This window comes from Sphingopyxis sp., from assembly GCF_050725615.1.
In the GTDB taxonomy this organism is placed as follows: Bacteria; Pseudomonadota; Alphaproteobacteria; order Sphingomonadales; family Sphingomonadaceae; genus Sphingopyxis.
In genome coordinates this window covers 1-44,676 of record NZ_JBOHHU010000030.1, presented here as the reverse complement: position 1 = coordinate 44,676, position 44,676 = coordinate 1, and the positions used below count along the sequence as shown (strand labels likewise).

Annotated in this window: 48 protein-coding genes; 26 read left to right on the top strand and 22 right to left on the bottom strand. The window is 65.7% G+C overall.

Annotation, left to right across the window (positions count from 1 at the left end; genetic code table 11):
* Window positions 1-167: 167 nt before the first annotated feature.
* The 5 genes from ACREB7_RS09185 to hisG all read right to left on the bottom strand — a co-directional run bounded on the left by ACREB7_RS09185 (window position 168) and on the right by hisG (window position 5,872).
* Entirely contained in the window at window positions 168-2,294 is a 2,127-nt protein-coding gene (locus ACREB7_RS09185) for a sodium-translocating pyrophosphatase (RefSeq protein WP_431591969.1), read from the bottom strand.
* A 183-nt stretch (window positions 2,295-2,477) separates the two neighbouring features.
* Complete coding sequence (gene thiL, locus ACREB7_RS09180; RefSeq protein ID WP_431591968.1) at window positions 2,478-3,407, bottom strand: thiamine-phosphate kinase; 930 nt, start codon at window positions 3,405-3,407, stop codon at window positions 2,478-2,480.
* Between the two features lie 73 nt (window positions 3,408-3,480).
* Window positions 3,481-3,933: a transcription antitermination factor NusB gene (gene nusB, locus ACREB7_RS09175; RefSeq protein ID WP_431591967.1), complete on the bottom strand. Its 453-nt coding sequence runs from the start codon at window positions 3,931-3,933 to the stop codon at window positions 3,481-3,483.
* A 3-nt stretch (window positions 3,934-3,936) separates the two neighbouring features.
* Window positions 3,937-5,229, bottom strand: coding sequence for a histidinol dehydrogenase (gene hisD, locus ACREB7_RS09170; RefSeq protein WP_431591966.1), 1,293 nt, complete (start codon window positions 5,227-5,229; stop codon window positions 3,937-3,939).
* Complete coding sequence (gene hisG, locus ACREB7_RS09165; RefSeq protein WP_431591965.1) at window positions 5,216-5,872, bottom strand: ATP phosphoribosyltransferase; 657 nt, start codon at window positions 5,870-5,872, stop codon at window positions 5,216-5,218. The genes hisD and hisG overlap by 14 nt, the downstream gene beginning before the upstream one ends.
* 39 nt (window positions 5,873-5,911) lie before the next feature.
* Here hisG and ACREB7_RS09160 point away from each other — a divergent pair, with 39 nt between their 5' ends.
* Entirely contained in the window at window positions 5,912-6,994 is a 1,083-nt protein-coding gene (locus ACREB7_RS09160) for a DUF2332 domain-containing protein (protein WP_431591964.1), read from the top strand.
* 373 nt (window positions 6,995-7,367) lie between these two features.
* Here the strand turns inward: ACREB7_RS09160 and ACREB7_RS09155 are convergent, their stop codons facing one another.
* Complete coding sequence (locus tag ACREB7_RS09155) at window positions 7,368-7,829, bottom strand: DUF1465 family protein (RefSeq protein ID WP_431591963.1); 462 nt, start codon at window positions 7,827-7,829, stop codon at window positions 7,368-7,370.
* Window positions 7,830-7,949: 120 nt separating this feature from the next.
* The gene (locus ACREB7_RS09150; RefSeq protein WP_431591962.1) at window positions 7,950-8,147 is read right to left on the bottom strand and encodes a YdcH family protein; all 198 of its coding nucleotides are present in this window, start codon (window positions 8,145-8,147) and stop codon (window positions 7,950-7,952) included.
* 139 nt (window positions 8,148-8,286) lie between these two features.
* Between ACREB7_RS09150 and ACREB7_RS09145 the strand changes: the two genes are divergently transcribed.
* On the top strand, window positions 8,287-8,445 hold the full coding sequence (locus ACREB7_RS09145) for a YdcH family protein (protein WP_431591961.1): 159 nt from the start codon (window positions 8,287-8,289) through the stop codon (window positions 8,443-8,445).
* A 75-nt stretch (window positions 8,446-8,520) separates the two neighbouring features.
* Here ACREB7_RS09145 and ACREB7_RS09140 read toward each other — a convergent pair whose 3' ends face one another.
* The 4 genes from ACREB7_RS09140 to ACREB7_RS09125 form a co-directional block, all read right to left on the bottom strand.
* On the bottom strand, window positions 8,521-8,904 hold the full coding sequence (locus ACREB7_RS09140) for a PilZ domain-containing protein (protein ID WP_431591960.1): 384 nt from the start codon (window positions 8,902-8,904) through the stop codon (window positions 8,521-8,523).
* Window positions 8,905-9,029: 125 nt separating this feature from the next.
* A complete protein-coding gene (gene dksA, locus ACREB7_RS09135; RefSeq protein ID WP_431591959.1) occupies window positions 9,030-9,491 on the bottom strand; it encodes an RNA polymerase-binding protein DksA in 462 nt (153 codons plus the stop codon).
* Between the two features lie 713 nt (window positions 9,492-10,204).
* A complete protein-coding gene (locus tag ACREB7_RS09130; RefSeq protein ID WP_431591958.1) occupies window positions 10,205-10,729 on the bottom strand; it encodes a hypothetical protein in 525 nt (174 codons plus the stop codon).
* Window positions 10,730-10,756: 27 nt separating this feature from the next.
* The gene (locus ACREB7_RS09125; protein ID WP_431591957.1) at window positions 10,757-11,134 is read right to left on the bottom strand and encodes a hypothetical protein; all 378 of its coding nucleotides are present in this window, start codon (window positions 11,132-11,134) and stop codon (window positions 10,757-10,759) included.
* Window positions 11,135-11,373: 239 nt separating this feature from the next.
* Between ACREB7_RS09125 and ACREB7_RS09120 the strand changes: the two genes are divergently transcribed.
* The 8 genes from ACREB7_RS09120 to ACREB7_RS09085 all read left to right on the top strand — a co-directional run bounded on the left by ACREB7_RS09120 (window position 11,374) and on the right by ACREB7_RS09085 (window position 18,112).
* On the top strand, window positions 11,374-11,712 hold the full coding sequence (locus tag ACREB7_RS09120; protein ID WP_431591956.1) for an ArsR/SmtB family transcription factor: 339 nt from the start codon (window positions 11,374-11,376) through the stop codon (window positions 11,710-11,712).
* Between the two features lie 2 nt (window positions 11,713-11,714).
* Entirely contained in the window at window positions 11,715-12,182 is a 468-nt protein-coding gene (locus ACREB7_RS09115) for an SRPBCC domain-containing protein (RefSeq protein WP_431591955.1), read from the top strand.
* A gap of 48 nt (window positions 12,183-12,230) precedes the next feature.
* Window positions 12,231-13,511, top strand: coding sequence for a serine--tRNA ligase (gene serS, locus ACREB7_RS09110; protein WP_431591954.1), 1,281 nt, complete (start codon window positions 12,231-12,233; stop codon window positions 13,509-13,511).
* Between the two features lie 123 nt (window positions 13,512-13,634).
* Window positions 13,635-14,396 (top strand): 5'/3'-nucleotidase SurE, encoded by a 762-nt coding sequence (surE, locus tag ACREB7_RS09105; protein ID WP_431591953.1) that lies wholly within the window; start codon window positions 13,635-13,637, stop codon window positions 14,394-14,396.
* A gap of 139 nt (window positions 14,397-14,535) precedes the next feature.
* Window positions 14,536-15,123 carry an SOS response-associated peptidase gene (locus ACREB7_RS09100; RefSeq protein WP_431591952.1) on the top strand — a complete coding sequence of 196 codons (588 nt, stop codon included), beginning with the start codon at window positions 14,536-14,538 and terminating at the stop codon, window positions 15,121-15,123.
* 344 nt (window positions 15,124-15,467) lie between these two features.
* Window positions 15,468-15,860, top strand: a complete 393-nt coding sequence (locus ACREB7_RS09095; protein ID WP_431591951.1) for a hypothetical protein — start codon at window positions 15,468-15,470, stop codon at window positions 15,858-15,860.
* Between the two features lie 111 nt (window positions 15,861-15,971).
* Entirely contained in the window at window positions 15,972-17,048 is a 1,077-nt protein-coding gene (locus ACREB7_RS09090) for a peptidoglycan DD-metalloendopeptidase family protein (RefSeq protein WP_431591950.1), read from the top strand.
* The gene (locus ACREB7_RS09085; RefSeq protein WP_431591949.1) at window positions 17,045-18,112 is read left to right on the top strand and encodes a potassium channel family protein; all 1,068 of its coding nucleotides are present in this window, start codon (window positions 17,045-17,047) and stop codon (window positions 18,110-18,112) included. Before ACREB7_RS09090 ends, ACREB7_RS09085 begins: the two co-directional genes overlap by 4 nt.
* Window positions 18,113-18,138: 26 nt before the next feature.
* On the opposite strand, the gene ACREB7_RS09080 is transcribed toward ACREB7_RS09085, so the two are convergent.
* On the bottom strand, window positions 18,139-18,468 hold the full coding sequence (locus tag ACREB7_RS09080) for a DUF423 domain-containing protein (protein ID WP_431591948.1): 330 nt from the start codon (window positions 18,466-18,468) through the stop codon (window positions 18,139-18,141).
* A 255-nt stretch (window positions 18,469-18,723) separates the two neighbouring features.
* On the opposite strand from ACREB7_RS09080, the gene ACREB7_RS09075 reads away from it, so the two are divergent.
* Both ACREB7_RS09075 and rimO read left to right on the top strand, forming a co-directional pair.
* Window positions 18,724-19,257, top strand: coding sequence for an esterase/lipase family protein (locus ACREB7_RS09075; RefSeq protein WP_431591947.1), 534 nt, complete (start codon window positions 18,724-18,726; stop codon window positions 19,255-19,257).
* Between the two features lie 19 nt (window positions 19,258-19,276).
* Window positions 19,277-20,644 carry a 30S ribosomal protein S12 methylthiotransferase RimO gene (gene rimO / locus ACREB7_RS09070; protein ID WP_431591946.1) on the top strand — a complete coding sequence of 456 codons (1,368 nt, stop codon included), beginning with the start codon at window positions 19,277-19,279 and terminating at the stop codon, window positions 20,642-20,644.
* Here rimO and ACREB7_RS09065 read toward each other — a convergent pair.
* The 3 genes from ACREB7_RS09065 to ACREB7_RS09055 form a co-directional block, all read right to left on the bottom strand.
* Complete coding sequence (locus ACREB7_RS09065; RefSeq protein WP_431591945.1) at window positions 20,641-22,233, bottom strand: hypothetical protein; 1,593 nt, start codon at window positions 22,231-22,233, stop codon at window positions 20,641-20,643. The two genes, rimO and ACREB7_RS09065, sit on opposite strands and share 4 nt — an antisense overlap.
* Window positions 22,234-22,513: 280 nt before the next feature.
* Window positions 22,514-23,527, bottom strand: coding sequence for an inorganic phosphate transporter (locus ACREB7_RS09060; RefSeq protein WP_431591944.1), 1,014 nt, complete (start codon window positions 23,525-23,527; stop codon window positions 22,514-22,516).
* Between the two features lie 15 nt (window positions 23,528-23,542).
* Entirely contained in the window at window positions 23,543-24,667 is a 1,125-nt protein-coding gene (locus ACREB7_RS09055) for a DUF47 family protein (protein ID WP_431591943.1), read from the bottom strand.
* Window positions 24,668-24,872: 205 nt separating this feature from the next.
* Here ACREB7_RS09055 and ACREB7_RS09050 point away from each other — a divergent pair, with 205 nt between their 5' ends.
* Window positions 24,873-26,417 carry a flavin-containing monooxygenase gene (locus ACREB7_RS09050; protein ID WP_431591942.1) on the top strand — a complete coding sequence of 515 codons (1,545 nt, stop codon included), beginning with the start codon at window positions 24,873-24,875 and terminating at the stop codon, window positions 26,415-26,417.
* On the opposite strand, the gene ACREB7_RS09045 is transcribed toward ACREB7_RS09050, so the two are convergent.
* Entirely contained in the window at window positions 26,418-26,996 is a 579-nt protein-coding gene (locus ACREB7_RS09045; RefSeq protein ID WP_431591941.1) for a hypothetical protein, read from the bottom strand.
* A gap of 221 nt (window positions 26,997-27,217) precedes the next feature.
* Between ACREB7_RS09045 and ACREB7_RS09040 the strand changes: the two genes are divergently transcribed.
* Window positions 27,218-28,690, top strand: a complete 1,473-nt coding sequence (locus tag ACREB7_RS09040) for a hypothetical protein (RefSeq protein WP_431591940.1) — start codon at window positions 27,218-27,220, stop codon at window positions 28,688-28,690.
* A 220-nt stretch (window positions 28,691-28,910) separates the two neighbouring features.
* Here ACREB7_RS09040 and ACREB7_RS09035 read toward each other — a convergent pair whose 3' ends face one another.
* Window positions 28,911-29,762: a DUF4163 domain-containing protein gene (locus tag ACREB7_RS09035; RefSeq protein WP_431591939.1), complete on the bottom strand. Its 852-nt coding sequence runs from the start codon at window positions 29,760-29,762 to the stop codon at window positions 28,911-28,913.
* Between the two features lie 54 nt (window positions 29,763-29,816).
* Here ACREB7_RS09035 and ACREB7_RS09030 point away from each other — a divergent pair, with 54 nt between their 5' ends.
* The 3 genes from ACREB7_RS09030 to argC all read left to right on the top strand — a co-directional run bounded on the left by ACREB7_RS09030 (window position 29,817) and on the right by argC (window position 33,172).
* On the top strand, window positions 29,817-31,229 hold the full coding sequence (locus tag ACREB7_RS09030) for a leucyl aminopeptidase family protein (protein WP_431591938.1): 1,413 nt from the start codon (window positions 29,817-29,819) through the stop codon (window positions 31,227-31,229).
* 76 nt (window positions 31,230-31,305) lie between these two features.
* Window positions 31,306-32,247: a C40 family peptidase gene (locus tag ACREB7_RS09025; RefSeq protein ID WP_431591937.1), complete on the top strand. Its 942-nt coding sequence runs from the start codon at window positions 31,306-31,308 to the stop codon at window positions 32,245-32,247.
* A gap of 4 nt (window positions 32,248-32,251) precedes the next feature.
* Window positions 32,252-33,172 (top strand): N-acetyl-gamma-glutamyl-phosphate reductase, encoded by a 921-nt coding sequence (argC, locus tag ACREB7_RS09020; RefSeq protein ID WP_431591936.1) that lies wholly within the window; start codon window positions 32,252-32,254, stop codon window positions 33,170-33,172.
* A 4-nt stretch (window positions 33,173-33,176) separates the two neighbouring features.
* Here the strand turns inward: argC and ACREB7_RS09015 are convergent, their stop codons facing one another.
* Window positions 33,177-33,407: a hypothetical protein gene (locus tag ACREB7_RS09015; protein WP_431591935.1), complete on the bottom strand. Its 231-nt coding sequence runs from the start codon at window positions 33,405-33,407 to the stop codon at window positions 33,177-33,179.
* Window positions 33,408-33,561: 154 nt separating this feature from the next.
* Between ACREB7_RS09015 and ACREB7_RS09010 the strand changes: the two genes are divergently transcribed.
* Complete coding sequence (locus ACREB7_RS09010; RefSeq protein WP_431591934.1) at window positions 33,562-34,902, top strand: PQQ-dependent sugar dehydrogenase; 1,341 nt, start codon at window positions 33,562-33,564, stop codon at window positions 34,900-34,902.
* Window positions 34,903-34,936: 34 nt separating this feature from the next.
* Here ACREB7_RS09010 and ACREB7_RS09005 read toward each other — a convergent pair whose 3' ends face one another.
* Together ACREB7_RS09005 and dnaN are read right to left on the bottom strand one after the other, a co-directional pair.
* Window positions 34,937-35,305, bottom strand: a complete 369-nt coding sequence (locus tag ACREB7_RS09005; protein WP_431591933.1) for a hypothetical protein — start codon at window positions 35,303-35,305, stop codon at window positions 34,937-34,939.
* Between the two features lie 26 nt (window positions 35,306-35,331).
* A complete protein-coding gene (gene dnaN, locus ACREB7_RS09000; protein WP_431591932.1) occupies window positions 35,332-36,447 on the bottom strand; it encodes a DNA polymerase III subunit beta in 1,116 nt (371 codons plus the stop codon).
* Between the two features lie 174 nt (window positions 36,448-36,621).
* Here dnaN and ACREB7_RS08995 point away from each other — a divergent pair, with 174 nt between their 5' ends.
* Together ACREB7_RS08995 and ACREB7_RS08990 are read left to right on the top strand one after the other, a co-directional pair.
* Complete coding sequence (locus ACREB7_RS08995) at window positions 36,622-37,119, top strand: hypothetical protein (RefSeq protein WP_431591931.1); 498 nt, start codon at window positions 36,622-36,624, stop codon at window positions 37,117-37,119.
* A gap of 4 nt (window positions 37,120-37,123) precedes the next feature.
* Window positions 37,124-37,813 carry an aspartate/glutamate racemase family protein gene (locus ACREB7_RS08990; protein WP_431591930.1) on the top strand — a complete coding sequence of 230 codons (690 nt, stop codon included), beginning with the start codon at window positions 37,124-37,126 and terminating at the stop codon, window positions 37,811-37,813.
* 423 nt (window positions 37,814-38,236) lie between these two features.
* On the opposite strand, the gene ACREB7_RS08985 is transcribed toward ACREB7_RS08990, so the two are convergent.
* Window positions 38,237-39,118 (bottom strand): LysR family transcriptional regulator, encoded by an 882-nt coding sequence (locus ACREB7_RS08985; protein WP_431591929.1) that lies wholly within the window; start codon window positions 39,116-39,118, stop codon window positions 38,237-38,239.
* Between the two features lie 152 nt (window positions 39,119-39,270).
* On the opposite strand from ACREB7_RS08985, the gene ACREB7_RS08980 reads away from it, so the two are divergent.
* From ACREB7_RS08980 to ACREB7_RS08960, 5 genes are all read left to right on the top strand, one after another.
* A complete protein-coding gene (locus tag ACREB7_RS08980; protein WP_431591928.1) occupies window positions 39,271-39,600 on the top strand; it encodes a UrcA family protein in 330 nt (109 codons plus the stop codon).
* A 373-nt stretch (window positions 39,601-39,973) separates the two neighbouring features.
* Window positions 39,974-40,318 (top strand): hypothetical protein, encoded by a 345-nt coding sequence (locus tag ACREB7_RS08975; RefSeq protein WP_431591927.1) that lies wholly within the window; start codon window positions 39,974-39,976, stop codon window positions 40,316-40,318.
* A gap of 175 nt (window positions 40,319-40,493) precedes the next feature.
* A complete protein-coding gene (rlmN, locus tag ACREB7_RS08970; RefSeq protein WP_431591926.1) occupies window positions 40,494-41,753 on the top strand; it encodes a 23S rRNA (adenine(2503)-C(2))-methyltransferase RlmN in 1,260 nt (419 codons plus the stop codon).
* Between the two features lie 148 nt (window positions 41,754-41,901).
* Entirely contained in the window at window positions 41,902-42,360 is a 459-nt protein-coding gene (locus ACREB7_RS08965; protein WP_431591925.1) for an outer membrane protein, read from the top strand.
* Between the two features lie 197 nt (window positions 42,361-42,557).
* A complete protein-coding gene (locus ACREB7_RS08960) occupies window positions 42,558-43,202 on the top strand; it encodes an MOSC domain-containing protein (protein WP_431591924.1) in 645 nt (214 codons plus the stop codon).
* On the opposite strand, the gene ACREB7_RS08955 is transcribed toward ACREB7_RS08960, so the two are convergent.
* On the bottom strand, window positions 43,199-43,912 hold the full coding sequence (locus ACREB7_RS08955) for an arylesterase (RefSeq protein ID WP_431591923.1): 714 nt from the start codon (window positions 43,910-43,912) through the stop codon (window positions 43,199-43,201). The genes ACREB7_RS08960 and ACREB7_RS08955 overlap by 4 nt on opposite strands.
* Window positions 43,913-43,928: 16 nt before the next feature.
* Between ACREB7_RS08955 and ACREB7_RS08950 the strand changes: the two genes are divergently transcribed.
* Window positions 43,929-44,648 carry an ABC transporter ATP-binding protein gene (locus ACREB7_RS08950; protein WP_431591922.1) on the top strand — a complete coding sequence of 240 codons (720 nt, stop codon included), beginning with the start codon at window positions 43,929-43,931 and terminating at the stop codon, window positions 44,646-44,648.
* Window positions 44,649-44,676: the final 28 nt, after the last annotated feature.

The window sequence follows — 44,676 nt, the reverse complement described above, 5'->3', positions numbered from 1 at the left end:
CCCTAGTCGCAGCGGGGTGGGCAGACCGCAACGCTGCTGGCCCACCCCCAACCCCTCCCGCCTGCGGGAGGGGAGAGCCACGTCCGCCCCCACCCCCAAAACCACCAAACAAAAAGCCCCGCCGGATCGCTCCGGCGGGGCTCTTTTTTACCCGCAGGCGATGGTCGTTAGACCGCGCCGTGCGCCAGCGCCGCGAGGAGCAGGATCGCCACGATATTGGTGATCTTGATCATCGGGTTGACCGCCGGCCCCGCGGTGTCCTTGTACGGATCGCCGACGGTGTCGCCGGTCACCGCAGCCTTATGGGCTTCGCTGCCCTTGCCGCCATGGTTGCCGTCCTCGATATATTTCTTGGCATTGTCCCATGCGCCGCCGCCCGAGGTCATCGAGATGGCGACGAACAGCCCGCCGACGATCACGCCGAGCAGGAGCGCACCGAGTGCCTCGAGCGCCTCGGCCGGACCCGCGACCGTACGGATCACGAAATACACCACGATCGGCGCCAGCACCGGCAACAGCGACGGGATGATCATTTCCTTGATCGCCGCCTTGGTCACCAGGTCGACCGTCCGCGCATAGTCGGGCTTCGACTCATAGGTCATAATGCCCGGGTTCGCCTTGAACTGGTCGCGGACGTCCTTGACCACTTCGCCCGCCGCGCGGCCGACCGCCGTCATGCCCATCGCGCCGAACAGATACGGCAGCAAGGCGCCGAGCAGCAGCCCGACGATGACATAGGGCGACGACAGCGAGAAGGTCAGCGGTTCCGAAATGCCAAGCTTCGCCGAATATTCGGTGATGTCGGCGGTATAGGTGCCGAACAGCACCAATGCCGCGAGACCCGCCGAACCGATGGCATAGCCCTTGGTCACCGCCTTGGTGGTGTTGCCCACGGCGTCGAGCAGGTCGGTCTTTTCACGCACGCTGTCGTCGAGGCCCGCCATTTCGGCGATGCCGCCGGCGTTATCGGTCACCGGACCATAAGCGTCGAGCGCGACGACCATGCCGGCCAGCGCCAGCATCGCGGTGGCGCCAAAGGCGATGCCGATGATGCCCGCGATCTGATAGGCGATGATAATGCCCGCGCAGATGACGAGCGTCGGCAGCGCGGTCGATTCCAGGCTGATCGCCAGACCCTGGATGACGTTGGTGCCATGGCCCGTTTCCGACGCCTTGGCGATCGACCGCACCGGGCGGTAATTGGTGCCGGTGTAATATTCGGTGATCCAGATGATCAGCCCGGTGATGATCAGGCCGAGCAGCGAGCAATAGAAGAGGTCGGTGCCGTTGAACGCCTTGCCGTTCACTTCGGCGATGACGCTCTGCATGTCGCCGCCGAGGGCAAAACGGGTCGAGAACCAGATCGCCGGGATCGACAGGATCGCAGTGACCAGGAAGCCCTTGTACATCGCGCCCATCACATTCTTCGACGAACCGAGACGCACGAAATAGGTCCCGATGATCGAGGTGATGATGCACACGCCGCCCATCAGCAGCGGCAGGCTCATCATCGGCAGCAACAGGTCGCCCGTGCCTTTCAGCAACAGCGCGATCAGCACCATGGTGGCGCCGACGGTGACGACATAGGTTTCGAAAAGGTCGGCGGCCATGCCGGCGCAGTCGCCGACATTGTCGCCGACGTTATCGGCGATCACGGCGGGGTTGCGCGGATCATCCTCGGGGATTCCGGCCTCGACCTTGCCGACCAGGTCAGCGCCGACGTCGGCGGCCTTGGTGAAGATACCGCCGCCGAGACGCGCGAAGATCGAGATCAGCGAGGCGCCGAAGGCGAGCGCGACGAGCGCGTCGACGACGGTGCGATCCTCACCGCCGACGGTGTAACCGCCGGGGCCGATCAGATACCAGAAGAAGACCGAGATCGCGAGCAGCGCGAGGCCCGCCACCAGCATGCCGGTGATCGCGCCGGCGCGGAACGCCATGGTCAAGCCGGCCTGCAGCCCGGTCTGCGCGGCGGCCGCGGTGCGGACGTTGGCCTTGACCGAAATGTTCATGCCGACGAAGCCTGCGACGCCCGACAGCACCGCGCCGATCACGAAGCCGGTCGCCGAAATCGGGCCGAGGAAGACCCCGACCAGCACGGCGACGACGACGCCGACGATGGCGATGGTGCGATATTGGCGGCCCAGATAGGCCTTGGCGCCTTCCTGGATGGCGGCGGCGATTTCCTGCATCTTGTCGTTACCGGCCGAGGCGCCGAGCACCTGTCGGGAGGTAACGAAGCCATAGAGCACGGCGATCAAGCCGCACGCTATCGCGATCATAACCGGATTCATGCGTGGATATTCCTTCCCCTAGAACGGGGCGGACCCAGGTTAGCAATCGAGCACGTCCGACTTATTGACTGCCGGTTCGCCCTCTCCCCTGATGCGACCGCCCCAAATTTGGACGCCGCGTTATGGGAAGAAAGAAAGGTCGGCGCAACCCCGCTTATCGGGCAATTTTCGGTCGGTTTTGGCTCAGTGCATGAAACCGAGACGCGGCGGAAGCGCAATGCGCTGGGCGCGGTGGGTCAGCTGGATTCCTTCGCCGACGCCGGCATGGCCGATCGGCGTCACCGCGATATTCAGCCCCGCCGATATCTCGCGGATCGCCGCCGCCGCGCCCGGATCGGCGGCGAACAGCAGCTGATAATCATCCCCCGCCGCCGTCGCCGCGAGTCTTGTGTCGAGCACGTCGGGCCGCACCGCGAGCAGCGCCGCCGACAGCGGGATCGATTCGAGCATGATGCCGATCTCGCACCCGCTCGCCGCCGCCATGCGCTGCGCGTCGATCAGCAGTCCGTCCGATACATCCATCATCGCATGGACATGCGGCACCAGCGCCTGGCCAAAGGTCAGTTGCGGTTGCGGGCGGCGATAGGCCGACAGGCATGTCTCATTCGCCTCGACCTGCCCCAACCGCATCGCCAGGCCCAGCCCCGCATTGCCGATCGTCCCCGTGACCCAGATCTGGTCGCCGGGCTTCGCGCCGCTCCGCGCAGGCGCGCCGCCCTCGGGCGCGCGGCCGATCGCGGTCAGCCCGAAACTGCGCGGCGCCCCTGCGGGCACGCGCACCGTATCACCGCCGAGCAGGATGATATTGAACCGGCGCAGCGCGGTATCGAGCCCTTCGACAAAGGCCGCATTCCACGCCTCGTCGCCGAGGCTGTAGCCGACGAGCACCCCGATCGGCACCGCGCCCTTGGCGGCGAGGTCGGACAGATTCACCGCGACGAGTTTCCACGCGACGTCCTGCGGCGTGTCGTCGGGCAGGAAGTGGATGCCCTCGACGATCATGTCGTGCGTCAGCACCAGATCGCCGAGCACCGCCGCATCGTCGGCCAGCGCACGCGCCGCGGGATCGGTGGCGATGGCACGCAGGCGGGCGATGAAATCGGCTTCGGACATGCGCATCCCTCTCGCCCGAAACAATGTGCCCTAATTCCGTTCGTGTCGAGCGAAGTCGAAACACGAACGGGTTCTAGGTGGCTTGGCGCACATCCTTGCCGATCGCATCGAGCAGCCCATTGGCGAACCCCGCCTCGCGCGTATCGAAAAACGCCTTGGCGACATCGACATATTCGCTGACCACCGCGCCGACCGGCACGTCGCCGCGCGCCATCAGTTCATAGGCGCCGGCGCGCAGGATCGCTTTCATCGTGCGGTCGAGCCGTTCCATCGACCAACCGCTCGCCAGCCGCGCGACGATCGCCGCGTCGATTTCATCGGCGCGGGCGAGCGCGCCCTTCACGATATCGTCGAAGAAGGCGGTGTCGGCCTCGGCATATTCGGCGTCTTCGATCGTCGCGCCGATGCGGTGCTGATGGAATTCGTGGATCAGCCGGGTGACCGGCGTGCCTTCCATCTCATGCTGGTACAGCGCCTGCACGGCGGCGAGCCGGGCGGCGGAGCGGGATTGGGCGCGTTTGTTCATGGTCTATGTCAATCTGTTCTGGACGCTGAGCGCATGCGCCGGCAGCCCTTCGGCGCCCGCGAGCGCAACGGCAGCGGGGCCAATAGCAGCCAACGCCGATTCGTCCAGTGCGAGGAAGCTGGTGCGCTTCATGAAATCGCTGACCGACAGCCCGCTCGAAAAGCGCGCGCGGCGTCCGGTCGGCAGGACATGGTTCGGCCCCGCGACATAATCGCCGATCGCTTCGGGGGTATGGCGGCCGAGGAAGACCGACCCCGCATGGCGCACGGTCGCAAACAGCGCATCGGCGACATCGGCATCGACCGCGAGCTCGAGATGCTCGGGCGCCAGCCGGTCGCACAGCGGGATCGCATCGACCAGCGTCGGCACGATAATCACCGCGCCGTTCGCGTCCCAGCTTTCGCCCATCGTCGCGGCGGTCGTCAGCGTCGGGATGACCTCCGCGACCGCCGCCGCCACCGCATCGCCGAACAGGGCATCGTCGGTGAACAGGATCGACTGGCTCGTCGGGTCATGCTCGGCCTGGCTCAGGAGATCGGCGGCGATGACATGCGGCGCATTGCGATTGTCGGCGACGACGACGATCTCGCTCGGGCCGGCGACCATGTCGATGCCGACCACCCCATAGACCTGCCTTTTCGCCTCGGCGACCCAGGCATTACCCGGCCCCGTTACGACGTCGACCGGCGCAATCTTCGCGGTGCCATAGGCCAGCGCCGCGACGGCCTGCGCGCCGCCGACGCGCCAGATTTCATCGACCCCGCCGATATGCGCCGCCGCCATCACCACCGGATTGACCTCGCCGTCCGGCGTCGGGGTCATCATCACGATGCGTTCAACACCGGCGACCTTCGCGGGGATGATGTTCATCAGCACCGACGAGGGATAGGCCGCGCGTCCTCCCGGAACATAGACCCCCGCCGCGTCGACCGCATTCCAGCGCGCGCCGAGACGCGCCCCGGCCGCGTCACGATAATCGCGATCTTCGGGCAATTGCGCGGCGTGATAGGCACGGATGCGTTCGGCCGCGAGATCGAGCGCACCGCGCAATTCGGGCGCCAGCGCCGCATAGGCCGCTGCGCATTCTTCCTTCGAAATGCTCCACCCGCTGGCGTCGAGATCGAAGCGGTCGAACTTCGCGGTATAATCGGCGAGCGCCGCGTCGCCCTCGGCCTTCACCCGCGCGATGATCGCCGCGACATCGGCCGACACATCGGCGTCGCTCTCGCGCCGGTCGTCGACCAGCGCGGCAAAATCGTCGGCAAAGCCGGGCGCGGAGGCATCAAGCCGCCGCATCGCCAACCGCCTGACGGAAGCGCTCGACCAGCGCCGGCACCTCGGCCGAACGCAGCTTGAACGCCGCGCGGTTGACGATCAGCCGCGCCGACACCTCGCTGATGATCGTCTGTTCGGCGAGCGCGTTTTCGACCAGCGTCCGCCCGGTCGACACCAGGTCGACGATATGCGACGCGAGCCCCAGCTTCGGCGCAATCTCCATCGCACCGTTGAGCTTGATGCATTCGGCCTGGATGCCCTGCGCCTCGAACCAGCGGCGCGTCGTGCCCGGATATTTGGTCGCGACGCGAATATGGCTCGACCCCAGCCCCGGCGGCGCGCTGCCGGCGGGACCCGCGAGCGACAGGCGGCAATGGCCGATGCCAAGGTCCACCGGCGCGTAAAGCTCCGAATAGTCGAACTCGTCGATCACGTCTGACCCGACGATGCCGAGCTGCGCCGCACCATGCGCGACAAAGGTCGCGACGTCGAAGGCGCGCACCCGGATCAGCGAGATATGCGGCTGGTTGGTCGCAAACACCAAAGCGCGGCTCTTCGGATCGAAGAAATCGGCCGCGGGTTCGATGCCGACTGCGGCAAGCAGCGGCAGCGCCTCGTCGAGGATGCGTCCCTTGGGGATGGCAAAGATGATCGGTTCGGGCATAAGCGCGCCAGCCCATAAGCGGCGACGGGAGAAAGGGCAATGAGCGAGCGTATGCAGCCGATGGACCTCAGCGATACCGGCGCCGAAGCGGTGCGCGGGGCTTTCGCCAACCAGGTCCTTTATTGCCGCGCCAACGACGCGCCGGTGACCGCCCGCGTCGTCGCGGCGCTGGCGACCCTGCTCGACGCCCCGGCGACGGCGTTTGCGAAGCGGATCGCCGGCTGGCCGGGCCCACCGCTCGCCGATGCCCTGCCCTTGCGCGCCGCCGGCGGGCTCCACGCGCTGCACCTCGCGGGCGCCGCGCACGAACTTGCCCCCATCTATGCCGATGCCGACGGGATCAACGACGCCGCGGTCGTCGCCGGGGTCGTCCGGCGGCACGAGGCGGCGCTGCTGCCCTGGCTCGACGGCCCGCCGCAGACCAACGAGGCCGGACGCTCGTCGAGCTTCATCGCCGCGATGCTCTGGCTCGCCGACCAAGGCCTGCCGCCGCATTTCCAGTGCCTCGAAATCGGGTCGAGCGCGGGGATCAACCTGATGCTCGCGCGCTATCATTATGACCTCGCCGGGGTCCAGGTCGGGCCGCAGCCCGGCGTCATGGCCTTCACCCCCGAATGGCGCGGCGTCCATCCGCCGCAGCACAAGATCGAAATCGCCAGCACGAAAGGCTGCGACGTCGCGCCGGTCGACCTCACCGACCCCGCGCAGGCGCTGCGGCTCAAGGCCTATATCTGGCCCGAACATCGCGTGCGCTTCGACCGCATGGCCGCGGCGAGCGGCGCCGCGAGCGAACAAAAGCCCGATATCGTCCACCAGACCGCCGCCGATTTTGTCGAGGCCGAACTCGCGAAACCGCAGGCGGCGGGCACGACGCGGGTGCTGATGCATTCGATCGTCTGGCAATATGTTCCCGCCGACCAGCAGGCGCGCGTCACCGCCGCGATGGCGGCGGCGGGCGCGCGCGCGACGCCCGAGTACCCGCTCGCCTGGATCGCCCTCGAAGCGAACCGGACGGTGCATCATCACGAACTGGTGGTGCGCTTTTGGCCCGGCGGCGGCGAACCCAAAATGCTCGGCCGCGCCCACGCCCATGGCGCGTGGATCGAGTGGATGGCTGGCTGACGGCTATCGGCCGGTTGCGGACATTGGCTCAAGGGCGGAACGTGAGAGGCGCCGAACCGCCGAGGCCGCGCGCCCCTGAGCCGAGGCGCTGAGCGGCAAATGGCAGTGAGATTTATTTCGCACAAAGACACAAAGGCACGAAGATGTCGTGCTTGCCGCGAAGCGGCTTCATTCCTTTCACGCTGCGGCGGAACGCGGCGGTGATGAAATATCGGCCTTGCGGCCGTGAACCAGCCTCTTCGTGCCTTTGTGTCTTTGTGCGAAACAAAAATCCCGACCCATCGGCTTTGGACGAAGCTCTCTGAGCGAGCCACTTCTCTGTCTATGAGGAGTCCGCTTTCCACCCCAAAACCGCCATCCTATCAGCCGCCGTTCAAAGCCGCGCCTCCAGCCGCGCCAGCATCGCCTGCACCGGCGTCGCCGCAACCGGCGCATCCCATCCGGCCTCGATCGCCGCGATGCGTTCGAACAGCCGCTCGCTCGCGGCGATGATCCGGCGCACGGGCGAATCGAACTGGATGCACAGCGCCCAGTCGGCGGCGACAGGTTCGCCGATCCGCGCCGCGCTGTCGCCCGGTCCGGCGCCGGAGTCGCCCGCGATCATCGCGCGGCGGTGGAGCAGCCAGGCGATGATGTGCATCAGCCGCGTCGTCGTCTTGAGCGATTCGCAGGCAAGGCCGATCTGGAGCAGGCTGTCGCGAGCGCCCCCGATGCCGACCACGCCCAGGTCGCGGGCGGCGGCAAAGGCGGTATGCGCCTCGTCGGCGAGCACCATCGCCTCGACATAGAGATTTTCGACCTGGGCGCGCTGCACCGGCAGGTCGAACCTGGCCAAATCTGAAAGCCCCGTCGTCATGCCATAGCAGATGCCATGACGACCCGCGTCGTAGCAACGATGCTAACCATCATTTCGGTATCCCGCGCCGTCCCGTTTTGAGTCGGCGCGGTTTCGCGCTCAGGCGATGATGTCGGGGATCAGTTGATCCTCGCACCAGGCGATCTCGTCGCGCAGACGCAGCTTTTTCTTTTTGAGTCGAGCCAGTTGCAACTGGTCGGGCACCACCGTCACGCCGAGCGCCACGATCGCGGCATCGAGATCGCGATGCTCGATACGCAGGAGTTCGAGGCGCTGGCTGATGTCTTCGGGGTTCACGCCCCGCCTCCTGCCAGAATCACAATTGGTCCGCAACGGGGACCGGCTGGGCGAATCGCCGCGTTAACCGCTCCACAATCGCTGCGATCCATGTTTTACTCCCCCTGCCAACCGAGTCGAAAAAGAAGGAGACTGGCCGATGAACATGTCGCACCTTTCCGCCCTGAAGTCCCGCCACGCGGACCTCGATGCGAAAATTGCGAATGAAGAACGGCGACCGGCCCCCGATGTGGCCCTGCTGGCGCAGATGAAAAAGCAGAAACTGAAAATCAAGGAAGAGCTGTTCGCGAACGGCTGACGATCAAGACGGGGCCCGAGGGTCCTGCAAGTCAGGCCGCTGATCGCCCGCTGCTCCTTCCCAAAGCGGAACGGGTCAGCGCGGACGGATCGGCGGCCGCCCCTTGTTCAGGCGCAGCCCGGCCAGCGTCGGCGGAACTTCTTCCTTTTGCGGTGCGACGTCGCGGCGGACCGCCTGTGGGTTGATCGCGCGGTCGAACGCGATCCCGAATTTCTTCTCGCCCGTCCATACGATGCGCCCGGGTACCGCGCCGACGTTGCGCAGTTCGACCTCGACCGTCGCGCCCTGCACGACCGACACCGGACTTTCGGCGAGCATCCCGCCCGCCGACAGGTTGCGCACCCGAACCGTCACCGGCGCCGGGCGGCCGTCGATCGTCACATCGGCCTGCATGAACAGGCTGTCGCGATCGGCGCCGCGCGACAGCGCCGCCACCTCTTCGTCCACCGATGTTGGCACGCGCGATTCCATTGCGACCCGTTCTCCGCGTTAAATATCAGGATCGCGAATCTAGGGTGCAGCCATTGCCGAAACGTAAATGCCGCGAAGCCGTCCCGCTCTGGAGCAAGTTTTGCGGTGTGGGATCAGTCTTCGCGCGAAATGCGTTCGTTGCGTTCGTGGCGCTCCTGCGCCTCGAGCGTCATCGTCGCGATCGGGCGCGCCTGCAGCCGGGCGAGCGAAATCGGTTCGCCGGTGACCGCGCAATAGCCATATTCGCCCTCGTCGAGCCGGCGGATCGCGGCGTCGATCTTGGCGATCAGCTTGCGCTGGCGATCGCGGGTTCTCAGTTCGATCGCCCAGTCGGTTTCGCTCGACGCGCGGTCGGCCAGGTCGGGCTCGCGCAGCGGGCCATCCTGCAGATGTGCCAGCGTCGATTCGGATTCGGACAGGATCGATTTTTTCCACGCCGTCAAAAGGCCGCGGAAATAATCCTGCTGCCGCTCGTTCATAAACGCTTCGTCGTCGCTGGGGATGTAATCCGAATCGAGGTTGGATTTGGCTTCGCGGAGCGCGTCGGCACCAATGTCGGCGGTCTGTGTCGGCATGACGGGCTCTAACGTCCTTTCGTCTCGCGAACCGCCGGGCGTGGCGGACCGGGGGAGTGGGCGCGCCTATAACCAGCCGTTGGATGCGATACAAGCGCCGAAGCGGCGGATAGAGTTCGCCGCGTGAAGCGGGGCTGAACCACAGGCCTCGGCGGGGTGATTCTCCTCCGCTCGCGAGGTGGGTGTGAAGACGCCTTTTGGGCACCCGGATTAACCAACGGCAGGGAATCGCTCCCATTTCCGTTCCGTTTTGGGACAGTGGTCCCGACGGGTGTTGATTCCCTCCTCCTTTTCCCGCTGTCGGACAGGCAAACGCGGTTAACACAATTGCGGCGTTCACAAAGCTTTGGCCTTTTAGCCATAGCAAGAGGTGCAAGCGGGTGCCGGGGTGTGGCGCCTTCCCACCAGCAACGGGAAAAGAGAGAGAAACCTATGTCTGTCCGAATGGCCCTCGCCAAGCTTTGCGCCTGCACCTGCGGCGGTGCGATCATCGGGACCGGCGCGATGCAGATCAGCGACGTGCCGGCGGCCGCGCATGTGCAGAAAGCGAAGCCCTGCTCGCCCTGCACCCGGAAGCCCGTCGTGCGCAAACGCCATGCGGCCAAGCGGCCGGTCAAGCGCATCCGCCGCGTCGTCACGACGAAGCGCATCATTCGCACCGCGACGCCGCAGACCCAAGTCGTCACCCAGACGATCCCCCTGCCCCCGATCCCCTATGCCCCCTTCCCGCAGCGCGGTGGTTGGGAAGGCGGCGGTGGCGGCGGCGGCGTCACCGTGGTCGGCGGCGGCTTTGGCGGCGGGTTCGGCGGCGGCTTCTTCGGCGGCTTCTTTGGCGGCAGCAGCGGCGGCGGCAGCAGCGGCAGCATCGTCGTCACCTCGACGACCACCGGCGGCCTCAGCACCACGTCGAGCAGCACCTCAGGCGGCGTGTCGACCTCGACCGGCGGCGTCAGCACCTCGACCTCGACCGGCGGTGTGTCGACCTCGACCGGCAGCGTCTCGACCTCGAGCGGCGTATCGACCTCGACGGGCAGCGTCAGCACCTCGACCGGCGGCGTGTCGACCTCGACCGGCGGCGTCTCGACCTCGTCGGGCAATGTCAGCACCTCTTCGGGTAACGTCAGCACCTCGTCGGGCAATGTCTCGACCTCCTCGTCGAGCAGCAGTTCGTCGTCGAGTTCCTCCTCTTCCTCCTCGTCGTCGAGCTCCTCGTCGTCGGGCGGCGGCAGTTCGTCCAAGGGCGGCAGCTCGCACGGCGGCTCCTCCTACGGCGGCGGCAGCTCGTCGAAGGGCGGTTCGTCGCATGGCAGCTCGGGTTGGGGCGGTTCGTCGCACGGCAGCTCGGGCGGCTCGAACGGCAGCTCGGGCAGTTCGGGTGGCAGCAGCAGCTCGTCCTCGGGCGGCAGCAGCAGTTCCTCGTCGTCCAGCTCTTCGTCGTCCTCATCGTCGAGCAGCAGCTCTTCGGGCGGATCGTCGGGCGCGACCTCGTCGGGCGCGACCTCGTCGGGCGCGACCGGTGGCAGCAGCAGCTTCGGTTCGACCGGCAGCACCAGTTCCTCTTCGTCGAGCAGCAGCAGCTCGTCGAGCTCGTCCTCGTCGTCGAGCTCGGGCGGCAGCACCAGCAGCGGTGGTTCGTCGGGCACCCCGACCCCCGTTCCGGCGCCGCCGATGCTCCTGCTCTTCGGCGCCGCCGCCGCCGCGCTCGTCGCGCGCCGCCGCGCCGCGAACGGCAACGGCCAGGAACAGGACGCCGCATGAATCCACTGGAGGTCGGGGGCCTCTCCCGACCACCAATTCAGGGCCACCCCCAAAGGGTGGCCCTTTTTCTATGCGCCGCCAAAATAGCTTGCCATCCGGGAAACTATCCCCCATAGTTCGCCATATGGTGAACCAACAAACGCCCCTCGACACCGTCTTCCACGCGCTCGCCGATCCGACCCGGCGCGCGGTGATCGGCCGCCTGCTGCACGGCGCAGCGCCGGTGAAGGCGCTGGCTGGCCCCTTCACGATGGGCCTGCCCGCCTTTCTGAAGCATCTCGCGGTGCTCGAGGGGGCGGGGCTGATCCGCTCCGAAAAGCGCGGCCGCGTGCGCACCTGTCACATCGACGCCGACCGTCTTGCCGGCGCCGAAAGCTGGCTCGCCGACCAACGCGCGATCTGGCAGGGCCGCGCCGACCGCCTCGCCGACCTCGTCGAATCGCAGCCCCCCGGGAAGGAATGATCATGCCCAGTCCGTCCGAGCTTTCGATCGCCCGCTTCATCGCCGCCCCGCCGGCGGCGGTGTGGGACGCGTGGAGCGACCCCGCCAAGCTCGCGCGCTGGTGGATCCCGTCGCCGATCGCGTGCGACGTGGTCAAGCTCGACCTCCGCCCCGGCGGCGGGTTCGAAACGCGGATGCGCGAGGGCGACGGCGCCTGGCAGCCGCATGTCGAAGCCTGTGTGCTCGAAGCGGTGCCGAACGAACGCCTCGTCTGGACCACCGTGCTTCGCGAAGGCTGGCAGCCCGTCGAACCCTGGCTCGCGCTCACCGCGATCCTGACCTTCGAGGCGCAGGACGGCGGCACGCTCTACACCTCGCGCGTCCTGCACCGCAGCCCCGAAGACAGCACGAAGCATGAAGCGATGGGCTTTCGGGAGGGGTGGGGCACCGTGCTGGGCCAGCTCGCGGCGCTGCTCGAGACGCCCGCGTAGGACAAGCTCGGGCTTGCGCCACGCGAAGGGCAACGCCATAGCGCGCCCATGCACGACATCCGCCTGATCCGGGACAACCCGCAAGCCTTCGACGCCGGCCTCGCGCGCCGCGGCATCGAGCCCCTGTCCGCCGAAATCCTGGCGATGGATGCGTCGCTGCGCGCGCTCCAGACCGGCATGCAGGCCGCGCTCGCGCGCCGCAACGAAGCATCGAAGCTGATCGGCCAGGCGATGGCGCAGGGCGACAAGGACAAAGCCGAGGCGCTGAAGGCCGAGGTCGCGGGCCTCAAGACCGCGCTGCCCGCGCAGGAAGAAGCCGAACGCGAGCAGCTCGCCGCGCTGCAGGACAGGCTCGCGGCGCTCCCCAACCTCCCCGCCGCCGACGTCCCCGAGGGTGAGGACGAGGACGGCAATGTCGAAATCTCCCGCTGGGGCACGCCGCGCAGCTTCGATTTCAAGCCGCAGGAACATGCCGACTTCGCCCCCGCGCTCGGCCTCGATTTCGAGACTGCGGCGAAGATGTCCGGCGCCCGCTTCGCCTTCCTGCGCGGCCAGATGGCGCGCCTCGAACGCGCGCTCGGCCAATATATGATCGACCGCCAGACGATCGAGCAGGGCTATACCGAATGCGCCACCCCGCTGATGGTCCGCGACGAGGCGGCATTCGGCACGACGCAGCTTCCCAAGTTCCGCGAGGATCTGTTCCAGACCACCGACGGCCGCTGGCTGATCTCGACCTCGGAAATGAGCCTGACCAATGCGGTGCGCGAAGAGATTCTGCCCGAGGCCGACCTCCCCGTCCGCATGACCGCCCTCACCCCCTGCTTCCGCTCGGAGGCGGGTTCGGCGGGGCGCGACACGCGCGGCTATATCCGCCAGCACCAGTTCTGGAAGGTCGAGCTCGTCTCGATCGTCCGCCCCGAGGATTCGGACGCCGAACTCGAACGCAAGACCCGCGCCGCCGAGCTGATCCTCGAAGGGCTCGGCCTGCCCTATCGCAAGATGCTGCTCTGCGCGGGCGACATGGGTTTCGCCGCACGCAAGACCTATGACCTCGAAGTCTGGCTGCCCGGGCAGCACAGCTATCGCGAGATTTCGAGCTGCTCGAACTGCGGCGATTTCCAGGCCCGGCGCATGAACACCCGCTTCCGCCGCGACGGCGTGAAGGGTAACGAGTTCGTCCATACGCTCAACGGCTCGGGCCTCGCGGTCGGCCGCACGCTGGTCGCGATCCTCGAAAATTACCAGCAGGCCGACGGCAGCGTCACAATTCCCGATGCGCTGCTGCCCTATATGAGCGGGATTACGAAGCTGGAACCGGCCACCTGAAAACCCGTCACCCTCTAACGAGACACGTGGCTCGTTAGACTTGACCCGGGGTCCCGCTCAGCGGCGTCGACCAGCGGGACCCCGGATCAAGCCCGGGGTGACGAAGAGAGAAAGAACAGAAACGTGCGCATCCTCCTCACCAACGACGACGGCTATCACGCCCCCGGCTTCGCGGTCCTCGAAGCGATCGCGCGCCAGCTCAGTGACGACATCTGGGTCTGCGCCCCCGCCGAGGAACAGTCGGGCGCCGGCCATTCGCTCACCCTCTCGCGCCCCGTGCGCGTCCGCCAGCATGCCGAGCGTCGCTGGTCGTGCACCGGCACCCCGACCGATTCGGTGATGATGGCGATCGGCAAGCTGATGCCCGAAAAGCCCGACCTGATCCTCTCGGGGGTCAACCGCGGCGCCAATCTCGGCGACGATGTGACCTATTCGGGCACCGTCTCCGCCGCGATCGAGGGCGCGCTCGCAGGCATCCGCTCGATCGCGCTGAGCCAGGTCTATGCCAAGGAAGGCATGGGCGACAGCGTCCCCTTCGGCGCCGCCGAAGCCTGGGGCGCGAAAGTGCTGCGCCCGCTGCTCACCATGGACATGGCGCCGCGCACGATGATCAACGTCAATTTCCCCGCGCTGCCCGCCGAAGAGGTGCGCGGCATCCGGGTGACGCGCCAGGGCTTCCACGACTATGGCCGCGGCTCGATCGTCGAGGGCACCGATCCGCGCGGCTATCGCTATTATTGGTTCGGGCTGCACGGCATCGAACATTCGCCGGGCCATGACAGCGACCTCGAAGCGATCGACGACAATTACATCGCGGTCACCCCGCTCCAGCTCGACCTCACCCACGACGCATCGCTGGCGGCGTTGCGGGCGGCTTACGGCTAATATCGCGTCGAGGGTGCAAGCCACCCTCAAATCCCGTTCGTGTCGAGCGAAGTCGAGACACGCCGAAGTCGTGCGCTTGCTATGGGTGTCTCGACTTCGCTCGACACGAACGGAACCGATGGGCATTGGCATTTAGGCCATGACCCGCCTCTACCGCCTCGACGCCCCCGCCGCCGACATCGCGGCGCATTTCGGTGCGCAGGCGGGCAAGGACCCATGGGCCGGCGGCTATGCCGCCCCCGGCCGCCCCGCCCCGATCGTCACCCGCGATGCGAAATCGCGTATGCGCCGTATCGGACCGATGTTCTGGGGCGTCCCCCCGCCGCCGCGCGGCACCGACCCGATCACCAGCGTGCGCAACCTCGACAGCCCCTTCTGGATCGGCACGCTGCGCCACACCGAATTTCGCTGCCTGATCCCCGCGACCAGCTTTGCCTTATGGTCGGGGGCCGAAGGCGCGCGGCGTCAGCACTGGTTCGCAGTCGCCGACCAGCCGATCTTCGCCATCGCGGGCATTGTCCGCTTCGCCGACGAAGTCCCGACCTTCGCGATGCTGACGACCGACCCCAACCGGCTGGTCGCGCACCATCACAGCGGCGCGATGCCGCTGATCCTGCCCGCCGAAGCGCAGGAACGCTGGCTGACCGCCGACTGGAAGGACGCGCGCGGATTGGTCGTGCCCTTTCCGGGTCAGGCGATGACGGTGTCGGACGCGCCGCCGGTCTGAAGAGGCTCGCGGCCTGGCAGCGGCCGCTTTCGGGCGGAAGCGGGCATTCCTTCTGCGTCACCCCGGACCTGATCCGGGGTTCCGCTCCGCAACGTCGGCGAGATAGATTTCACGCAAAGGCGCAAAGGCACAAAGAGGCTGGCCCGCGGCCGCAAGGTCGCCTTTCCATCATCGGTGCATCATGCGGCAGCGTTAAGGGAGGAAGCCGCTTCGCGGCCAGCGCTACTTCTTCGTGCCTTTGCGCCTTTGCGTGAAACAAATAGCCGGACCTGTCGACACGGCACTGGCAGCGCGTCAGCAAGCGACCGGTTGCGGACGAAATCGATTATGGGCAACGTGTGGAGATGAATACATTCTCGCTCTCGTTTGAAGTCGATGATTATGGTGAATCGCGACTGGTTACGGCCCTCGACACGGGCGATTTCAAAGGCACCTGCTCTTATTGGTGCCCGCCAAGCGAGTTTGACAATCTGCTAACGGCCTTGGAGACTTATCCCATCACAGCGGCCAATCCTATTGATGAGCGCTGGTACGATGGATGCGTTTCATTGCGTATCGAGCCGATCAACTCGGTTGGCGCGCTATCAGTGCAGGTTGCGTTGCAGGATTTCGGTAGCGATTGGAACAAGTGCCAGTCGCAGTTCCACGCGACCTACGGCGATCTCGATCGCTTTCGCGAGCAACTCGAAGCAGTCGTTACGAGCGGTTCAGGGGAAGCTGTCCTGTCCGCAACATAACGTCTGCTTCCCACCCCGAACCCGTCATGCTCGGGAACCCTTCTCCACCCCACCCTCCCCGTCGCAACCTCAACGCTGGTCAATCCGCCAAGGCTTTGGCAAAGAAGGATCATGGGGGACCGCCGTCGCATTTTTTCGATCCTGTTGCTGTCGGCGCCGCTCGCCGCCTGCATTCCCGCATCAGCGCCGCCGCCAAGGGCCGCTCCGCCGATCACGGCGGCGCCACCGCCGCCGACCGCATCGAACAACAGCCTCGCCTATGACGATGTCTCAGGCGGCGACAGCAAACCGACCTGGGTCCTGCAACCCGTCGCGACCAACGCCCGCGAGGTGCCCGCAAGCCTGTATACCGTCCGCCCCGGCGACACGCTGCGCGCGATCGGCGAGATGACCCACGCCGGCTCCGAAGCCATCGCGATGGAGAACGACCTCGCCGCCCCCTACACGCTCGTGCCGGGCCAGCGGCTGCGCATCCCCGCCGGCCTCTATCACCGTGTCGCGACGGGCGAGACCGGCATCGGCATCGCGCACGCCTATGGCGCCGACTGGGGCGAGATCGTCACGATCAACGCGCTCGCCGAACCCTATATCTTGCGCGTCGGCCAGCGGCTGCGCCTGCCCGCGAACGCCCGCCCGCTGACGCCCAAACAGGTCGACGTTGCGACCCGCGCCGCCGCCTTCAGTCTCGACATCGACGATATCGCGACCGGCAGCCAGCCCGCGCTCGCCGCGAACAAGGCGCCCGCCGCCGCATCGGCCGCGCCGCGCAAACCGGTCACCGCCGCCATCGCCACGCCGGCCGCCTTCACTGGGCGTTTCGTCTGGCCGCTGCCGGGCAAGGTCATCGCCAAATTCGGCCCGCTCGCGCCGGGCAAGGTCAGCGACGGCATCAATATCGCGGCGGCGGCGGGCACCCCGATCCACGCGACCGCCAACGGCGTGGTCTCCTATGCCGGTGACCAGATCGCGGTCTATGGCGGGCTGATCCTGATCGATCATGGCGGCGGCTGGGTCAGCGCCTATGGCCATGCCCAGCAGATCGACGTCCGGCGCGGTCAGGCGGTGAAGGCGGGCGACATCATCGGTCTCGCCGGCGCCAGCGGGCAGGTCCAGACCCCGCAGCTCCATTTCCAGCTGCGCAAGAACCGCATTCCGGTCGACCCGCTCAAGCAATTGCCGCCGCGATGAGCCAGCGCCGGTCCGAAAAACTCAGGCTTCAGCATCGTTTCCAGCCGCTGAAGCGCGCCAGCAAATGGCCGATCTGGGCCGACGTCATCGCGCGGCTCGGCGTCGCCTTCTTTCTGGTCGGCATCGTCGTGCTCGTCCACTGGATCGACCGCGCCGGGCTGAAGGACAGCCACGACGGCCATATCAGCTTCCTCGACGTCGTCTATTTCACCATGATTTCGGTGACCACCACTGGCTTCGGCGACATCGCCCCGGTGTCCGACCGCTCGCGGCTGATCGAGGCGGTGATCGTCACCCCGATCCGCATCGCGGTGCTCTTCATCTTCGTCGGAACCGCCTATAATTTCGTCCTCAAACGCACATGGGAAAAATGGCGCATGGCCCGCATCCAGGCAAAGCTCACCGATCACATCGTCGTCCTGGGCTTCGGCGTCAGCGGCAGCGAGGCGGTCAAGGAACTGATCGCGCGCGGCACCGACCCCGGCTGCATCGTCGTCATCGACCAGTCGCCGTCGCGGATCGCCGAGGCCGAGGCGGCGGGCTGCAACGTGCTGCAGGGCGACGCCTCGAACGACGACACGCTGGTCGACGTCCATATCGCGCGCGCGCAGGCGGTGCTGGTCTCGGCCGGACGCGACGACACCTCGATCCTGATGGTCCTCACCGTCCGCCACCTGTCGCCGAAAGTGCCGATCAGCGTCGTGATCCGCGCGCAGGACAATGAACTACTCGCCCGCCAGGCCGGCGCGAACAATGTCATCAACCCGGTCAGTTTCACCGGCCTGTTGCTCGCCGGATCGGCGCAGGGTGCGCATGTCGCCGACTATATGGCCGATCTCGCCAGCATCGGCGGCCGCGTCCAATTGCGCGAACGCACGGTCAGCGCCGAGGAAATCGGCCGCAGCATCGACCAGCTCGCCAGCGGCGGACGCGGGCTGCGCATCTATCGCGGCGGCAAGCCCTATGGCTTCTGGGAAACCGAGACCCAGCGCCTCGAGGCGGGCGACATGGTCGTCGAGGTCATCCGCTGCGAGGAATGCGAAGCGAGCGTCGCCGGGGGCTAGAGCCTATCCTGCAGGGATTGAGGCGATCAGGCGCGCCAGTACAGCCAGCCCGCCCACAGCCAGCCGATGATCAGCAAGAGGCCGCCGATCGGGGTCACCGCCCCCAGCCATTTGGGCGCGCCCAGCGCCATCGCGTAGAGCGTCACCGCAAAGATCGCTCCGCCCGCCAGCAGCAGGATCGCCGGCCCCCGCGCAAAGCCCATGATCGCGAGCGCGGCGACCGCATGGACCAGCTGGTACATCCCGCCGGTGCGCAGCCACTCGGCCTCCTGCTGGCCCGCCGCGCCATGCGCGCCAAAGGCGCCCGCCGCGACCGCCATCGCCGCCGAAATCGCCGCAAACGCGCCTATCGCCATATCGAAACCCCTCGCCTTATCCGCTTGCAATGCCATGCCGATACGCCAAGCTATAGGTCGATGACAGGGAGAAGGCGATGCCCCGCGACATACCGCTTCCGACGGGGTTGAAGCCGCCCGGCCGCCGGGCCCAGCTCGGCGAACTCGCCCTGCCCTTCGACATGCTGCGCTTCGGCCTGTCAGGCTGGCGGCTCATCGGCGCGCCGCGCGGCGACGGACGCCCGGTGGTGCTGCTATGGCGCGAGCGAATTGTCGATGCGGCCGCTCGAGGCCTATCTGCGCCATCTCGGCTATCGGGTCCGCGACTGGGGCATGGGCCGCAATCAGGGCCGCGTCGCCGCCGACGTCGAACGCTTCGCGGCGCAAGCCGGGGAGTGGGCAAAAACCGACGGCGCTCCGCTCACCCTGATCGGCTGGAGCCTCGGCGGCGTCATCGCCCGCGAAACCGCGCGCACCTATCCGCATCTGGTGCGCGAGATCATCACCATGGGCACCCCGATCATCGGCGGCCCTAAATATACCGCGCTCGCCCGGCGCTTCGCCGGGCGCGATTTCGACGCGATCGAGCGCGAGATTCACGCGCGCAACCTCAAGGGCCTCATCCAGCCGCTCACCGTCCTTTATTCCGACCGCGACGGCATCGTCGGCCCCGATATCGCGGTCGACATCTACAACCCGCAGGCGCGCAATATCAAAGTCGACGGCACCCATCTCGGCCTCGGCATCAATCCCGGGGTATGGCGGATCATTGCCGATACGCTGGCGGGCGTGACAAACCCGCAAAAATAGACTAGGGGCGCCGCCAATCATGGCAACCAAAACCCTCCCCTCCCAGCCGAAAGTCGGCATGGTCTCGCTCGGCTGTCCGAAAGCGCTCGTCGACAGCGAACGGATTCTGACCAAGCTGCGCGCCGACGGCTATGGCCTGTCGCCCGATTATGCCGGCGCCGACGTCGTGCTCGTCAACACCTGCGGCTTCCTCGACTCCGCCAAGGAAGAAAGCCTCGAGGCGATCGGCGAAGCGATGGCCGAAAATGGCCGCGTCATCGTCACCGGCTGCATGGGCAATGAGGCCGAGGTGATCCGCGCCCGCTTCCCGAAGGTGCTGGCCGTCACCGGCGCGCACCAATATGAGCAAGTCGTTGATGCGGTTCACGAAGCCGCGCCGCCGACGCAGGGGCCCTTCGTCGACCTGGTGCCCGAGGGCGGCCTCAAACTGACCCCCCGGCACTATAGTTACCTCAAGATCTCCGAAGGCTGCAACCACAGCTGCTCCTTCTGCATCATCCCCGATTTGCGCGGAAAACTGGTCTCGCGGCGCGTCGATGCGGTGTTGCGCGAGGCCGAAAAGCTCGTCGCGGCGGGGACGAAGGAATTGCTGGTCATCAGCCAGGACACCTCGGCCTATGGTGTTGATATAAAACATGAAAGCCGTATGTGGCACGGCACCGAAGTGCGCGCCCACATGACCGACCTTGCGCGGCACCTTAGCCAACTTCGAACCCCCGCCGGCAACACCCCCTGGGTCCGCCTCCACTATGTCTACCCTTATCCGCATGTCGACGCTGTCATCCCGCTGATGGCCGAGGGCTTGCTCACGCCCTATCTCGACATCCCCTTCCAGCACGCAAGCCCGAGCGTCCTCAAGCGCATGAAGCGCCCCGCCAATGAAGCGAAGGTGCTCGAACGGCTGAAGAGCTGGCGCGCGATCGCCCCCGACATCGCGATCCGCTCGAGCTTCGTCGTCGGCTTCCCGGGCGAGACCGAAGCCGATTTCCAGTATCTCCTCGACTGGCTCGACGAAGCCCAGCTCGACCGCGTCGGCGCCTTCCGCTTCGAACCCGTCGCGGGGGCGCAGGCGAACGCGCTCGACGACCAGGTTCCCGAAGAGGTCAAGGAAGAACGCTACCAGCGCATCATGGCCAAAACCGCCGCGATCAGCGCCGCCAAACTCGAAGCCAAGATCGGCCGCACCCTCCCTGTGATCATCGACGAAGTCGGCGAAGCTGACGAGGATGGCAGCGTCGGCGCGACCGGCCGCTCACAGGCCGACGCGCCCGAAATCGACGGCCATGTCTACCTCCGCGACGTCGCGGCGAGCCTCAAGACCGGCGACATCGTCGATGTCGCCATCGAGGACGCCGACGAGCATGATTTGTTCGGGGTGGTTGCCTAACCGCCCGATTGCGGCGCCGCTGCGTCCTGTTGCGCAAGCCAACGCTTGCCCGCTGGGGTTATCAGCGATGGCGGCAGATCGCGGCCAACCTCGTTGAATAGAGCAGCCACATCAGCGCGCTTCTTGAGCGGCAGGAACATGTCGTCGGCACCGGTTCTGCCGGCAAACGTCGTAAATTCCTGGCCTTGCAAATTGCGCAACATGTCGGTGCGCAGATCGGGGTCGCGCAACGCCTCGATCACGATCTCCGCCGCCCGGTCGCTGCGACCGGCACATTGCAGAGCCTGTATTGCCGACGCCGGATCATCTGCGCGGTTTTCATCAATTTTTGTCAGCAACGGCTGAAGCTCCTCGTTGCGGCCAAGTTCCGCCAGAGCGCAAGCCCGATCGACGGCGATGATTTGCCGCACATAAGGACTGCCAAATTGATTCGCCACGAACGCCGCGCGCTCTGATGCCTCCAGCGTCTTTTCCCATTCGCCCATCCGCGCAAGGCGCCCGCTACGATTGGCGACGAAATTGACCAGCCAGCCATTTTTCTCGCGATCAAACGGGACCGCCGCCATCGCATCGAACAAGGCGCTGGCCTCTGCCTCGCGCCCCACCCCGTCAAGGGCGTTAGCGCGTGCGTCCAGGGCCCAAAAATGAAACTCCTCCAGCGTCGCCAATGTCTCGGGCGCTGCGAAGCTCTCGGTCAGGGTCAGCACTTCCTCATAATGCCCGGCCTCGTTGAGCGCCGTCACAAGACCCGAAAGCTTCTCGCTACTCTTCGGTTCGCGTCGCAGTTCCGATCGGGCCTTTTCAATATTGGCGTCAAAAGCCGTCGACATGTTCGGCCCTGCCGCGCGTTCAAGGTCAGGCCAGAACGCGGCATAACGTCGGTCCGTCAGCAGGCGAAAGTACCAGTAAGGTTCGGTCATGCTGCCAAGAAACGGCCGCGCAGCGGCGATATTGCCAGCCTCGACCTCGCGGCGGAACAGCGTTTCGTTGATATAGTCTTTGTCGCGCTCAGCCAGCGTGCGATAGGCGGGCGTTTTGAGAAAGCGGCGATTCAGGGACAACGCCAGGTCATGGCGATCCGCAGCCGCCAACTTTCCGTCGAGCCAACGGATATTGTTGAAACTGTCTGAAAGGCCGCCCGCATTGGCGGGCTGTCCGGCTGCGGCGATCAGCCGGTCGGCGGCGTCGTCATATTGCTTGGCCTCCAGCGCAATCATTACCGCAGCGATCGGAGCCACCACGGGTCCGTTCACCTTTTCGTTTTGCAGGAGCAGCGGATAGGCATCGCCGTACCGCTTTTCGTCGACCGCGCATTGCAGGTCGAACCTCAGCTTGAACGGGCCATAGCTGGGATCGAACGACTTGCGTCGCACCACCTCTGCAAGCATCGGCATCATGTCACGGCAGGCACTTGGGTCCTTCGCGACATAGGCCTCTTTCAGGCGTTGTAGCAGTTGATCGTTTGTCAGGTCCGACAGGTTGGTGGCCACGGCATTCTCCGGCAGCGAGTGCTGCGCCAGCACGGGAGCCGCCAACGAAAAAGCAAGCCATCCTGCCAACTGAAAAGGAAAAAACCGACGCATCATCATATGCTCCCGCCAAACGGCCCCGACCGCGAACGCCGCCGGACGACCTTGTAACGACAAGAAGCGACCCAGCGCAACGATGGCCGCGCGAACGCCTCGCTGGCCCCATCAGCCAGTCGCACAGGATCATCATTATACGAATATTCAGACGCGAGCTTTGCTGAGCCCGATCCTGGGCTATGTCGGGCATGGATCGCATCGGGGGCATGGTAAGCGCGTAGTCCAACGGCCTCTATTTGCCGGTGCAGATCGCCAGCATCGACTATCGCCCGGCGCGCTGAGGTCAGAACAGCCGCGTGATGCCGTAAAAGGCCGCTGCGACCAGCGCGCTCGCGGGGATGGTGATGAACCATGCCGCGACGACATTGCCCGCCACGCCCCAGCGCACCGCGCTGGCACGGCGCGCGACGCCGGCGCCGATGATGCTGCCGGTGATCGTGTGCGTCGTCGATACCGGGATGCCGAGCAGGCTGGCGGTGAACACCATGATCGATCCGCCGGTCGATGCCGCGAAGCCCTGATGGTGCGACAATTTGGTGATGCGGCCACCCATCGTCTCGATGATCTTCCACCCGCCTGACAGCGTGCCAAGCGCGATCGCGATATAGCAGCTGAACGCCACCCAATGCGGGACATGGAACTCGCCGCCGAGATAGCCGGTCGAATAGAGGAGGACGGTGATGATCCCCATCGTCTTTTGCGCATCGTTCAGCCCATGGCTGATCGAATAGGCGGCCGACGAAACAAGATGGAGACGGCGGAAGGTGGTTTCGGCGAATTTGGCGGTCGCCCGGCGCAGCGCCCAGCTGCTGACGAGCATCACCAGCATCGCGAGCAGCATTCCGAGCAGCGGCGACAGGAAGATCGCGATCACGGTCTTGTTGAGCCCGGTCCATTCGATGCCCTCGAAGCCCGCATGGGCGACGCCCGCGCCGACGATGCCGCCGACGAGGGCGTGGCTCGACGACGACGGTATGCCCTTGAGCCAGGTCACGACATTCCAGAACATCGCCCCGACCAGCGCGCCGAACACGACGGCGGGGGTCACCAGGTCCTTGTCGATGATCCCCTTGCCGATCGTTTCGGCGACCTTGTGCAATTCGGGAAAGACGACCGACAGAAAATAGGCGGCGAAGTTGAAAAAGGCGGCGAACAGCACCGCATGCACCGGCTTGAGCAACCGCGTCGCGACGACGGTCGCGATGCTGTTCGCCGCGTCGTGCAGCCCGTTGAGGAAGTCGAACGCCAGCGCCAGGAGGACGAGGCCGACGAGCAAGGGAAATGCGAGTTCGTGCATGGCGCTTGCCCCCGCTCAGGCGTGGTCGATGACCAGACCGTCGATCTCGTTCGCGACATCCTCGAAGCGGTCGACGACCCGTTCGAGATGGCTGAACAATTCGCGCCGGATGATGAACTGGATCGTGTTGCTCTCACCATGTTCCTGGAACAGGCGCTTGAGCCCGGCGGCGTGGATTTCGTCGGCATGGCCCTCCATCCGCACCAACCGTTCGGTCAGTTCGTGCAGGCGCGGGCCGTTGGCGCCGATCTGGCGCAACAGCGGCAGCGCCTCGGCGGTCAGCCGCGCCGCATCGACGATGATCCCCGCGATGTCGCGCATTTCGGGCTCGAACTCGGTGACATCGTACAGGTCGACCGCCCCCGCCGTCTTCTGCATCTCGTCGATCGCGTCGTCCATCGACGCGATCAGGTCGGTGATCGCGCTGCGGTCGAACGGGGTCAGGAAGGTGCGGCGCACCGTTTGCAGCACTTCGCGGGTGATCGCGTCGGCGTCATGTTCACGCTCAACGATTTCCTGGATATGATCGGCCATGCCCGGCCCGCCCTGCAACAGGCGGGACAGGGCGTTGGCCCCGGCCACCAGCGTCGCCGCGTGGCTTTCGAACAATTCGAAAAAATTGCCCTGTCGCGGCAGCAAGCGCTGAAACCATGCGAACATCCAACTCACCCCTGTCTTTTCAGCAACATTCTGCACCATGCCGCTCGGCCGCGCCGCCGCCCGAAAGCCGCTGTCGCCGAACGAGCGGATCAGCGCCTGCAAATCGGGCTCCTCGACCGCGGCGGCGGCGGCGTGGAACGGAAACCACTGGCGATCGCGTTCGCCCTCTTCCTTCCATTCGGAAAGCTCGTTGGTGACCGCCAGCGGGAAGACTTCCACGTCCAGCAGCACCGACGCACCATTGGCGCGGCGCTTGCGATATTGATAGCTGCCGATCGCGGTCGGACACACCGCACCGATCACACCCGCCTCTTCTTCCGCCTCGATCGCGGCGGCGGCATGACGCGACATGCCGGTCAGCGGATTGCCCTTTGGAATCACCCAGCGCTTCGTCTCGCGCGAGGTGATCAACAGCACTTCGGTCGGCCCATCCTGCGTCGGCCCGCCAAACCGATAGGGAAGGACGGCGATCTGGCGCATGTCGGTCGGATCCTTTCCCTCTTAGCGGCGCGGCGGCCGCATATTGCAAACTGGTGTCGCCCCTATGACAATATTGTGACAGCGACAAGGACGCTTAGCCTCCCCCCCGGCGCACCCCCGTCTAATCCATTGCAAAATGCAACGCGGTGCGTAAGCTGCACCCTAACGATAAATGGGAGACGATATCATGGCAGGAACCGCGACCATGGAACGCACGGACGGCGCCGCGGCTGCACCGGTTGATCAGGATGTGCTGATCGTCGGCGCGGGCATTTCGGGCATCGGCATGGCCGCGCATCTCCAGAAATACAGCCCCGGCCGCAGCTTCACGCTCGTCGAGCGCCGCGCCGATCTGGGCGGCACCTGGGACCTGTTTCGTTATCCCGGCATCCGTTCGGACAGCGACATGCACACTTTGGGCTTCGTTTTCGAGCCGTGGAAGCATGAAAAGTCGATCGCCGACGGCCCTGCGATTCTCGATTACCTCAACCAGATCGTCGATGAACGCGGTATTCGCGAGCGTATCCGTTTCAACCGAAAGGTCGTCGGGGCCGACTGGGACAGCGCAACCGCGCGCTGGACCGCGACGCTGGAAGACGAAAATGGCGCGACCTCGACCACGACCGCGCGCTGGCTCTACCTTGGCGCCGGCTATTATGATTATGACTCGCCCTTCGATGCGAACTTCACCGGACGCGACGATTTCCAGGGCCAGATCATCCACCCGCAATTCTGGCCGAAGGACCTCGACTACACCGGCAAGAAGGTCGTGGTGGTCGGATCGGGAGCGACCGCCGTGACGATCGTTCCAGCGATGACCGATCCGAAGAACGGTCCGGGCGCCGCACATGTGACCATGCTGCAGCGCACCCCGACCTGGTTCGCGATCCGTCCCGCCAAGGACGGTTTCGCCAATTTCCTGCGTAAAATCCTGCCCGAGGAAATGGCCTACCGGATCACGCGCTTCAAAAATGTGAAGATGCAGGACATCGTCTTCCAGAAAGCCCGCAACAAGCCCGAAAAAGTCCGCGACTTCCTGACCAAGCAGGTCAAGAAGACCCTCGGCGACCGCTATGACGCCGAAGCCTTCACCCCGCCCTATAATCCGTGGGAACAACGGCTGTGCCTCGTCCCCGACGCCGACTTCTTCGAGGCGATCAAGCGCGACAAGGCGTCGGTCGTCACCGATCATATCGAACGCTTCGACGCGACCGGCATCCAACTGAAATCGGGCAAGCATCTCGACGCCGACATCATCGTCACCGCGACGGGGCTCAGCCTGGCGGTCGCGGGCAAGATCCCGGTCCGCGTCGACGGCGACCTCGTCGATTGGAGCGAGCATTTCTATTACAAGGCGTGCATGTTCTCGAACGTCCCGAACTTCTCGGCGGTGTTCGGCTATCTCAATGCCAGCTGGACGCTGCGCGCCGATATCGTCGCCGAATATGTCTGCCGCGTGCTCAATCATATGGACGCGACCGGCACCACCGTCGCGACCCCGGCGCTCGCCGACCCGGCGAGCCTGACGGAAGAGAATATCTTCGACTTCTCGTCGGGCTATATCCAGCGCTCGCTGCATATCATGCCGAAGAATGCCGATGCGCTGCCCTGGCGGCTCAACCAAAATTATATCCAGGACCGCGTCGACATGCGGAGCGGCGCGATCGAGGACGGCGTCCTCAGCTTTGGCAACGCCCGCGCGGCGAGCGCTGCCAAGAACGAAGCGCCGGCACTCGAAGCCGCAGAGTAGTTAGGGCAAATCGGGACCGGCGGTACGCTTTTTGGCGCGGTGCCGCCGGACCAGCCAGAAGACCAGCCCGCCGATCGCGAGCAAAAGCAGCGGCAGGACGATACGCATCGTCTTGGCCCCCGCCTCATATTGGTCGATGAAGACGAGCGCCTCGGGCCGGGTCTTGCTGCCCAGCACATTCCATTCGGCGATCTGCAGCGGAGCGTCATTCTCGGCATAAAAACGTAGCGATACGGTCGTCCATTTGCCCTTGGCCTCGCCGACAACGACCACTTCTTCCTGCCGCTGGGACAGCCCGTTGGTGGCGTTGGTCTTCCAGTTATAGGAGGCAAGCTGCCAGGTCGCGGGACCCTCGGGGCATTCGCGCGGTAATAGTGGCGCCGCCTCCACAGCCGAGTTGGCGATCTCGGGATGGAGCAGGCTCACCGTGCTCGCGGGATCGCTGCAGAAACGCTGAGCAATCGCGATGATTTCTTTCTGCCGTTCGGATGAGACCAGCTTGTCGAGCGTGGCCTGAAAACTACACCCCGCCAAAAGGATGACCAGACACCCGGTCAGCGCCTTCGCCATTGCGCGCATATTCCCCTCCCCATCAATGACCCGCAGCCATGATGCGGCAACGGCGCGTCGAAATCCAGCCTGTTGACAACATCGACCCGTGGACGGACAACTTATCTAACTTCATGCACGTCGCGCTATTGGTGCCAGTTTGGTTGCAATAGCGTAGTATATTATACTGCAAGATATTTACTTCAAATTGCTCCTATATTATTCTCTCTGCTTCCCGGGGGGAGAAAATCATGGGCGCGATCTTCAAAAGCAAGGTCTGGCAAGGCATAAAACTTGTCGCCCTGGCGGTCAGCGTGCCGACCCTGCTCTCCTCGTGCAAAGATGGCGGCTATGGCGGCAAGGACGAGGTTGCTGCGGCCAGTTGCCCCGAAGGCTTCGGCTGGGCCGAGGGGCTCCAGGCCTATTTGAGCCCGACCGCGACGATGCCGACCGCGATGAGCACAAGCGCGGACGATTGCCTGTTCAACCAATGGTCGTGGGAAGCCTTTGTCTGGGCGAACGCGCCGATCGACGGCAAGCCGCGCTTTCTGGGCTGGCAGGTTCCCGACGACCTGATCGCCGATCCGGACGCCGCGCCGCGAACCACGCTATTGCGGCTCGATGCGCATATGAAGCCAGTCCACCCCGGCCTTGGTTCGAGCAATCAGGACAATGCGATCGTCGAGGCCGACGGCAGCATGTTGATCGGCCAAAACGGCTATCCTGTCTATGCCTCGATCCACATGACGCCCAATTATTTCGCGGTCACCAAGCGCAACCTGATCGCGACCGGCGCCTATGAGAGCAATCCCAACCAGGATGATTATTTCTCCCTCGGCGACGCGATCGTGAAGGCGACCTGGTATCGGCTCGCCGACGGCGAGACCGCGCCGGCGGGGACTTATACCACGCAGGCTGAAGTGCCGGTGCTGCAAAACAACTGTAACGGCGCGAATTGCGCGGTCGTGCCCTCGGGCAAATATGAGGTCGTCACCGTCGCGCTCGTCGGCATGCATGTCGTCGGCTATGTCGACAATCATCCCGAATTCCTGTGGGCGACGTTCGAGCATAAGCTGAATGCGCCGATGTTTGCCGACAACAGTTTCACTTTCGACGCCAATGCAAGCAATCCGGGCAATTTCACCTTTTACAAGGCCGGGACGCCCTATTCGCAACCGGCCTTGCTGGTCGAAACCAACACCAATCCGGCGACCGTGACCTTCGATGCAGCGACGGGAAAATTCGCGCCGGTCACGCAGATCGTCCAGATGAACCAGACCGGCGGCGACACCCAGCCGAACGGCCCGTCGAACATCGCCGCGATCAACGTCGCTTCGCAGAAGGCCGCCAGCAACTTCCCGAACAATTCGCCGCTGCAGAATTACAATCTGATCGGCACGGCGTGGTTCAAGCCCAACACCTATGTCACGACCGCCGCTGGCTGGCAGAATTTGAACCAGACCAACGCGGTCGGCGCGATCAGTCTGATGAACAGCACCGCAGAAACCTTCCTGCAAAGCGCCAAAGGGAAACAGGGCAATAACTGCTTCGAATGCCACAGCGCGACAAGCTTCTCCTATGCGGGCATCCAGCCAAAGGCGTTGCCGGTGCGCCGCATCGCGATCAGCCATCTGATCGCGGTCGGGTCGGCCTATGAAGTCCCGAACACCCTACCGGTGACATCCGGCGGCACCGCGCCCGCCAAGGCGGCGCCGAAGAAATAGAGCTGCACTGGGCCGCAGTCGCGTAACCCCGGGTCCGAAAACGGCCCGGGGTTATGTTTTGTGCGGCGATACCGCCGCCCCATCGACATGCTCGGGCCTGCCCCCGGACGCGCCCTTCCGCTTCGAAGAATTGCTTGGCGCTGAGCGCGGCGCCGGCGGCGCGTTGCCGGGCTTTGGACTTGGCGGGCATGATGCTCCCCGTTTTCACGCAGGCAGCTCCCTACCGCGCGGCGCGGAATTCGCTCGCGAACTCGGGCTTCACGACGCGGACCAGCGCCGCCGTCACCGGCACGTTGATCCGATAATCACCCTCGGCATAGGCGCCGATTTCATAGGGGGCGATGGCGATCGTCAGCCGGTCGAGATGGCGACCGTCGGACGAGCCGAGCCACACTGTCTGCGCCGACGCCGGCGGACATTTGGCGAAGACCGATTCGAGCGCGTCGGGTAATTCTTCGTCGGGCGGCTGGATGCCCTTTGCCGCCTTGGCGCGCTTGATCGCTGCACAATAGTCGGTACGGATGGCCGCGTCGAACGCCTTGCCGCTGGTGAACAGGTCGAGCGGTTTCAGCCGTACCGTCTTGTTGCGGTCCCAGATCAGTGTTTCGAAATTGGTCATGCCGTGCGCGCCACCGGTGTAGGTTTCGATCTCGCTCGACAGGCTGAGGAAGCGCGGCGTGTTGGTGACGCGTTGCCACGCCTGCAAATGGCTGTGCGGGCGGTAGGGAAAGCCCTCCTTCTGCGCGAGCGCCTGGTCGCGGCGCGATTCCGCGGTCAGCGCGTCGCGCTTGGTCGCACGATCCTGGTCGAGCCATTCGGCAAGCTTCGGGATTTCGGCGGCTTCCTTTGGGTAGCTGTACGCAAATTCCATCAGGTCGCTGCTTTCCTTGACGTTTGACGCCGCCGCATTCGCCACCTTCACATCGTCGTTCGCACCCGGTGGCGCCCCGAGAACAGTCGCGGCGGCAGCCTTTTCGGCCTGGGTCGGTTCGGGTTCGCCCGAACAGGCGGTGACGAGCAGGATCGCCGGAACGAGCGCGGCGGCGAAGCGATGGGAGATGAGGAGCGTCATGCCCCCATAACGCCGGGAATCGACAAAGTTTCCCCGGAGGCTTAGCAAAAGCGCATGACCGACTATTCCGACCTGATCCAGCCCGACAAGGGGCAGGACGCGCGCCCGATCCACCTCGTCGACAAACAAAGCTATGACGGCTGGCTAAAGGGCCGCAGCGCACGCGAGCGGGCGCATCTGGCCGCCGTGGGGTTCAAACCCGATGCCTTCGCCCATGCGATCCTGCCCGGCGACAATCCCGAAAAATGGGCGGTCGTCACTGCCGTTGCACAAGTCGACAGCCTGTCGGCCTGGTGCCTCGCCAAGCTGGGACAGACATTGCCCGAGGGCCGCTACCGGATCGAAGGCGGGCAGCCCGGCAAGGCCCTGTTCGGGTGGATGAGCGCGCAATATCGTTTCGACCGCTATCGTCCCAAGGCCGAGGCGCGCGGACCGCGCGTGCTGCTGACCAGCGATGTCGGCGCGATCGCCCCGATGGTCGCCGAAATGCGCGCGACTGCGCTGGTGCGCGATATGGTCAACACGCCGGCCGCCGACATGGGGCCCGCCGCGATCGAGAAGCAGGCCGAACGCATCGCCAAGGCGCATGGCGGCAAGATCGTCGTGACCAAGGGCGAGGCGCTGGAACAGGGCTATCCGATGATCCACGCCGTCGGACGCGCGGCGGCCAAACATCACGCGCCGCGGCTGATCGAGATCATGTGGGGCAAGGACAGCCATCCCAAGATCGCGCTGGTCGGCAAGGGCATCAGCTTCGACAGCGGCGGGCTCGACATCAAGCCCTCGTCGGGTATGCGGTTGATGAAGAAGGATATGGGCGGCGGCGCGCATGTGCTGGCGCTCGCCGAACTGGTGATGGCGAGCGGGCTGCCGGTGCGGCTGCACTGCCTGGTCGCGGCGGCGGAAAATGCGATTTCGGCCGATGCCTTTCGCCCCGGCGACGTGCTGACCAGCCGGCTCGGGCTGACGGTCGAGATCGGCAACACCGACGCCGAGGGGCGGCTGGTCCTCGGCGATGCGCTGGCCAAGGCGAGCGAGGACAAGCCCGAATTGATCGTCGATTTCGCGACGCTGACCGGCGCGGCGCGCGTCGCGCTCGGCCCGGACCTGCCGCCGCTGTTCGCCAATGACGATGCGCTGGCCGACGCGATGCTGGCGGGCGGCATCAATCGCGACGATCCCCTGTGGCGCATGCCGCTGTGGGACGATTATGCCGACTTGCTCGAAACCGACATCGCCGACCTCGGCAACGCCGGGTCATCGGCCTTTGCCGGGACGATCACCGCAGCGCTGTTTCTCAAACGTTTTGTCGGTGACGGCATCGCCTGGGCGCATGTCGATACCTTCGCCTGGCGCCCGTCGGCGAAGCATGGGCGGCCCAAGGGCGGAGCGGCGCTCGGGATGCGCGCGGCATGGGCGATGCTGCAGGCGCGATACGACCGACGGCGCAAGAGCGATGCTTCTTGATAAAGGCCATGCCGCTGGGCTAATGCGCCGCGATTAAGCGCCGGACGGCGGCTCCAATACAGTATCAGGACATCACGTGGCAGCAGAGGGCGAAAATTTGGCGGCGGGTCGCATCCGCATGGGGCGCCCCGGCGCGGTCGGCGCAGGCCGCGATCGTTTCGGCCTGAGCGGCACCTCGCAGAGCTATGATCCGCGCACCGTCGCGATCCGCCCCGACCTGGCCGATATCGCGGTCGCCGGCCAGCATTTCGCGCCGCATTATGCCGCACCGATGATGAGCAGCTGCGTGCTGCCGTCGGCGATCCTGCGCAGCGCGCCATCGCTCGATGCCGACCAGACGAGCGAGCTGCTGTTCGGTGAGGCCTTTGCCCTGCTCGACCTGACTGGCGGCTGGGCGTGGGGCTATTGCCTCGCCGATCACTATGTCGGCTATCTTGCCGCCGACGCGCTCGGCGCGCCGATCGCCCCGACGCACCGGGTGCGGGCGAGCGAAGCCTTGCTCCACAGCGCGCCCGACGCCGCAAGCGGCGGGTCGGCGGTGCTGCCGCGCGGTGCGCTGGTAATGGGCGAGCCCGAGGGCGAATGGCTCGCCACCGCGCACGGCTATCTGCCGCTCGCGGCGCTCGTCGAGGCCGATGCTGCCGAGAGCGATGCCGCAAGCGTCGCCGAAGAGATGATCGGCGCGCCTTATGTCTGGGGCGGCCGCACCGCAAACGGGATCGACTGTTCGGGGCTGGTGCAACTGGCCTGGGGCGCCGCCGGCGTGCAACTGCCGCGCGACAGCGACCTCCAGCTCGCCGCCCTCGACGCCGACAAGGACGTCGATCCGTCGACACTCCAGCGCGGCGACCTTGTCTTCTTCCCCGGCCATGTCGGGATCATGGCGGACGCCAGCAACATCATCCACGCGAGCCGACGATGGATGGCGGTGAAGGTGGAACCGCTGGCCGACGTGATCGCACGATCGGCCGCCAAAGGACAGGAGCCGCCGGTAAGCGGCTATAAAAGACTGAAATAGCACCATGACACAAACGGTATTCATCGACGGCGCGGCGGGAACGACGGGCCTCGAAATCGCCGAACGGCTCGCAGGACGGCCCGAGTTTTCGCTGCTGACGCTGAGCGAGGCGCACCGCAAGGACGCCGGGGCGCGGCGCGAAGCGCTGAACGACGCCGATTTCGTCATCCTCTGCCTGCCCGACGCGGCGGCGATCGAGGCGGTGGGCATGATCGCCAACGACCGCACGAAGGTGATCGACGCCTCGACCGCGCACCGCGTGGCGCCGGGCTGGACCTATGGCTTTCCCGAACTGAACGCCGGGCAGCGCGACGCGATCGCGGGCTCGGCGCGGGTCAGCAACCCCGGCTGCTACCCCACCGGCTTCCTCGCGCTCGTCGCGCCGCTGGTCGCGGCGGGCATCGTCGCGAAGGATGCGCGGCTGAGCGTCAACGCGGTGTCGGGCTATTCGGGCGGCGGCAAGGAATTGATCGCGCGCTTCGAGGCGGAGCCCGATATCGGTTTCCGCAGCTATGGCCTGGCGCTCGGCCACAAGCATGTGCCCGAGATGCAGGCGGGTTCGGGGCTGCTCCACGCCCCGGTCTTCGCGCCGGCGGTGGTGCCGGTCTATCGCGGCATGCTGGTCGAAGTGCCGCTGAGCTTCGACGCGCCCACTGCCGATGCGGCCCATGACGCGCTGGCGGCGCATTATGAGGGGTCGGCGCTGGTTGGCGTGCGCCGGGCGGGCGATGAGAGCGAATTGTTGCTGCGCAAGGGCGACGCCGCCACCGACGCGATGGAGCTGATGCTCTATGCGAGCGCCGACGGCACGCAGCTTCGTCTGGTCGCGCGGCTCGACAATCTGGGCAAGGGCGCAAGCGGCGCCTGCGTCCAGAACCTCAACATCATGGCGGGCTTGCCCGAGACGGCGGGACTGCGCCTCTAGGGCGTCAATGCACCGTGTCGAGGATATCCTCGACCGACAAATAGGTGATCAGCCGCTCGATCTGCCGCCAGCGGGCGAAGTGGATATGGTTGCCGAGCACGCGATATTGCTCGGCGCGCGCCGCCGCCGCATAGCCCGCCTCGTCGCCATGCCGGGCGATCAGCGCATGCGCGTCGTCCACCGCGGCGCGGTCGGAAAGAAATGGTGCTGGCAGTTGCATGGTGTCCCCGATCATGTCGCCGACCGCTCTACGCCCCCCGCCTCACCGCGCCGTTCCCAATAGTGCTGAACGGGCGGGTAAGGTTAATCGCCAGCGCGTTTCGGTTAACCATGCGTCGCCCACGTTTCGCCTCTTTGCCGCCGCGCCCGGCACGTGTAGACATGCTGCCATGCGCAAGATCCTGAAATATCTCCTCCTCGCCCTGCTGCTGGTCCTGATCGTCGGCGGCATCACCCTTTATGCCATGTCGCGCCCCGATGTGGCGCGCTTCTCGACCGCCGAACTCAGCGGCCGGGTGCCGGTGATGGCGCCGCAGGCGTCGCAGACCATCCCGACGATGAACGTGCCCGAGGCGACCAAATGGCCGGCCGGAGAGGCTCCGCGCGTCGCTGCCGGGCTGAGCGTTGCGCGCTTTGCCGAGGGGCTGGCGCATCCGCGCACGATGTTCGTCCTGCCCAACGGCGACGTGCTGGTCGCCGAAAGCGAGAGTCCGCCGCGCGACACGTCGGGCATCGAGGGCGCGGTGATGGGCCGGATGATGAGCAAGGCGGGCGCCGGCGGCAAGTCGGCGAACCGCATCAGCCTGCTCCGCGATGCCGACGGCGACGGCAAGGCCGAGGTCAAGACCGCCTATATCACCGGCCTCAACTCGCCCTATGGCATCGCGCTGGTCGGCAAGACGCTGTACGTCGCCAACACCGATGCGCTGCTCGCCTTCCCCTATGTCGAGGGCGAGACGGCGATGAGCGGCAAGCCGAGCAAGATCGCCGACCTGCCCGCCGCCGGCACCAACCGTCACTGGACCAAGAGCCTGGTCGCGGCGCCCAATGGCTGGCTCTATATCGGGGTCGGCGCCGACAGCAATATCGGCGAAAAGGGCGAGAATAACGAAGCGCGCCGCGCCCGCATCCTCGAGGTGCGGCCCGAGCAGAAATATGTCCGCACCTTTGCGGCGGGCATTCGCAACCCCGTCGGGTTGGGCTTCTATCCGGGCAGCAACCAGCTGTGGACCGTGGTCAACGAGCGCGACATGCTCGGCAGCGACCTGGTCCCCGACTATCTGGCCGAGATCGACGAAGGCGATTTTTATGGCTGGCCCTGGTATTATTGGGGCGGTTTCGTCGACCCGCGCGTCGCCCCCGACGCCGACGACCGCCGCCAATATGTCAAGCGCCCCGCCTATGCGCTCGGCGCGCATACCGCGCCGCTGGGCATGACCTTCACCCAGGGCCTCGACCTTGGCGAGCGCTGGGCGAACGGGGCTTTGATCGCCCGCCACGGGTCGTGGAACCGCGAACCGGTCGCGGGGTATGACGTGGTGTTCGTGAAATTCGGCGCCAACGGCAAGCCCGCCGACGCGCTGCCGATCACGCTGCTCGACCAGTTCCTGGCGAAAGACGGCAAGACGACGCGCGGCCGCCCGGCCGATGTGAAGGTTGCGAAGGACGGCAGCGCGCTGATCGCCGACGATACCGGCGGCGTGATCTGGCGGGTCGCGAAGGCGGGATAGGCAGACCCGACCTCGTCGATGCGCGAGCTGCCTTTCAGCGGCCGACGGCGGTCAGAATCCTTCCGGCATCCTGCAAGTCTTCGCCCATAGCGATGGCTTCGGCTCCGCAGCGCTTCATCTCTTCTGCCAGTTTCGGGCTGATCTGGGCATAGAGTTCCGGCGTCACGACATCGGCCATTTTCAGGGTGGCGTAGCGCCCCTTCAACTTGCCCACAAAATAGGTCAGCACGGTCGCCATGCCCGACTTGGCTTCCGCCGAGAGCGATTGTCCGGGCAATTCGCTGCCGATCGCGATGCTCACCGCGGCAATGCAATTGGTATCTGCCCGGTCTTGTTCCGAAAACCCGGCCGGCGGCGCTGCCGACGCCGCGCTCGAGAACAGCAGCGCGATACCAGCCGCCACGCCGAGCCCATATTGCCCGCGAACGGTCACACCCGCATCGGCATCAGCACATAAAGCGCCGGGCTCTTCTCGCTCTCGCGGATCAGGGTCGGGGCGTTGGCGTCGGCGAGGTGAAGCTCGACATTGTCGCCGTCGACCTGGCCGAGGATGTCGCTGAGGTAGCGGGCGTTGAAGCCGATCTCCATCGCCTCGCTGTCATAGGCGGCGGCGAGTTCTTCGGCGGCGGTGCCGTTTTCGGGGCTCGTCACCGACAGGGTGATGCGATCCTTGTCCAAACCGACCTTGACCGCACGGGTCTTTTCGCTGGCGATCGTCGACACGCGGTCGACGCCCTGGAACAGGCTTTTCGGATCAACCTTCAAGAGCTTGTCGTTCGCGGTCGGGATGACGCGGCTATAGTCGGGGAAGGTGCCGTCGATCAGTTTCGAGGTCAGCACGGCGTTGCCGAGCTGGAAACGGATCTTGGTCGCCGACAGGCTGATCTCGACATTGCCCTCGGCCTCGTCGAGCAGCTTGCGGATCTCGCCGACGCATTTGCGCGGAACGATCACGTCGGGCATCGCGCTGGCGCCGTCGGGGCGGGTCACCGTGTAGCGCGCGAGGCGGTGGCCGTCGGTCGCCGCGGCCTTGAGTACGGGACCCGTCGCATCCTCGGCGACATGCAGGAAGATGCCGTTGAGGTAATAACGCGTTTCTTCGGTCGAGATCGCGAAGCGCGTCTTGTCGATGATCTGGATCAGCTCGGCGACCGGCAGTTCGAAATTGGTCGGCAGCTCGCCCTCGGCGATCACCGGGAAGTCGTCGCGCGGCAGCGTCGGCAGGTTGAAGTTCGAGCGGCCGGCCTTGACCTGCATCTTGCCCTCGGCGGCGGCGAGGCTGACCTCGGTACCCTCGGGCAGCTTGCGGGCGATTTCGAACAAAGTATGCGCCGACACGGTGGTCGTGCCGGGGGTTTCGACCTTCGCGGCGATCGTCTCAACGACCTGGAGGTCGAGATCGGTCGCCATCAGCTTGAGCTGGCCCGAGGCGTCGGCTTCGATCAGCACGTTCGACAGGATGGGGATGGTGTTACGCCGCTCGACCACCGACTGGACATGGCCAAGGCTCTTCAACAGTACCGCGCGTTCGATCGTCGCTTTCATTGTTATTCCGCCATCCTGTATGCTCGTGCGGGAGAAGTCCCTCAGGGACGGGTACCATGGGCGCCGCAGCACCCCGATTCCCTGCCCCCATAAAATGTCTTCCTTCCTTAACGCGCCTATGGCGGCGTGCAAGCCATGCTTGCAATGCGACGGCATTCGCGCAAACGAGGCGCGATGCGCCGTGCCCTGCCCTTTTTCCTCCTGCTCGCCGGCTTGCCCGCCATGGCGCTTGCCGCGCCGCGCACCGCGCTCGGCGTCTTCGACGGCTGGGGCGCGTTTCGCGACCCAGCAACGCCGCGTTGCTATGCGATCGCCGCCCCCGCCGCGACGATCGGCACGCCGCAGGTCAAAGCCTATGCCAGCGTCGGTTACTGGCCCAAATCGCGCATTCGCGGCCAATTCTACGTCCGCCTGTCGAAAGCGCGGCGCGCCGGCGGCGAATTGCGGCTGACGATCGGCAGCCGCCGTTTCATCCTGACCGGCAATGGCGCGCACGGCTGGGCGAGCGACGCGCGAATGGACGCGGCGATCATCGCCGCGATGCGATCGGCGCCGAGCATGAGCGTCGAGAGCGTGAGCGGCAGCGGCGGATCGATCGCCGACACCTATCGGCTGCGCGGCGCGGCGACGGCGATCGATGCGGCGGCGCTGGGCTGCGCGAGTTTGGGGTGAGGCAATGAAGACGATCGGCCTGATCGGCGGGATGAGCTGGGAAAGCTCGGCGCATTATTACCGCCTGATCAACGAGGGGGTGAAGGCGCGGCTCGGCGGCCTGCATTCAGCGCGCGTGCTGATGCTGTCGCTCGATTTCGCGCCGATCGCCGGGCTGCAGGCGAGCGGCGACTGGGACGTGCTCGACACGCAGATGGCCGATGCCGCCAAATCGCTGACGGCGGGCGGCGCCGAGATGCTGCTGATCTGCGCCAACACGATGCACCTGTGCGCCGATGCGGTCGAGGCGGCGACGCCGGTGCCGCTGCTCCATATCGCCGACCCCGCCATCGCCGCGATCCGGGCGGCGGGATATCGGCGCGTCGGGCTGCTCGGCACCGCCTTCACGATGGAGAAGCCCTTCTACACCGGACGCATGGCCGCCGCCGGGATCGCGGCGATCGTCCCCGGCGATGCCGACCGCGCGACCGTTCACCGCATCATTTATGACGAACTGGTCCAGGGCGTGATCCGCGACGAATCGCGCGCCGAATATCGCCGCATCATCGCGGCGCTGATCGCCGACGGCGCCGAGGCGATCGTGCTCGGCTGCACCGAGATCATGCTGCTGGTCGATGCGAGCGACAGCACGGTGCCGCTGTTCGACACGCTGGCGCTGCATGTCGAAGCGGCGGTGGAGGCGGCGCTGGCGTGAAGCGGGGCGCTCAAGAAACGGTGTAATTCCGCCGAACTTCACACTGGAATCACGGTTGGCGATACTACCGTGAGCAGCCGTCACCTCGGGCTTGATCCGGGGCCTGCCTTCCTTCGATCCGGCGATCCCAGAAGAAAAAGGCGAGTCCCGGGTCAAGCCCGGGATGACGCGATGGGGCGGGCAACCCGGAAGGCAAGGAAAACTGCGCAACTTCACGCTGAAATCGCATCGCAGCTCCCGCAGATGCCCCCTTAAAGCGACAAAAGATACGGATGCACGCGACGAAATTGTCGCCTTTGTCGCTTTACGCGGTGAGGAGATCCCGGGCTGACAATTGACCGTCGAGCGGCATTCGAAACATGGCTTTGGGTCCATCTATCAGCTTGGAGCATGACGATCTTTTTTAGGAAAGCGGTTTTTCGGCTACTCGCGCGCCAGCGCCGTCAATTCCTTCGCCAGAAAATCGAGCACCGTCCGCACCCGCGGCACATGGCGCAGCCGTTCGTGGGTCAGCAGCCACAGCCCCGTGGTGTCCTCGGTCTTGGGCGGGATGCAGCGGATGAGGTCGGGCTCGCGGTCGGCAAGGAAGGCGGGGAGGATGGTGAGCCCCATGCCCGAGCGCACCCCGGCGAGCAGGCCCGAGGCGCTGTCATATTGCATCACCACCGATTCCTCGAGCCCGTACTGGCGCAGCCACGCCTGATAGGGTTCCCAGACCCCGCCGCCGCCGCCGATGAAGGGGTGGGCGGCGAGTTGCTCGCGGCTGTGCGGGATGCCGTGGCGGTCGGCATAATCGCGGCTGCTGTATAGGGTCCACGGATTGTCGGCGATGCGGCGCCCGACGAGCCCCGCGCCGGTCGGCTGTTTGCTGCTGCGGATCGCGATGTCGGCGGCGCCCGCCGCGAGGTCGCGCGGCTCGTCGGCGGTGTCGAGGCGGATATGGATTTCGGGATGCGCCGCGCGCAGGTCGCGCAGGATCGGCGGCAGGATGGTGACCGCGAAGATTTCCATCGTCGTCAGGCTGACCGTGCCGCCCGCGTCGCGCGACCGCGCGCCCGCCGCTTCGCCGAAACGATCGGCGGCCTCGCGGACGGCGAGCGCACTCGCCAGCATGCCCTCCCCCGCCACCGTCAGCGCGTAGCCGGCCTGCCGCCGCTCGAACAGGGTGAGGCCGGTCGCTTGCTCGAGCGCGGCGATGCGGCGGGCGACGGTGGTCTGGCTGACGCGCAGCGCCTGCGCCGCCGCCAGCGTGCTGCCGGTTTCGGCGACCGCGAGAAAGGATTTGAGGTCGTTCCAGTCGAACATGATGTATTTTGCGTCATACGCTCCCTGCGCGCATTCTGCAATTTTGCAGAATGGTTTCGCAACATCGTTGCTCCCGCGGCGGCGCGCGGCGGATTATCTGTGTCCCTACCGGCTTCCTCCCCTCCCCTTCAGCCGGACGATGGAGACATGAGATGAAAAAGCTTCTGATCCTCGCCGCGCTGGCCGCCGCTTCGTTCGGCCAGCCCGCCCTTGCCCAGACCGCGTCCGCCAATCCGACCGTCGTCGTCCAGCACGGCGACCTCGACCTCAAGACCGAACGCGGCGCCCGGACGCTCGACCGCCGTATCTGGCGCGCCGCCGTCGAGGTGTGCGGCACCGCTTCGGACTTCGACATCGCGGGCAAGAACGACATTCGCGAATGCCGCCGCGAAACCCGGCTTCTGGCCGCCGCGCAGGCCGATGCGATGATCGCGAGCGTGGCGCGCGGCGAACCGATCCGGGTTAGCTCGATCGCGAAATGATCCGCTGACGCCTGAGGCACTCCAGGCGATCTGTGTGTCCCCGCGACAGCGGAGAACCATCTCGGGCCGGTTCAGAATGGCTCCGACCGGCGATGGGCCCCTGCTTCGGCGGGGGCACACAGCTTTTTATTCCGAAGCCGCCGCGCCAGTCGCGGCAAACCAGCTCGCCTGGTCCCGGAGATGCTGGCGCCGTAACCGCCGCCTCCGCAATCGGAAGCGGTTTCGTTGCGCGCTGCCCTCTCCTTGTGACACTTAGTTACATAATCCCTTGCCCGCCCTGCCCCATTGGCGCATGATCGCGTCCGAACGATACGGAAGACGCCCTCACGGCGCGCCGTTCGGTCGCAACGGCCATGGAGAGGGAGATGCCGGAATGACTGTAGCCAGCCGCTGTGATGCGGAAGCCCGCGAGCGGCACCGGACGCTCGATTTTATCGGCCTGCGCGCCCATGCGACGACCGTTGGCCTGATCCAGCTGTGCGAGGAATTGCTCAACGCGGGAATCCTGTCCCCCGACGGACTCGAACGAATCAAGGGTGCGATCCGGTCCGAACTGACCGTGTGCAACGCGCGGATTTCGAACCAGCCGACCTTCGACGACACGCTGAAGCGCCGGCTCGACGCGATCTTCCCGAAATGCGCGGGCGTGCCGCCCGAAGAAACGGTCGGATGCGCCGAACCCTTTGCCGAAGCGCTGGGCGAGGCGCGCGCGCACTGAATATTTCTCTCCCCTCCCGCAGGCGGGAGGGGTTGGGGATGGGCAGCGACGCTGTAATGGCCCACCCCGCTGCGACTAACGAGCAAGCTCGTAAGTCACGCTGCCCCTCCCGCTTGCGGGAGGGGATGAGCATAGATTGCACAAAAAGCCTTTCGGCCGTATAGGCGCCGCCATCATGCAGATCCCCGGCCATATCGACCCCGTCACGACGGGCACCGTTCCCCTGCGCGGGGGCAACCGCATCGACCTGGTCGGGCTCAGCCGCGACGCGATCGGCGGGGTGCTGGTCGAAGCGGGATTGGACGCGAAAGCGGCGAAGCTGCGCGCCAAGCAAATCTGGCACTGGATCTATCACCGCGGGGTCACCGAATTCGAGGCGATGACCGACATCGCCAAGGCGATGCGCCCCTGGCTGACCGACCGCTTCATCATCGGCCGCCCGACGGTGCGCGAGGCGCAGGTGTCGAATGACGGCACGCGCAAATGGCTGCTCGCCGCCGCCGACGGCCAGGAATATGAGATGGTCTTCATCCCCGACGCCGATCGGGGAACGCTCTGCGTGTCGAGCCAGGTCGGCTGCACGTTGAATTGCCGTTTCTGTCACACCGGGACGATGCGGCTGGTGCGCAACCTCGCGGCGGGCGAGATCGTCGGACAGGTGATGCTGGCGCGCGACGCGCTCGGCGAATGGCCGAAGGGCACGATGGCGGGCTTCGGCGCCGATCCCGAGGATGACGATGCCGACGAAAGCGCCGATGATTCGGGCGGCAACTACACCGCCGACGGCCGGATGCTCACCAACATCGTGATGATGGGCATGGGCGAGCCGCTGTATAATTTTGAAGAGGTCAAGGGCGCGCTCAAGATCGTGATGGACGGCGACGGGCTCGCGCTGTCGAAGCGCCGCATCACCCTGTCGACGAGCGGCGTGGTGCCGATGATGGCGCGCGCGGGCGAAGAGATCGGCGTCAACCTCGCGGTGTCGCTGCACGCGGTGTCGAAGGAAATCCGCGACGAGATCGTGCCGCTGAACCGCAAATATGGCATCGACGAATTGCTGCGCGCCTGCGCCGAATATCCGGGCGTCGGCAATTCGCGGCGCATCACCTTTGAATATGTGATGCTCAAGGACAAGAATGACAGCGACGACGATGCGCGCGAGCTGGTCCGGCTGATCAAATATTATGGCCTGCACGCGAAGGTGAACCTGATCCCCTTCAACCCCTGGCCCGGCGCCGCCTATGAATGCTCGACCCCCGAGCGGGTGCGCGCGTTCAGCAACCTGATCTTCAAGGCCGGGATTTCGGCGCCGGTGCGCGCCCCGCGCGGCCGCGACATCATGGCGGCGTGCGGGCAGTTGAAAAGCGCGGCGACCAAGCCGACACGCGCCGAACTCGACCGGATTGCCGAGGAAAAGCAGGCCGCGCTCGGCTGACCGCCGCCCCTGTGTTGCAAAAACAACACAGGTAAGGAAATTGTCACATTTCCGTTCATTCGTTCATTGAACAGACAGTAAAAAACGCCATTTAGGCGGCGGGTCGCGCTCCAAGGGACGCGTCCCGTCACGAATAAAGGAAAACAAAATGAAGAAATTCGCAGTTGCAGCCGCTCTCCTCTCGGCCGTCGTCGCCACCCCCTCGTTCGCTGCCGAAGGCGGCGAAGGCCATGTCGAAGTTCGCGGCGGCCTGATCACCGGCAACGGGATCGACGAAGGCACGATCGGCCTCGCAGCGGGCTATGATTTCGACCTCGGCAGCAGCGCCTTCGTCGGCGCCGAAGTCGCTGGCGACAAGGTTCTTGTCGACGGCTTCGACGTTCAGTTCTCGGCCGGCGGCCGCGCCGGCGCCAAGATCGGCGACAAGGGCAAGCTGTTCGTGACCGGTGGTTACACCTTCAGCGATCTCGACGATCCCTATGTCGGTGCCGGCTACCAGCACAAGTTCGGCCAGAATGTTTACGGCAAGGTCGAATATCGTCACCAGTTCGTGAGCAACTTCGGCGACTTCGACAGCTTCGTCGCGGGCGTCGGCTTCGCTTTCTGATCCTTCGGGCAGAAATGAACAGGAAAAGGGCGGCCCCGCGGGGTCGCCCTTTTTCGTTTGGGGGCACGGCAGGTTTCGGGCGGAAGCGGCCATAAAGCCCCTCCCCTGAAGGGGAGGGAGGGGTTCGTTGGAATGTCTGCAACCCACCCCAAAACCGTCGCTTCCCCCATTCGCACCAAACCGCTAGACCCGCCCTCATGCGCATCTCCATCGACGCCATCCTGACCGGCAAGGCCGAACGCTTTCGCGGCGACGAAACCAGCGCCATCGCCAAAACGCCGGTCAATGAGGCCCGGCGCGTCGGTTTCCTCGGCATCGCCGGCGACGAACAGGCCGACCTCAGCGTCCATGGCGGCACCGACAAGGCGATCCACCATTATCCGCGCGATCATTATGGCTGGTGGGCCGAAACGCTCGGCGGCCACGATCTGCTCGCTGCCCCCGGGGCGTTCGGCGAGAATATATCGACCGCAGGACTGGTCGAGACCGAGGCCTATATCGGCGATCGCTATCGGCTGGGCAGCACGTTGGTCGAGATCAGCCAGGGACGGCAGCCGTGCTGGAAGCTCGGGCACCGCTTCGGGATCGCGAGCGTCACCGCGACGGTGGTGACGTCGCGGCGCAGCGGTTGGTATTATCGGGTGATCGAGGAAGGGACGGTCGCGGCGGGGGACAGCCTCGAATTGGTCGCGCGACCCTTGCCCGAATGGAACGTCGAGCGCGTGTTCGCCCTGCTGATCGGCGGCGACGGCAAGCGCGAGCCGGCGGCCCTGCGGGCGCTGGCGTCGATGGATGTCCTCGCGGCGAACTGGCGCGTGCGCGCGGAGAAATTGCTGGCTTAATCGGCGTCGGGCAAGGCTTCCTCGACCAGCGGCGCGAGCCCCTCGACGATCACCCCGACCCCTTTGGCGTTGGGATGGACATTGTCGCCGAGCATCAACGCCTTGTTCGTCACCACATTGTCGAGGATGAAGGGATAGAGGCTCGCGTCATATTTGGCCGCGAGTTCGGGATAGATGGGGTTGAACGCCCTGGCATAATCGCTGCCCATGTTCGGCGAGGCCATCATGCCGGTGAGCACGACGGGGATCTCGCGCTTCCGGAGCTCGGCGAGCATCGCGTCGAGATTGGCGCGGGTCTCTTTCGCGTCGATCCCGCGCAGCATGTCGTTCCCGCCCAGGCCGAGCAGGACGAGCGCGGGCTTCACCTTGGCATTGTCGAGCACGAAGGTCAGGCGCTGGAGACCTGCGGCGGTCGTGTCGCCAGACACCCCCGCATTCTGCACCCGCGCCACCACACCGTCGGCGGCCAGCGCGGCCTGCAATTGCGGCGCGAGGCCTTCCTTCGGGCCGAGTTGATAGCCCGCGTAAAGGCTGTCGCCGAAGGCGATCACCAGCGGGGCGTCGGCCGGGATCGCCGCCGCCTTGGTCGAAGGCTCTGCCTCCTTGGTCGAAGCGGCGCCCTTTTCCGCCGATCCGCACGCGGCGAGCGGTTGGCAAAGCGCAAGGACGCAACCATATACCAAAAACGAGCGCCATCCGGCCTTGATCATTCCAAAGGGTCCCTTCTTGACCGAACCTTCCCGACCGCCCGCTGACGCGGCGATCGCCGCCCATAATGTGACGCTGACGCTCGGCACCGACAAGGCCCCCGTCGAAATTTTGCGGGGGATCGACCTCCGCGTCGCCGCGGGCGAATCGGTTGCGCTGCTTGGGCCTTCGGGGTCGGGCAAAAGCTCGCTGATGGCGGTGCTTGCGGGCCTCGAACGCGCAAGCGGCGGGACGATCCATATTGCCGGGACCGACTTCACCACGCTCGACGAGGATGGTCTTGCGCGCGCGCGACGTGGGCGGATCGGCATCGTGCTGCAAGCCTTCCACCTGCTGCCGACGATGACCGCGCTGGAAAATGTCGCGGTGCCGCTGGAACTGGCGGGCCATGCCGATCCCTTCGGGCGCGCGGCGAAGGAACTGGAGGCGGTCGGGCTCGGCCATCGCCTCACCCATTATCCGGCGCAATTGTCGGGCGGCGAGCAGCAGCGCGTCGCCATCGCGCGCGCGATGGCGGGGGAGCCCTCAATCCTGTTCGCCGACGAGCCGACGGGCAATCTGGACACCGCGACGGGGCATGCGATCGTCGACCTGCTCTTCTCGCGCGGCAAGGCGCTTGGCGCGACCCTGCTGGTGATCACGCATGACCCTGAGCTGGCCGAGCATTGCGACCGCGTGCTGGTGATGCACGACGGGCGGATCGACGAGGAACGGAAGGGCAAGCGAAATGCCGCTTAAAACCCGTTCGTGTCGAGCGAAGTCGAGA

Coding starts and splice junctions, on each gene's coding strand:
- ACREB7_RS09185 (WP_431591969.1), bottom strand. CDS start 2,294: ATGAATCCGGTTATGATCGCGATAGCGTGCGGCTTGATCGCCGTGCTC.
- thiL (WP_431591968.1), bottom strand. CDS start 3,407: ATGTCCGAAGCCGATTTCATCGCCCGCCTGCGTGCCATCGCCACCGAT.
- nusB (WP_431591967.1), bottom strand. CDS start 3,933: ATGAACAAACGCGCCCAATCCCGCTCCGCCGCCCGGCTCGCCGCCGTG.
- hisD (WP_431591966.1), bottom strand. CDS start 5,229: ATGCGGCGGCTTGATGCCTCCGCGCCCGGCTTTGCCGACGATTTTGCC.
- hisG (WP_431591965.1), bottom strand. CDS start 5,872: ATGCCCGAACCGATCATCTTTGCCATCCCCAAGGGACGCATCCTCGAC.
- ACREB7_RS09160 (WP_431591964.1), top strand. CDS start 5,912: ATGAGCGAGCGTATGCAGCCGATGGACCTCAGCGATACCGGCGCCGAA.
- ACREB7_RS09145 (WP_431591961.1), top strand. CDS start 8,287: ATGAACATGTCGCACCTTTCCGCCCTGAAGTCCCGCCACGCGGACCTC.
- dksA (WP_431591959.1), bottom strand. CDS start 9,491: ATGCCGACACAGACCGCCGACATTGGTGCCGACGCGCTCCGCGAAGCC.
- ACREB7_RS09120 (WP_431591956.1), top strand. CDS start 11,374: ATGGTGAACCAACAAACGCCCCTCGACACCGTCTTCCACGCGCTCGCC.
- ACREB7_RS09115 (WP_431591955.1), top strand. CDS start 11,715: ATGCCCAGTCCGTCCGAGCTTTCGATCGCCCGCTTCATCGCCGCCCCG.
- serS (WP_431591954.1), top strand. CDS start 12,231: ATGCACGACATCCGCCTGATCCGGGACAACCCGCAAGCCTTCGACGCC.
- ACREB7_RS09100 (WP_431591952.1), top strand. CDS start 14,536: ATGACCCGCCTCTACCGCCTCGACGCCCCCGCCGCCGACATCGCGGCG.
- ACREB7_RS09095 (WP_431591951.1), top strand. CDS start 15,468: ATGAATACATTCTCGCTCTCGTTTGAAGTCGATGATTATGGTGAATCG.
- ACREB7_RS09090 (WP_431591950.1), top strand. CDS start 15,972: ATGGGGGACCGCCGTCGCATTTTTTCGATCCTGTTGCTGTCGGCGCCG.
- ACREB7_RS09085 (WP_431591949.1), top strand. CDS start 17,045: ATGAGCCAGCGCCGGTCCGAAAAACTCAGGCTTCAGCATCGTTTCCAG.
- ACREB7_RS09080 (WP_431591948.1), bottom strand. CDS start 18,468: ATGGCGATAGGCGCGTTTGCGGCGATTTCGGCGGCGATGGCGGTCGCG.
- ACREB7_RS09075 (WP_431591947.1), top strand. CDS start 18,724: ATGCGGCCGCTCGAGGCCTATCTGCGCCATCTCGGCTATCGGGTCCGC.
- rimO (WP_431591946.1), top strand. CDS start 19,277: ATGGCAACCAAAACCCTCCCCTCCCAGCCGAAAGTCGGCATGGTCTCG.
- ACREB7_RS09065 (WP_431591945.1), bottom strand. CDS start 22,233: ATGATGATGCGTCGGTTTTTTCCTTTTCAGTTGGCAGGATGGCTTGCT.
- ACREB7_RS09060 (WP_431591944.1), bottom strand. CDS start 23,527: ATGCACGAACTCGCATTTCCCTTGCTCGTCGGCCTCGTCCTCCTGGCG.
- ACREB7_RS09055 (WP_431591943.1), bottom strand. CDS start 24,667: ATGCGCCAGATCGCCGTCCTTCCCTATCGGTTTGGCGGGCCGACGCAG.
- ACREB7_RS09050 (WP_431591942.1), top strand. CDS start 24,873: ATGGAACGCACGGACGGCGCCGCGGCTGCACCGGTTGATCAGGATGTG.
- ACREB7_RS09045 (WP_431591941.1), bottom strand. CDS start 26,996: ATGCGCGCAATGGCGAAGGCGCTGACCGGGTGTCTGGTCATCCTTTTG.
- ACREB7_RS09040 (WP_431591940.1), top strand. CDS start 27,218: ATGGGCGCGATCTTCAAAAGCAAGGTCTGGCAAGGCATAAAACTTGTC.
- ACREB7_RS09035 (WP_431591939.1), bottom strand. CDS start 29,762: ATGACGCTCCTCATCTCCCATCGCTTCGCCGCCGCGCTCGTTCCGGCG.
- ACREB7_RS09030 (WP_431591938.1), top strand. CDS start 29,817: ATGACCGACTATTCCGACCTGATCCAGCCCGACAAGGGGCAGGACGCG.
- argC (WP_431591936.1), top strand. CDS start 32,252: ATGACACAAACGGTATTCATCGACGGCGCGGCGGGAACGACGGGCCTC.
- ACREB7_RS09015 (WP_431591935.1), bottom strand. CDS start 33,407: ATGATCGGGGACACCATGCAACTGCCAGCACCATTTCTTTCCGACCGC.
- ACREB7_RS09010 (WP_431591934.1), top strand. CDS start 33,562: ATGCGCAAGATCCTGAAATATCTCCTCCTCGCCCTGCTGCTGGTCCTG.
- dnaN (WP_431591932.1), bottom strand. CDS start 36,447: ATGAAAGCGACGATCGAACGCGCGGTACTGTTGAAGAGCCTTGGCCAT.
- ACREB7_RS08995 (WP_431591931.1), top strand. CDS start 36,622: ATGCGCCGTGCCCTGCCCTTTTTCCTCCTGCTCGCCGGCTTGCCCGCC.
- ACREB7_RS08990 (WP_431591930.1), top strand. CDS start 37,124: ATGAAGACGATCGGCCTGATCGGCGGGATGAGCTGGGAAAGCTCGGCG.
- ACREB7_RS08985 (WP_431591929.1), bottom strand. CDS start 39,118: ATGTTCGACTGGAACGACCTCAAATCCTTTCTCGCGGTCGCCGAAACC.
- ACREB7_RS08980 (WP_431591928.1), top strand. CDS start 39,271: ATGAAAAAGCTTCTGATCCTCGCCGCGCTGGCCGCCGCTTCGTTCGGC.
- ACREB7_RS08975 (WP_431591927.1), top strand. CDS start 39,974: ATGACTGTAGCCAGCCGCTGTGATGCGGAAGCCCGCGAGCGGCACCGG.
- rlmN (WP_431591926.1), top strand. CDS start 40,494: ATGCAGATCCCCGGCCATATCGACCCCGTCACGACGGGCACCGTTCCC.
- ACREB7_RS08965 (WP_431591925.1), top strand. CDS start 41,902: ATGAAGAAATTCGCAGTTGCAGCCGCTCTCCTCTCGGCCGTCGTCGCC.
- ACREB7_RS08960 (WP_431591924.1), top strand. CDS start 42,558: ATGCGCATCTCCATCGACGCCATCCTGACCGGCAAGGCCGAACGCTTT.
- ACREB7_RS08955 (WP_431591923.1), bottom strand. CDS start 43,912: ATGATCAAGGCCGGATGGCGCTCGTTTTTGGTATATGGTTGCGTCCTT.